This window comes from Pseudoxanthomonas sp. X-1 (genome assembly GCF_020042665.1).
GTDB lineage: Bacteria > Pseudomonadota > Gammaproteobacteria > Xanthomonadales > Xanthomonadaceae > Pseudoxanthomonas_A > Pseudoxanthomonas_A spadix_A.
Window position 1 is genome coordinate 863,736 of record NZ_CP083376.1, and the last position, 57,090, is coordinate 920,825.

A 57,090-nucleotide genomic window follows, 5' to 3' on the forward strand; every position below is an offset into this window, starting at 1 on the left:
CGATACGCGGATGCCGCTGCACAGCCTGCCGGTCGTGGCGCTGACCACGCCGGCGCATGACCGTCGCCCGACGTCCATTCCGCTGCAGGGCCTGCCGGCCGACCTGTCCGCCGCGTTCGAACAGGTCCAGGACCTGCACGACTACCGCCAGCGCCTGCAGGTCGCGGCCGAGGCCGGCGATGTGCAGGCGCGCTGGGTCGCCAGCCAGGTCGACGAATACTGCGCCGGCTATGCGCAGGACCCGCAGGCCTTCGACACCGACACCCGCGCCATCGCCGGCCTGGCCGGACAGGCCGGCACGGCGATGGCGCAGGCGCGCGCGCGCGTGGGTGAGCGCTGCGGCGGCTATTCGCAGGCCGACGGCGTCAGCCGCGCCAGCATCGTCGCCGAGCGCCGCCAGGCCGCGCGCGGCGGGCAGCTGGCGGCCGAGGCCTCGCTGCTGGCGCTGGGCGAGCCGCTGGAAGCGTCCGCCGAGTACCGGCGCGCGCTGGTCCAGCGCGTGCTGGACGCGGGCGATCCGCAGGCCTACCTGGCCCTGTCCGGCGCGCTGGGGGCCGCGGCCAGCGGCGACGATGCCTACGGCGACCTGGTGGCCGGCACCTCGTTCGCCGAACTGGCCTGGCAGCTGGCGGCCTGCAAGCTGGGGCTGGCGTGCGGTCCCGACAGCGTGCTGATGACGCGCTACTGCGCCAACGGCGGCATCTGTTCGCGCGATCCCAATCAGGATTTTCCGGCGTTCGTGATGGACGCGGCCGTGCCGCGCCAGGGCGCCGACACGATCGACACGATGGTCAATCGTCTGGTGCAGTCGACCAGGCAAGGAGAGGCAAGATGAAGCAGCGGCGTTTTCTCAAAGGCGTGCGCACCTGGGGCTGGGCCGTGCTGTTCGTGGCCTACACCGTTGGCGCGGTCGGGATCGTGATCCTCGACACGGCGGAAGAACGCTACCGCGGGCTGTCCAAGGTCCAGCTGACGTCGGTGAGCTCCGAGCGCGACACGCGCCGCGCCGGCGCCGCCGAGATCGCCGCCCTGTACCGCGCGCAGAGCGGCATGCCGTTCTCTTCGCTGCAGCCGGGTTCGACCTTCCAGATCGTCTGGCCGGACGGATCGACCGAGACGGTGATGGTAGTGAGCCCCAGCTCGGCGCTGGGCACCGAGCCGCTGCAGGGGACAGCGCAGCCGGCGCCGGCCAAGCACTGAAGGTCCCTGGCGCCGCACTTGCCGCGGCAGTGGCGGGAAATGAAAAGGCCGGCGCAATGCCGGCCTTTTTTGTAGCTCTCTCAGAAGCGATGGATCTGGGCATTGGGGGGTTCTGGCTTCGAAAGGGCGGCGGTCCGGCGGGCAGGAGCCGCTGATCCCTCACTCCGGGCATCCTGCCCTGATTCGGGCGCTCGGCGTCTTGCCTCGTAGGCGGCCCCCGCCCGCCAGACCGCTGCCTCGCGCATCAGGCACAGGGCTTCGGTTTGGCCCCCCCCTTCCGCGCAGCGCGGCGAGGGATGGAAGGGTCGGAGTTTCCCGATCAAGCCGCCGAAAGCGAAGAGCAAAAGCCCCCCACCCTGGCCCTCCCTTCGCCTGCGGCGAAAGGGAGGGGGCGAAGCTAGTGGGAGACGTGCGCTCGCTGGCCGAGCGTTGCGGTGGAGACTTCTTGCGCGATGCGCTGACCCGATCAGGTCAGCGAGATCGCCTTGGTCTTGCGCTCGGCCAGGCGCTTTTCCAGATAGTGGATGTTCTGGCCGCCGGCCTGGAAGCCCTTGTCGCGCATGATCCGCTGCTGCAGCGGGATGTTGGTCTTGATGCCCTCGACCACCGTCTCGCTCAGGGCCACGCGCATGCGCGCGATGGCGGTCTCGCGGTCCGGTCCGTGCACGATCAGCTTGCCGATCATCGAGTCGTAGTTCGGCGGCACGCGGTAGCCTTCGTAGATGTGCGTGTCCACGCGCACACCGGGGCCGCCCGGCGGATGGAAGTGCTGGATCAGGCCCGGATGCGGCATGAAGGTCTCCGGATCCTCGGCGTTGATGCGGCACTCGATGGCGTGGCCGTTGAGCACGATGTCGCTCTGCTTGATCGACAGCTTCTGGCCCGCGGCGATCTTGAGCTGCTCGCACACCAGATCGATGCCGGTGACCATCTCGGTGACCGGATGCTCGACCTGGATGCGGGTGTTCATCTCGATGAAGTAGAAGCGCCCGTCCTCGAACAGGAACTCGAACGTCCCCGCGCCGCGATAGCCGATGCGGATGCACGCATCCACGCAGACCTTGCCGATCTCATCGCGCAGCGCCGGGGTGATGCCGGGGGCCGGGGCTTCCTCGACTACCTTCTGATGGCGGCGCTGCATGGAGCAGTCGCGCTCGCCCAGGTGGATGGCGTTGCCCTGGCCGTCGGCCAGCACCTGGATCTCCACGTGGCGCGGATTCTCCAGGTACTTCTCCATGTAGACCTCGCCGTTGCCGAAGGCGGCCTTGGCCTCGGCCTTGGTGGTCTCGATGGAGGACTTCAGCGCGCCCTCGGCGTGCACCACGCGCATGCCGCGTCCGCCGCCGCCGCCGGCCGCCTTGATGATCACCGGATAGCCGATCTCGCGGGCGATCTTGGTATTGGTCACGATGTCATCGCCCAGCGGGCCGCCCGAGCCGGGCACGCAGGGCACGCCGGCCGACTTCATCGCGCGGATGGCCTCGACCTTGTCGCCCATCAGGCGGATGGTGTCGGCCTTGGGACCGATGAAGATGAAGCCCGACTCCTCCACGCGTTCGGCGAAGTCGGCGTTCTCCGACAGGAAGCCGTAGCCGGGATGGATGGCCTGGGCGTCGGTGACCTCGGCCGCCGCGATCAGGCGCGGGATGTTGAGGTAGCTCTCGGCCGAGGGCGCCGGACCGATGCACACCGACTCGTCGGCCATGGCCACGTGCTTGAGGTTGCGATCGACGGTGGAGTGGACCGCGACCGTGCGGATGCCCAGGGTTTGGCACGCGCGCAGGATGCGCAGCGCGATCTCGCCGCGGTTGGCGATGACGACTTTATCGAGCATGGGATTCGGGATTCGGGATTGGGGATTCGTAAGCGGCGGGGTCCTCGCGCGTGGAGCGCGGAGTGTCCAACGAACGAATCAGGGCATTGAGTCGGGAAAAGACGCGGTCGAGCAATGCGGCCAGAGACGCCTCGGCATCACTGAATCCGAGCCTTGCGGCGAGTTGGAGTTGGGTGTCCAGTTCCGAGAGCGAACCGCGGGCCATCGACAGGAAGCGCAGGTACTCGGCCGTGGAGCGGCGCGCCGCGCCTTCGGCGATGTTGGAAGGAACGCTGACGGCGGCTCTGCGCATCTGCGAGGTGAGTCCGAAACGCTCAGCGTCGGGAAAGTGCTCCGTGATCCGATAGACCGATTCGGCCAACGCCATCGCGTCGCGCCAGACATCAAGGCGCTCATGCGGTCGCGGTTGCGAATCCCGGATCACGAATCCCCAATCCCGACTCGATCAGCCGATCACAAACAGCGGCTGATCGAACTCCACCGGCTGGCCGCTCTCGCACATGACCGCGACGATGGTGCCGGACTGGTCGGCCTCGATCGGGTTGAACATCTTCATCGCCTCGATGATGGCCAGCGTCTCGCCGGCCTTGACCTGCTGGCCGACGGTGACGAAGGCCGGCTTGTCCGGCGCCGGGGAGGCGTAGAAGGTGCCGACCATCGGCGAGCGCAGCACGTGGCCCTCGGGCAGGCCGCTGGCGGGCTTGGCCGCACCGCCCGTGGAGGCCTCGGTGGGCGAGCTCATCGGCATGGCCTTGGCCTCGGCCGCGGCGGGCGCGGCGGCATAGGCCACCGGCGCGGCCGCGGGCGCGGCGTAGCCGCCCTTGGGCACGCGCGCCAGCCGGACGGACTCCTCGCCTTCCTTGATCTCGATTTCGGCGAGATTGGATTCTTCCAGCAGGTCGATGAGTTTCTTGATCTTGCGCAGGTCCATGAAAGGCCTCGGTGGTTGAACGCGATAAGGAGGAGGGGGCGGGCCCGGCTTGGTCGCCGGGTCGCGCGCGGAATCAGGGGCGGCGGGCGCGCGCCTGGAGGGCCGTCGCCATTGGCGCACAGGCGCCGGGCTGGGCTGCGCGGCAAGGGGATCGATGCTGCTGGTCGGCCATGGTGCGCTCCGCGAGGAGGCGGCAGTCTGGGGGAAGCCGGCAATGCTGTCCAGTTCGCCGAACTTTGCGGTGATTTAATCGCGCGTTTGAATTTGGCCGGGCGCCGGCGCCATCTCGCCGATCCAGCGCTCGATCTCGCCGTCGGCGAACGGCCCGATCTTCTGCCGCAGCAGGCGGCCGTCCGCGCCGATGAGCACGCTGTAGGGCAGCACGCCGGCACGGTTGCCCAGCCGGACGCTGGCGTCGGCCGGGCCGGGCGTGTCGAGCACCAGCGTGTAGCGCACCGGGACGCGCTGCAGGAACTGCTGCACGTTCTGCGCGCTGTCCAGCGCCAGGCCGACCACCTGCACGCCGCGCGCGCCCTGCGCGGCGGCGAAGCGGTCCAGCTCCGGCATCTCCTTCACGCACGGCGCGCACCAGCTGGCCCAGGCGTTGATCAGCAGCGGCCGGCCGGCGGCCAGCCGCGCCAGGTCGATGGACTTGCCCTGCGGATCGGGCAGCACGATGGCCGGCATCGCCTCGCCGAGTGCGGCCACCGGAACCGTGGCGGAGGCGGATGGCGATGCGGGACGTGTGGCATCGGGCGTCTGGCGCCGCGCGCCGCCGCCCTGCCACCACCACCCGGCGGCGACGCCGAGGACGCCGGCGGCCAGCGCCACCAGCACCAGCCGGGTGCTCACCGTGCCGAGGCCCGCTGCAGGGCGTCGCGCACCATCGGCGTGGTCAGCACGGTGGGCAGCACTTCGCCCTCGCCACCGCTCTTGGGAAACACGACGTACAGCGGCACGCCAACGGCCTTGTGCGCCTGCAGGAAGGCGGTGATCTGCGGATCGACATTGGTCCAGTCGCCGCGCATCAGCACCGCGCCGGCCGACTGCATCGCTTGCTTGAACTCATCCCCCGACAGCACGGCCTTCTCGTTGGCCTTGCAGGTCACGCACCAGTCGGCGGTCATGTCGACGAACACCACCTTGCCCTGCTTGCGCAGCGCGTCCAGCCGCTGCGGCGAGTAGGTCTCCACGCCGTCGGCCGCCGCGGTGGTGGCGGGCGCGCTCGCGGCCGGCAGCCGATGCAGCAGTACCAGCGGCACCAGCGAGGCGATCAGCACCACCACCGCCACGCCGCGTCGCAGCGGCGCGGTCTGGAAGCGCACGCGCTGGAATGCCCACAGCCCCAGCGCCAGCACCACCAGCCCGACCAGGGCCAGGCCGACCGCGTCGATGCCGCGCTGCTTGCCCAGCACCCACAGCATCCACACCGCGGTCAGGTACATCGGGAAGGCCAGCACCTGCTTGAGCGTGTCCATCCACGCGCCGGGACGCGGCAGGCGTGCGGCCAGCGCCGGCACCAGCCCGATCAGCAGGAACGGCAGCGCCAGGCCCAGGCCCAGCAGCGCGAACACCGCCAGCGCCACCGGCACCGGCGCGGCGAAGGCGAAGGTCAGCGCCGAGCCCATGAACGGTGCCGTGCACGGGCTGGCCACCACCACTGCCAGCACGCCGGTGAAGAAGTCGCCGGACAGCCCGCCGCGCTCGCTCAGCCCGCGGCCGACCCCGGCCAGCCCGTAGCCGACGGCGAACACGCCCGACAGGCTCAGGCCCACGGCGAACATCAGGTAGGCCAGCGCCCCGGTCACCAGCGGCTGCTGCAGCTGGAAGCCCCAGCCCAGCGCCTGGCCCGTGGCGCGCAGGGCCAGCGCCACGCCGCCGACCAGCAGGAAGCTGAGCAGTACGCCAGCGGTATAGGCCAGGGCGCCGGCGCGCGCCCGGCCGCGCCCGCTCTCGGCCAGGGACAAGGCCTTGAGCGAGAGCACCGGCAGCACGCAGGGCATCACGTTGAGGATCAGCCCGCCCAGCAGCGCGGCGACCAGGGCCAGCAGCCAGCCGGACATGCCGCCGGCGCCCTGGTCGGCGCGCGCCAGCACGTCCGGCGGCGGCGTCGAGCGCGGCACCTCGGCCGGGGCCGGCGCGGTCGGCGCGGGGTTGGGTGTGCCAGCCTCCAGGGCCACCGGCGCGGCCAGGGCCACGGCGCGCGCTTCAGGCGGCGTCACCGTGCCGGCCGGCAGCGCAAGCGCGACCTGGCGCGTCATCGGCGGATAGCAGATGCCGTCGGTCTGGCAGCCCTGGAAGGTGACCTCCAGCGTGGCCTTGGCCGCCTCGGCGCGGTCGCGGATCACCGGCACCGGCACCTCGACCTGGTCGAAGTACACCGTGACCTCGCCGAAGTGCTCGTCGCGATGCGCCTTGCCCGGCGGCCAGCGCGGCGCGCCCAGCGACAGCCCCTCGGCGCCGTGCAGCGCCAGCTGAGTGCGGTCGCGGTACAGGTAATAGCCCTTGGCCGGGGTGAAACGCAGCAGCAGCTGGTTGCCGCCGTCGGCGATGGCCTCGAAGGCGAAGGCCTGCGCCTCCGGCAGGGGCGCCGCATCGGTGGCCCCCGGCACGGCGGCCGGCGTCCCAAGCAGCGACGAGCCGCTACCGGCGGTGGCACCGCCGAGCGGCAGGCCCAGCCCCGTGCCGGCGCCCGGCGTGGCGGCGGCCGGCACCGCCACCTGCACGGTGCGGGTCTGCGGCGGATAGCAGAGTCCGGCGTCGGCGCAGCCCTGGTAACGCACCTTCAGCGTGACCTGGCCGGCGGTCGAGGCCTTGCCCGGCAGGAGCGCATCGAGCTGCTTGCGGTAGGTCTCCACCGGCCCGAAGAACTCGTCGACGTGCTTGTCGCCGTCCGGCAGCTGCAGCGTGCCGGCGGCGAACCCGCCGCCCTGCGCCTCCACCGAGATCCGATGCCGGTACAGGTAGTAGCCGTCGGCGATCTTCCAGTGCAGGCCGATGCCGTCGGGTTTGGCCTGCGCGTCCAGCACGAAGGCCTGCTCGACCGGCAACAGGTCGGACGGGTCGGCCGCCGTGGCCGGCAGGGTGGGAACGAGCAGGGCGAGCAGGGCCAGCGGACGGGCCAGACGGGAGATCAGCGACATGCGGCCAAGCTTAGCGGAGCGGCCGGTCCCGCAGCCGTCTCCACTGTGTTGCAAGGGGCTTCGCCTTTGCCGGGCGCGGAGCGGACGTCGGTCCGGCCTGGGGCCTATACGCCGTGACCAGGCGAGCCGAGCCGGTCCGGCGCGATCGGATCGCGCTCAGCCGCCGCGCGCGTCGCCGCCCGGGCGGCCGGGCGCGCGCGTGCGCGGACGCCCGGTGCGCTGCAGGGCCAGGGTCTCCATCACTTCCAGCAGCGACAGGCGCGCCTTCAGCGGCGCCTCGCGGAAGGCGCGGACCAGGCGGAACTCCAGGGGATCCTCGACCAGGATGGCCTCGGCGGTGGCGATCGAATCCAGTTCCACATCGCGCGAGAGCGTCATCGCGCCGCGGCCGGTGGCCAGCCACTCGAACTGCGTGCCGGTCGCCAGCGCCACTTCGCGCAGGTGCGAGACGCTGGGACTCTTGCCCTTGGGGGACTCCCAATGGCTCACGGCGCTACGCTGCACCCCGACCGATTCTGCCAACTGACTCTGCGAAAGACCGGCAAGGCGCCGCGCCATGCGGACTCGCTCGGGTGCATCCATCAAACCTCTCCGTGGCGATCGCCATCCAGAAACTTTTGTGACCATAGCCAAACGTTCCACGGATCGGAATGGAAAACGATAGCAATACTAACGTAGTGACCGAAAATAGGCATACGTGGTGCGCTTCTGGTAACCAAAAGTTTTTCTCGGGCCGCCATCAAAGGGTTTTCGGGCCAGCCCGCGCCCTGCGCTCACTAGCTTTCCGCGCTTCAGGCCGGTTTCAGGCTTGGCTTCGCCCAACCGCGTTGGTATCTCTACACCTGCCGGCAGGATGCAGGCACTGACAGGACGTCGGCGGGGGGAGTTGGCGCACGTCAAGGCGCGACGGATCGGATGCCACAACCATTCCCTATGAAGCGCACGCATGCCGCACATGCGTGCGCTTCTTCTTTATGCGCGCGCCGCGCGCTCCTCCAGGAAAAATCTCGCCGGCCCGCCTTGAAAGGCCCGCCGGCCCGCCCCATCTGCCGTGTCAGCCCTCCCGGCCTTCACCGGCCCCGGGTCTTGGCGTTCCCGGCGCGCTGGCACTCGTCATGTACGAGTGCTAACATCGCCGGCCCTTTCCTAGTCCAATCAATCACTTAAGAGGATTGACATGAGCAACATCAAGCCGCTGTTCGACCGCGTGGTCATCAAGCGTATGGAAGAAGAAAAGCTGTCCGCGGGCGGCATCGTGATCCCCGACTCGGCCACCGAGAAGCCGATCAAGGGTGAGGTCGTCGCCGTCGGCGCCGGCAAGATCCTGGACAACGGTTCGGTGCGCGCCCCGCAGGTCAAGGTCGGCGACAAGGTCCTGTTCGGCAAGTACAGCGGCACGGAAGTGAAGCTGGACGGCACCGAGTACCTGGTGGTGAAGGAAGACGACATCTTCGCGACCATCGGCTAAGGCCGGCGCGACGTCCGCTTTCCCTCATCCCCATCATCCAAGAACAATCGAGGTAATACGCAATGGCTGCCAAGGACATTCGTTTCGGTGAAGACGCCCGCTCGCGCATGGTGCGCGGCGTGAACGTGCTCGCCAATGCCGTCAAGGCCACCCTGGGCCCGAAGGGCCGCAACGTCGTGCTGGAGAAGAGCTACGGCGCCCCGACGATCACCAAGGACGGCGTGTCCGTCGCCAAGGAGATCGAACTGGCCGACAAGTTCGAGAACATGGGCGCGCAGATGGTCAAGGAAGTCGCTTCCAAGACCTCCGACAACGCCGGTGACGGCACCACCACCGCCACCGTGCTGGCCCAGGCCTTCATCCGCGAAGGCATGAAGGCCGTCGCCGCCGGCATGAACCCGATGGACCTCAAGCGCGGTATCGACAAGGCCGTGACCGCCGCCGTCGCCGAACTGAAGAACATCTCCAAGCCCACCGCCGACGACAAGGCCATCGCCCAGGTCGGCACGATCTCGGCCAACTCGGACGAGTCGATCGGCAACATTATCGCCGAGGCGATGAAGAAGGTCGGCAAGGAAGGCGTGATCACCGTCGAGGAAGGCTCGGGCCTGGAGAACGAGCTGGACGTGGTCGAGGGCATGCAGTTCGACCGCGGCTACCTCTCGCCTTACTTCATCAACAACCAGCAGAGCCAGTCGGCCGACCTGGACGACCCGTTCATCCTGCTGCACGACAAGAAGATCTCCAACGTGCGTGACCTGCTGCCCGTCCTCGAGGGCGTGGCCAAGGCCGGCAAGCCGCTGCTGATCGTGGCCGAGGAAGTCGAGGGCGAGGCCCTGGCGACCCTGGTGGTCAACACCATCCGCGGCATCGTCAAGGTCGTGGCCGTCAAGGCGCCGGGCTTCGGCGACCGTCGCAAGGCGATGCTGGAAGACATGGCCGTGCTGACCGGCGGCACCGTGATCTCCGAGGAAGTGGGCCTGTCGCTGGAGAAGGCCACGATCAAGGATCTGGGCCGCGCCAAGAAGGTGCAGGTCTCCAAGGAGAACACCACCATCATCGACGGCGCCGGCGACACCGCGGGCATCGAGTCGCGCATCAAGCAGATCAAGGCGCAGATCGAGGAGACCTCCTCGGACTACGACCGCGAGAAGCTGCAGGAACGCGTGGCCAAGCTGGCCGGCGGCGTGGCCGTGATCAAGGTCGGTGCCTCCACCGAGATCGAGATGAAGGAGAAGAAGGCCCGCGTCGAAGACGCCCTGCACGCCACGCGCGCTGCGGTGGAAGAAGGCGTGGTCCCGGGCGGCGGCGTCGCGCTGATCCGCGCCAAGGCCAACATCGGCGAGATCAAGGGCATCAACGAAGACCAGAACCACGGCATCCAGATCGCCCTGCGCGCCATGGAAGCCCCGCTGCGCGAGATCGTCACCAACGCCGGTGAAGAGCCCTCCGTGATCGTCAACAAGGTCAAGGACGGTTCGGGCAACTTCGGCTACAACGCCGCCAACGGCGAGTTCGGCGACATGGTCGAGTTCGGCATCCTGGATCCGACCAAGGTGACCCGCACCGCGCTGCAGAACGCCGCGTCCATCGCCGGCCTGATGATCACCACCGAAGCCATGGTGGCCGAGTCGCCGAAGAAGGAAGAGCCGGCGATGCCGCCGGGCGGTGGCATGGGTGGCATGGGCGGCATGGACTTCTAAGTCCCTCCGCGCAGCCTCATCGCTGCTGTCGTACAAGAAGGACCCCGCCGCAAGGCGGGGTCTTTTCGTTTCAGGCTTCGACCGTGCTCCGTGCGGGCGCCTTCGACATCAGCCCGCTGCGAGGAACTGCCGCATGCTCGCCAGTTCCTCGTCCAGCGCCTCGCCGAAGGCCGCGTCGCTGGGTGCCGCGCCCGCCGCATAGCCGGTTGCGGCCTGCAGCTGGCCCTCGCGCCAGGTCAGGTTCGCCCAGCCGATCACCTGCCCGCGCCAGAGCATCGGCAAGGCGTAGTAGCCGAACTGGCGCCGGGCCGCGGGGGTGTAGGCCTCGAACTTGTAGGTCCAGTCCCAGAACAGGCTGAAGCGGCGCCGGTCCCAGACTATGGGGTCGAAGGGCGCCAGCAGTCGCAGCCGCTCGTCGAGGCGATAGCGGCGCGCGAGCGGATGTTCGTCGGCCGGCCAGTACCAGTCGGTGCCGTCGATGCGCACATGGGCTAGGCGCTCGCGCGCCAGGCGCAGGGCGCCGCGCAGTTCGTCGCCCAGGTGCGGCGCGCCGCCGCCGAGCAGGCGCGCCAGATAGGCCAGGCTGGTGGCGGGCAGCGGCGCGTACTTGCGCACCACCAGGTCGAGCAGCGCTGCCGCGCGTTCGGCGCGGGCGGCCGGGGCATCATCGGCCGGCGCATGGTCCACTGCCTCGTATACGCGGGTGCCGCTGTCGCGCCGCTTGACCCGCAGCAGGCCACGGTAGTGCAGGCCGTCGAGCAGCTGGGTGGTGGCATTGCTCGAGCCGCCCCAGTAGTTGCGCACGCGGCCATGGGCGAAATGCTGCTCGACCTGGCGCGGATGGACCGCGCCGCGCTCGCGGACGAACGCCAGCACGTCCGCGGCGCGTTGCCGGGTGCGCGCGTCCCAGGCCACCCGCGCCTGGCGCGGATGCAGCAGCGCCAGATGCGCGCGTGGCAGGAAGCCGTAGTTGACCAGGAAGTCTTCCTCGACCCGCAGCCGCGCGTAGCGGCGCTCCAGGTCGCCGGCGCGGTAGTCCTTGACCCGGTGGCGCAGGATCAGGTCCTGCGCGCGTGCCGGGGCGCGGATCGGGTCGGCCTGGACGAAGCCCAGCCGCGCGATCGCGCCGGTGAGCGTGGTCGGGGTGAACAGGCTGCGCGCGACCGCGTAGCGGCGCAGGTCTTCCAGTCGGGGCGGGGCGGGCATGAGCGGCATTGAATCATGCGGCGGCGGGTCGGCCGATCGCGCACCGCCTGAGTTGCCGATGAAACAGTCGCATCGGCGCAAAAGCCGTGGTATCAATGCTGCCCATGAACGCCGCCCGCGCCCGCTATTACTTTTGGTTTCCGAAGCCACAGGCGGAGGAAGGAGCGCGTTCACCCTGAAGAAACCCTTCAGACGCATCCCGAAAGCCGCCAGCACCCCTGGCGGCTTTTTTGTTGCCAGCACGCGCGGTCCACGCACCCCACCGATCCGACGACACGAGACTTCAAGATGGCCCCGCTCACTTCCGACCTGCGCATCCGCAAGATCGAGCCGCTGCATACCCCGGCCGAGCTGATGGCGGAGTTCCCCTGCGACGATCTCGCCTCGGCGACCGTCGCCGCCGCGCGTGCGGCGCTGCACGAGATCCTGCACGGCCGAGACGACCGCCTGGCGGTGGTGATCGGCCCGTGCTCGATCCACGATCCGGTCGCGGCCATGGACTACGCGCGCCGGCTGCGCCCGCTGCGCGATGCGCTGGGCGAGGACCTGGAGATCATCATGCGCGTGTACTTCGAGAAGCCGCGCACCACGGTGGGCTGGAAGGGTTTGATCAACGATCCGCGCTTGGACGGCAGCTTTCGCATCAACGAAGGCCTGGCCACCGCGCGCGGCCTGCTGCGCGACATCAACCTGCTCGGCCTGCCCGCGGGCTGCGAGTACCTGGACGTGATCTCGCCGCAGTACATCTCCGACCTGGTGGCCTGGGGCGCGATCGGCGCGCGCACCACCGAGAGCCAGATCCATCGCGAGATGGCCAGCGGCCTGTCGTGCCCGGTGGGCTTCAAGAACGGCACCGGCGGTGACGTGAAGATCGCGGTGGATGCGGTCGGCGCGGCCTCGCATCCGCATCATTTCCTGGCCGTGACCAAGGAGGGCCAGTCGGCGATCGCCTCGACCACCGGCAATCCGGACTGCCACGTGATCCTGCGCGGCGGCAAGGTGCCCAACTTCGACGCGGCCAGCGTGCAGGCGGCCAGCCAGGTGCTGGAAGGCAACGGGCTGGCGCCGCGCCTGATGATCGATGCCAGCCACGCCAACAGCGGCAAGAAGCCGGAGAACCAGCCCAGGGTGGTCGAGGATCTGGTCGCCCAGCTGGCCGCTGGCGAGGAGCGCATCGTCGGGGTGATGGTCGAGAGCCATCTGGTCGCCGGCCGCCAGGACCTGATCGAGGGCCAGCCGCTGACCTACGGTCAGAGCATCACCGACGGCTGCATCGGCTGGGAGGATTCGGTGGCCGTGCTCGAACGCCTGGCCGCCGGCGTGCGGGCACGCCGCGCCCGCCGGATCGCGCAGGCCGCCTGATCCCGCGCGCGGCCGCCGCGGCCGCGCCGGACCACGCATACGCCCCGAACACACGCGTCGGGCATGCTTGGCCCGATGAATGCTTCCGACGCCGCGACGGCCCAGCGCCGTCCATCCCCGCTGCGCCGCTGGATGCGGCGCCTGGCCTGGCTGTTGCTGGGCTGCTATGCGGCCTACCTGGTCGCCGGCAATCTCTACCTCAACACGCCGCTGGGGCCGTGGAGCGTCAACCGCAAGCCGGAGAAGTTCGCCATGCACTGGGGGCCGGCGCTGACCTGGTGGCCGGGCGAAATCGTGCTGTGGAAGGTGTCGCTGCGCGGCCATGTCGGCCGCGTGGTGTGGACCCTGCAGGCCGATCGCGTGGCCGGCCATCTGTCGCTGCTCAACCTGGTGTACAAGGAGGTCTATGTGCCGCGCGTGCGCGTCGCCGAGGTGACCGGCCAGGTCACGCACGTCGCGCAGGAGATCCCGCCACCGCCGGTGCGCCCGGGCGGCTGGCTGCTCAACTTCCCGTCCATCGCCAGCGACAGCGTCCGTGGCGGCACGCTCGGGCCCTTGACGCTCGAGGGGCAGGGCAGGGCCGAGGTGGGCTTCACCAAGCGCCTGCGCGGCGGCCCGGCCGAACTGCTGCCCTCCACCGCGCGCTTCGAACATCTGCGCCTGGGCTATGGACAGGTCGCGCTGCTGGAGGACGCGACCCTGGGCGGCGAGTTCGCGATGACGCCGACCACGCGCGCCCAGGCCAAGGGCATCGAGAAGCTGCGGCGCATGCGCATCGCGCTCGAGGTGGCCGGCGGCACGCCGGCGCTGGCGGCCCGGCAGAGCGACGCCGGCAAGCTCGAGTTGACGCTGCAGCCGGGCCAGGGCCGCGTGCAGGGCACGCTGAAGCTGGTCCAGGCTGAACTGGCGCCGGGCGGCGCGCTGTCCTGGCGCATGCCGGTGGTGATCACCGACGTGCACGGGCAGGCGCATCGCAGCACGCTCACCGCGCAGCTCTCGGTCGATCGCGACCTGCATCTGAAGGCCAGCATGCCGGCGCAGGTCGATGGCGTGCTGGCGCTGGACGCGGATCTGCGCGCGGACGGCACCCGCATCCCGTTCGAGCAGCCGCGCGCGCTGCTGCCGCGCACGTCCGGGCGGCTGGCCGGGCAATGGCAGTTCAGTTCGCTCAGGTGGGTGACGGCGCTGTTCGTCAACGTGCCGTGGCTGTCGCTGGATGGCGCCGGCCGCGTGCAGGGCGACGTCACCCTGGACCACGGTGTGCTGGCCGTGGGCAGCCATCTGGAGATCCCGCTCGTCCAGGCGCGGGCCGATGTGGTGGCTCAGCGCGTGACCGGCACCGGCAGCGCCCGGGCCCGCCTGGAGGCCGGCCAGGGCGGGCGGCCGCGCTCGCGCGTGGACGTGGCGCTGACCGACTACAGCGTCGCGGCGATCGACGACCTCAAGCGGCCCTACATCCGCGGCAAGGACCTGAAGCTGTACACCGACAGCGACGCCGACCTGTCCAAGGCGCGCCAGTCGCTCAAGGCGCAGGCCACCTTCACCCAGGCGCAGGTGCCGGACCTGCGCGCGTACAACCGTTTCCTGCCCAACGATCACCTGCGCTTCGACGGTGGCTCGGGCACGTTGACTGGCCAGCTGGCGCTGGACGCGGCCGGCCAGGCCGGCAGCGGCCGGGTCAGCATCGCCGCGCGCGCGGCTCAGGTGCGGGCGGCGGGCCTGGCCATGCGTGGCGATGTGGACGTGGATCTGAAGCTCAAGCGCGCCGACCTGCAGCGCCAGCGCTTCGCGGTGGATGGCAGCACGGTGTCGCTGAAGAACATCAGCTTCGCCCACGCCGGGCTGAGCCGCAGCGGCTGGTGGGCCAACGTGGCGCTGCCGCGCGCGCAGATGGACGTGGCCGATGCGCGCCTGGCCGTGCAGGGTGCGGTGTCGACGCAGATGAAGGACGTGGGGTTCCTGCTGGACCTGTTCTCGCAGGATCGCGATTACCCGGGCTGGATGGTCAAGCTGGTCGATGCCGGCACGGTGCGGGCCTCCAGCCGGGTGCGCTGGCGGCAGCACGATCTGGTGCTGGACGACATCGATGCGCGCAACGACCGCTTCGACTTGGTCGGGCGCTTCCGCCTGCAGGGCCGCGACAAGGCCCAGGGCGATCTCTACGCGCGCTGGGGGGTGCTGGGCGCGGCGGTGGAGTTGCGCAACGGGGCGCACCAGTTCCATCTGCTGGGCGCCAAGCGCTGGTACGAGGCCCAGCCGAGCTACCTGGACTGACGTTCAGCGCGCAGCAGGCCTCCGTTTTGCACTGCAGCGTGCAATGTCTGCGCGGGGGGCGCAGGATTGACCCGCATCCCGACGTGGGGGAGGGAGCAGGCCCGGAACTGGCGCAAGCTGTTTCGGGCTTTTTATTGCCTGTTTTCCGGGCCGACGGCTGGGCGTGTGGGCATCGCGGCTTCGTTGGGGGGCGGCGGTCCAGCGGGCGGGGGCGCTTTCCCCGGTCAGGGCATCCTGCCCTGCCTGAAGGCGCTCGGCGTCCTGCCTCGCTCGTCGCGGCCCCCCGCCCGCCGGCCCGCTGCCTCGCGCGTCATGCGCTAACGCTTCGGTTCGAAAGAAGTTCTGCGCGTCCCCGCAGCGCCTCGACTCCGGCGTGCGCGCGAAAGCGTGGGCCAGGGATAGCCCGCGGCGGCGAGTCCGCCGCAGATGGCGGGCCGAGCCGAGGAGCCGCGCGCGCCTGGGTCGCCGGTTTGCGAAAGTCAGCGCCCCCGGGCGCGCGCATGTCATCAGGTCCTGCGTGTCCCCTCAAACCCGCAGGAGCCCATTGCGTGCCTCCCCGAGGAAGGGCTGTCCTAGCACCTTTTCGGGCAACGGCGGCGATGGCCATTGTTGGAGGAGCCTCATCGCCGCCGTGGCGGCTCCCACTTCCCATCTCCACCCTCACACAGCGCATTGCTGCGTTCCGCGGGGCGGGACGCGTGCGGCGGCGGGGGCGCGGGGCAGGCGATAGAATGACGCCATGGACACGCCCGCTCCCCGCCAGATCCCGCTGCAGGTCGTCACTGCGCCCACCGCCCCCGCGTCGCTGGAGACCGGGGCCAAGCAGCTGGGCGGCGACAAGATCGGCCGCTCGCCGGTGCAGTTCGCCGATGCGCCGGTGCTGCGCAAGCCGTCCTGGATCCGCGTGCGCATTCCTTCGGGCAACGCCGTGGCCAACCTCAAGGCCAAGCTGCGCGAGAACCGCCTGGTCACCGTCTGCGAGGAGGCCAGCTGCCCGAACATCCACGAGTGCTTCGGCCACGGCACGGCGACCTTCATGATCCTGGGCGAGGTCTGCACCCGCCGCTGCTCGTTCTGCGATGTGGCCCACGGCCGGCCCAAGCCGCCCGATGCCAACGAGCCGGCCAGCCTGGGCAACACCGTGGCCGACATGGGCCTGAAGTACGTCGTGGTCACCAGCGTGGACCGCGACGACCTGCGCGACGGCGGTGCCCAGCATTTCGTCGACTGCATCGGCGCGATCCGCGAGAAGTCGCCGGGCACGCGCATCGAGATCCTGACGCCGGACTTCCGCGGCAAGGGCCGCATGGAGCGCGCGCTGGAGATCCTGGCGACCAATCCGCCGGACGTGTTCAACCACAACATCGAGACCGTGCCGGACCTGTACCGCAACGTCCGTCCGGGTGCGGATTACCAGTGGTCGCTGACCCTGCTCAAGCAGTTCAAGGCCCAGCACCCGGACATCCCGACCAAGTCCGGCATCATGCTCGGCCTGGGCGAGACCTTCGAGCAGATCCAGGCCACCATGCGCGACCTGCGCGCGCACGACGTGGACATGATCACCATCGGCCAGTACCTGCAGCCCACCGCGCACCACCATCCGGTGCTGCGCTACTGGACGCCGGAGGAGTACAAGGCGCTGGAGGTCTACGGCTATGAGCTGGGCTTCAGCCACGTCGCCTCCGGGCCGATGGTGCGCTCGTCCTATCACGCCGACCAGCAGGCCGCCGGCGCGGGCGTGGCGGCCTGATCCGCGCTTCCGCCCTCAACCTGCGCAGCCTCCTGTCCCGCCGCCTGGCCTTCGCGCCTGGTGGCGGTGTCGTATGGGGACCGTGAGACCGCGTTCACATTGCGGAACCGCCTCCCCTCCGGGCACGCCTCGTGCGTGACAGCCCGCGCAACTTTCGGCACTGTGGTGCGGTCAAGGCTTCACGCATCTTCCCCACACGCTTCCACCGGCCACGCGGCCGCGAGTCCATCGAATGAAAGCCAAGCTCACCCTGACCCTGCTGGCCCTGGCCCTGACCGCCCCGGTGGCGCTGCTGGCGCGCCCCGATGTGACGCCCGGCAAGTCGGCCAGCACCAGCGTCGTGCCGATGGGCCCGACCAGCGACCAGTCCACGACCTCCAAGCTGGTCTACGGCCTGCTGTCGGACAGCCGCTACGCCTACCGCCCGCGAGCGCTGGACGACGCGCTGTCCCAGGACGTGTACAAGCGCTACCTGGATGCGCTGGACGGCGGCAAGCAGTTCTTCACCGCCAAGGACATCGAGGGCTTCATGCCACTGTCCACGCGGCTGGACGATGCGATCAAGAGCGGCCAGCTTTCGCCGGCCTATGACATCTTCCAGGTCTATCGCAAGCGCGTGGGCGAGCGGGTGGCGTACGCGCGCAGCCTGCTGAAGAAGCCGGACTTCGACTTCACCACGCACGAGCACTGGGAGTACGACCGCGAGAAGGCGCCGTGGGCCAAGGACAGCGCCGAGCTGGACGCGATCTGGCGCAAGTCGGTGATGAACGACTGGCTGCGGCTGAAGATGGCCGGCAAGAAGCCCGACGCCATCGCCCAGACGCTGGACAAGCGCTACGCCAACATCCAGCGCAGCGTGGACGAACTGGACAGCCAGGACGTGTTCCAGACCTTCCTCAACGCCTATACCTCGGCGGTGGACCCGCATACCGATTACTTCACGCCCAAGACCGCCGAGCAGTTCAACCAGCAGATGTCGCTGTCGCTGGAAGGCATCGGCGCGGTGCTGCAGCGCCAGGACGACACAGTGGTGATCCGCGAGATCGTCCCGGGCGGTCCGGCCGACCTGTCCAAGAAGCTGCAGCCCGGCGCGCGCATCGTTGGCGTGGCCCAGGGCAGCGATGGCGCCTTCACCGACGTGATCGGCTGGCGCACCGACGACGTGGTCGATCTGATCCGCGGCAAGAAGGGCACGCGCGTGCGCCTGGAGTTCATCGCGCCGGAGGCCGGCATCGACGGCCCGCACAGCACGGTGACCATCGTGCGCGACAAGGTGCAGCTGGCCGAGCAGGCCGCCAAGAGCGAGATCGTGACGCTGCCGGCCTCCGGCGCCACGCCCGAGCGGCGCATCGGCGTGATCAAGCTGCCGGCGTTCTACCAGGACTTCGAAGGCCGTCGCCGCGATCCCAACAACTACACCTCGGCCACGCGTGACGTGCGCAAGCTGCTGGACGGCTTCAAGGGCCAGCACATCGACGGGGTGGTGATGGACCTGCGCAACAACGGCGGCGGTTCGCTGGATGAGGCCGTCGATCTGACCGGGCTGTTCATCGACCAGGGCCCGGTGGTGCAGGTGCGCGAATCCGGCGGCCGCGTCTCGGTCAGCGGCGACACCACCCCGGGCGTGTCCTGGGACGGGCCGCTGGCGGTGCTGATCAACCGCGGCTCGGCCTCGGCCTCGGAGATCTTCGCCGGCGCCATCCAGGACTACGGCCGCGGCCTGGTGATCGGCGAGACCAGCTTCGGCAAGGGCACGGTGCAGAACCTGGTCGACCTGGATCGCTGGCCGGCCAACGAGGGCGGCAAGCGCTTCGGCCAGCTCAAGCTGACCATCGCCCAGTTCTTCCGTGTGGCCGGCGGCAGCACCCAGCACAAGGGCGTGGTGCCGGACATCGCCTTCCCGGCCAGCATCGATGCGACCGAGTACGGCGAGGACACCTACGACAACGCGCTGCCGTGGACCAAGATCGCGCCGGTCAGCCACACCCAGTACGGCAACTTCGCGCCGCTGCTGCCGAAGCTGGAGGCCATGCACGACGCGCGCGTCAAGACCGACCTGGAATACCAGTGGTGGTCCGAGGACGTGGCCCAGTTCCGCGCCGAGAAGGCCAAGAAGTACGTCACGCTCAACGAGGCCGAGCGCCTGGCCGAGCGCGATCGCCAGGAGGCCCAGCGCAAGTCGCGCCAGGAAGAGCGCAAGAAGCTGGGCATGCCGCTGGACCCGCTGGCCGGAGATCTGGCCGACGACGGCCTGGGCGCGAGCGAGCGCGACATCGTCAAGGACGCCGCGCGCGAGAAGCTGGCCGACAAGCGCCCGGACCCGCTGCTGCACGAATCGGCGGCGATCCTGGGCGACGCGATCGGTGTGCTGGACCAGGACAAGCAGCTCTCGGCGCAGGTGCTGCCGGTGTCGACCAAGTCGGGCAGCTGGGCGGACTGAGGGGCGTTGCGACCGAAGGCCCTGTCGCTCCCGCGAAGGCGGAATGCGGCGGGGCTGAGGATCGAGCCAGGGCGCCGGGTTCCCGCGTTCGCGGGAACGGCGGTCGGGAGACTGGCGGAGGCTTTGGGTTCGAAGCCACCGGATGAGGATTGGATGCGGGCGCCTCCGGGCGCCCGTGTCGTTTGCGGTCCGGGCGAGCGCCCGCAACATCGGATTCCATCGCTGCGGGTGTAGCCAGGCCTGGGCCAGGCTCTAGACTGTGCGGCCCCGCGCTGTGGTGAGCCCCCATGTCTTCCCCGATGCCTGCCGCCACGTCTCCGCGCACCGGCGGCCTGGCCGTGCCGGCCGCGCTGCTGCTGGTCTATGTGGTGTGGGGGTCGACCTATCTGGGCATCCGCATCGCGCTCGAGCACGGCGTGCCGCCGTTGCTGGTGACCTCCGGGCTGCGGTTCGTCGTGGCCGGCGCGCTGCTGTTCGCGGTGCTGCGCCTGCGCGGGGTGGCCGCGCCGACGCGCGCGCAGTGGAAGAACCTGGCGATCATGGGCGCGCTGCTGCTGGGCATGGGCAATGCGCTGGTGGTGCTGGCCGAGACCACCGTGTCCTCCGGCCTGGCGGCGGTGGCGGTGGCCTCGGTGCCGGTGTGGATGGGCCTGTTCGGCCTGCTGCGCGGCCAGCGCGCCACGCGCATCGAATGGCTCGGCCTGGTGCTGGGCTTCGCCGGGGTGGTGTGGCTCAACGCCGGCGGCACGCTCACCGCCAGCCCGCAGGGACTGGTGTGCCTGCTGCTGGCGCCGATGGCCTGGGCGTTCGGTTCGGTGTGGTCGCGCGGGCGCGACCTGCCGTCGCCGTTCATGGCCGCCGCCGGGCAGATGCTGTGCGGCGGGGCGCTGATCATGCTGGCCGGCTGGCTGCGCGGCGAACGCCTGCACGCGGTGCCGCCCATGGAGGGCGTGCTGGCGGTGGTCTACCTGGCGCTGTTCGGCTCGGTCATCGCCTTCACCGCCTATGTCTGGCTGCTGCACCACGTGCGTCCGGCGCTGGCCGGCAGCTATGCCTACGTCAATCCGGTCATCGCCGTGGCGCTGGGCGCCTGGCTGGCCAACGAGCGCTTCACCGCGCACGACCTGGGCGCGATGGCGGTGATCCTGGCCGGCGTGGTGGTGATCACCCTGGCCAAGGTGCGCGGCAAGTGAGCGTGGTGGCGCCGGTGCTGGACCGGCGCGGCGTGGCCGCGACGGTCGGCGCGTTCGTGGTGTGGGGCCTGTTCCCGCTGTACTGGCGGCTACTGCAGCATGTGCCGTCGCTGCAGATCATCGCCCACCGCGTGGTCTGGAGCGCGGTGCTGGTGGTCGGGTGGCTGTGCCTGCGCGAGCGCGGCGCCTGGCTGCGGCGCATCGCCGTCCAGCCGCGCGCAAGGGTCACGCTGGCGCTGACCTCGGTCCTGATCAGCTGCAACTGGGGGCTGTACATCTGGTCGGTCAACAACGGTCATGTGGTCGAGGCCAGCCTGGGCTATTTCATCAATCCGCTGGTCAACGTGCTGCTGGGCGTGGTGGTACTGCGCGAGCGGCTGACGCGGCCGCAGTGGATCGCGGTGGCGGTCGCGGCCGCCGGCGTGGCCTGGCTGACCTGGCAGGCCGGGCGCGCGCCATGGATCGCGCTGGGCCTGGCCTTGAGCTTCGGCGCCTATGGCCTGCTGCGCAAGCTGGTGCAGGTCGATGCGGTGTCGGGGCTGGGCATGGAGAGCGTGTACCTGTTCGCGCCCGCCCTGGCGCTGGTGGCCTGGGGCGAGGCCGGGCATGGCGGCGCCTTCGTGCATGGCTGGAGCCTGGGCACCGACGTGCTGCTGGTGCTGGCCGGGGCGGTCACCGCGGTGCCGCTGCTGGGCTTCGCCTACGGCGTGCGGCGTATCCCGCTGTCGCTGGTCGGGCTGCTGCAGTACATCGCGCCGACGCTGCAGCTGCTGCTGGGCGTGGTGGTGTTCGGCGAGCCGTTCGGGCCCGAACGCGCGCTCGGCTTCGTCCTGATCTGGGCGGCGCTGGCGATCTTTGTCGGCGACAGCCTGTGGCGCGGGCGCCGGCGCGGCTGATGGCCTCACGACCCCGTCAGCCCGCACGCGCGACCATGGCCGCCATGAAGGACGACGTGGCCGCCCCGCTGAAGATCGCCGACGTGCAGCGCGCGGTCCTGGATGCCGCCGCCCGCGCCGAGCCTGCGCAGGCGGCGCTGGCGCTGGTGGTGGACACCGATGGCTCGACCTATGTGCGCGCCGGCGCGATGGCGTTGTTCGATACCGACGGCGGCCAGGTCGGCTGGCTCAGCGGCGGCTGCCTGGAGCCGGAGATCCAGCTGCGCGCGCTGGCGGCGATCGAGCGCGGCGCCGCCGACTGGCTGGAACTGGACACCCGCGAGGACGAGGACCTGCTGTCCGGCTCTGCGATCGGCTGCCGCGGCCGGCTGCAGCTGGCGCTGCTGCCGCTGGCGCAGCTGCCGGGGCTGGAGAGGGCGATCGCCGCCTGGCGCGGCGGCGAGGATCAGACGCTGCGGCTGCAGACGCACAGGCCCGACCAGCTGACCATCACCCTGGGGGCGCAGCGTTGGAGGCTGCCCTGCGCGCCTGCGCCGGCCGGGCTGGCCGCCGGCATCGGGCTGCTGTTCCAGGCGCCGCCGCAGGTGCTGGTGCTGGGCGCCGGTCCGGAGACGCCGCTGCTGCTGCCGCTGCTGCGCGAGATCGGCTGGACCACGACCCTGATCGAACGCCGCCCGCGCTGGCAGCCGGGCGACGCGCAGACGGTCGGCGCCGATGCGCTGCAGCCCCTGGCGCCGGCGCAGGCGTTGACGCTGCCGGCTTCGGCCGGGGCCGATGCCGCGCTGGTCATGCACCACAACTTCGAACTGGATCGCGAAGCGCTGGAGGCGCTGGCCGCGACCGATATCCCCTTCGTCGGCCTGCTCGGACCGGTGCGGCGGCAGCAGGACCTGTTCCGCCTGCTGGCGCCGGTCGCGCGCCAGGCACTGGCGCCGCGGCTACGTTCGCCGGTGGGACTGGACCTGGGCGGGCGCGGCGCGCAGGCCATCGCGCTGAGCATCGCCGCGCAGCTGCAGGCCTGGCATCACGGCCGCACGGCGTGAGCGACCACATCGCCGTGGTGCTGGCCGCCGGCGGCAGCCGCCGCCTGGGTCGCGCCAAGCAGCTGCTGCCGCGCGCGGGCGAGCCGCTGGTCTGCCGCGCCGTGCGCCTGGCCCGTGCCACCGCGCCCCTGCGACTGCTGGTGGTGGTCGGCGCGCGCGCGACCCAGGTCAGCGCAGCGGTGCGCGCCGCCGACGTGGAGACCGTGATGAACCGCCAGTGGCGCGAAGGGCTGGCCGCCAGCGTGCGCGCCGCGCGCGACGCGCTGACGGCCGACGCCCGCGGCGCCACGCGCGTGCTGCTGCTGGCCTGCGATCAGCCGGCGCTGGAGGCCGCGCATCTCCAGGCGCTGCTCGAGGCCGCCGCGCAGGCTGACTCGGGCTGCGCCGGCACCGTGCACGGCGCGCGCATCGGCATCCCCGCCGTGGTCACGCTGGCGCGCCTGGCGCAGGCGCAGCCGCAGGGCGACGCCGGCCTGCGCGAGGTGCTCAACGCGCTGACGCCCGATACCGTCGGCCGGCTTGCGGCGCCAGAACTGGAGCTGGACCTGGATACGCCGGCGGACCTGGCCACGGCGACCGCGCGCGGTTTGATCGATCCGCTGCCGTCTACGAGCGAGTAGACGTTTCTTGTGGGAGCCGCCATGGCGGCGAAGGGCTTCACTGAGAAAGCCCTTCGCCGTCATGGCGGCTCCCACGAAGCAGGGGCCTCAGCTTTGCACCACACGCCGATGCGGCGTGATCGGGAAGGCCTCATCGCCGCTGCGGCGGCATTCGACTTGTCGCCTTCAGCGCTGCGCCGTCAGCGTGCCGCTCGGCAGCGGCGGCGTCAGTGCCTCGGGCACGGCGCAGCGCGAGGCGGGCGTGGCGGTGGCGGCGAACCAGGCGTCCACCGTCGGCGCCAGCCGGTCCAGTCGCATCGGCAGGCTCAGATGGGTCTCGCCGGGCACCTCGAGATAACGGTCGCGCGGCGCGGCGGCGGCGAGCATGCGGCCATGCGCGACCGGGATGTGGTGGTCGTTGGCGCCATGGACGATCAGCACGCAGGCCGGCGTGGCGCGCAGCGCGGCGGCGACGTCGACCTCGTCCAGATTGAGTCCCAGCTGCGCGTCGGCCGCGGCGATCACCGCATCGAGGTTCTGCCGGCCGTAGGTGGCCTGAGCGATCAGCGTGGTCGCGGCGGACTTCCACGTGTCCGGCCGCGCGGCCAGCATGTGCGGGACCATGTCGCGGATGCCGCGGCCGGCGTTGGCGAAGGATTCCATCGCCACCACGCCGGCCACCTGGGGGCCCAGGTCGTGCGCGGCGAAGATCGCCGTGGCCGCGCCGTAGGACACGCCGAACAGGTACAGCGGGCCGGCGATCTCGCCGCGCTGGCGCAGCTGGCCGACCACGCGCGCCACGTCCTGCCCTTCGCGCGTGCCATAGCCGGCCGGGCCACTGCCGGAGCGGCCATGGTTGCGCAGGTCCAGGGTGATGGTGCGGTAGCCGGCCTGGGCCAGCTGCAGCGCCCAGGGCATCAGCGAGTCGCCGTCCATCATCCATCCGTGCAGCAGCACCACGGTGCCGCGCGGGGCGGCCGGCGCCTGCGGCCGCACGAAGTCCACGTCGAAGGCCACCTGCCGCAGCGCGCTGCCGTCCGGGTCGCCGGTGTAGCGGTAGTCCAGCCTGTAGTCGCCGGGGTCCAGCGCACGCCAGTAGATCGGCACACCGCCTTGCCCCGGCAGTTTGCCGCTGCGGGTGGGCAGGCGCGCCATCAGGCCCTCGATGCGCGGGGCATCCAGCAACGGCGACACGCCACCGGGCGCGACGATGCGGGTGCTGAGCGAGGTCGAGTTGGGCGGGATGCAGGCGACCAGCCAGACGCAGCAGGCGAGCATCAGCACAAGCAGGCGGGACATCGGCGTGGGGAGGACAGCGAACGGCGGCGCAGCCTAGCGCCGCCGTCGGCCGGCGCGCTATCGCACCGGCGTGACATTCGCATGACAGCTGTCGTGGGTTCAGACAGGCGGCTTGCGTGCGGTTAGGCGGTCACCGCGACGACGATGCGCGGTGAACGCCGTGTCTGATTGACTGCAGGCGTCGATGGCCAGACCGTCGGCGACGCCACGCCACCCCTTCCGCCGCGCCGGCGATGGCCTCACCGCATCCAGCGCTCATGACGGAATCAGCCATCAGACCTCGCGCAGCGCCTGGGTGATCGGCAGGCGTGCCGCGCGCAGGGCCGGGAACAGCCCGCCCACCAGCCCGATCGCCAGCGCCCACTTCAGCCCGCTCCACAGCAGCGGCGCGGAGACCTTGAACTGGAACACCACCTGGCTGAAGTTCTGCCCCAGCGTGGACACGCTGTAGTTGTTGAACAGCAGCCATGCCAGCGCGCCGCCCAGCAGCCCGCCCAGCAGCGCCAGCAGCATGGTTTCCAGCATCACCGCGGTCACCACCGGCAGGCCGCGGAACCCGATCGCGCGCATGGTGGCGATCTCGCGGGCACGGGCGGCCACCGCCGCATACATCGTGTTGAGCGCGCCGAACACCGCGCCCACCGCCATGATCGCGCCGATCACCGTGCCCAGGATGGTCAGCAGCGTGTTGAGGCCGCCGCCCTGCTTGGCGTAGTAGGCGCGCGTGGTTTCCACGTCCAGCTTCAGGCGCGGATCGCCGGCCATGGCGGCCCTGAACTGCTCGAAGCCGGCCTTGCCCTCGGTCCTGACGGTCACGGACTGGTAGGCGCGGCGGTTGTAGGCGCTGGCGAGGGTCTCCGCATCGGCCCACAGCTCCGAATCGTGCGCATCGCCGGAGGCGAACACGCCGACCACCTGCCACTGCTGGTTGCCCAGCTTCAGCGGCTGGCCGACCGACAGTCCGCCAAACTGATGCAGCGCGCCCTGGCCGACCACCAGCTCGCGCATGCCCGGCTTGAAGCGACGGCCCTGGATGATCCGCATGCGCTCGTGCACGGCCCAGGCTTCCTCGCCCACGCCGCGCACCTGCACGTTGGTGTCGGAGCCATCGGACTTGGACGGCAGCGCCACCACCTGCGACAGCTCGGCCGAGACCAGCGGCCGGCCGTTGGCATCGCGCGCGATGCCGGGCAGGCGGCCGATCAGCGGCAGCTGGTCGCGGGTGATGACCGAGTTGGACTCGGCCTGCGAGCCGCCGCGCAGCACGATGGCGCTGGTCTCGTCGCCCGTGCCGTTGAGCTGGGCCTGGAAGCCGTTGCCCATCGCCAGCATCGCCACCAGCACCGCGACCACGCCGGCGATGCCGACCACGATCACCGAGGCCGCGCCCCAGCGTCGGGGCAGGCTGGCCACGCCGATGCGCGTGGCCTGCAGCGCCAGCCGGCCGGTGCGGGTCAGCGCCAGCCACAGCCCCAGCAGCGCCGCGAGCGCCAACACGAGAAACCACGGCAGCACCACCCAGACGCCGATGGCCACCGCCAGTGCGCCGATGGTCAGCGCATTCCACAACCCTTGCTTGCGTTTCATGCGTGCGCTCCTTCAGCGGCCGGCCAGTGCATCGACGATCTTCAGGCGGCTGGCGCGCAGCGCCGGCAGCACGCCCACCACCAGCCCGATCACCACCACCAGGCCCGCGCCGATGGCCCAGGTCTGGCCGGGGACACGCGCCGGCAGCATGCCGCCGGCCTTGGCCGCCAGCGCCGGCAGGATGCCCGCCGCCAGCCCCAGGCCGATCGCCCCGCCCAGGCCGATCAGCAGCAGCGATTCGACCAGCACCAGCCACAGCATCGTGCGGTCCTGGAAGCCCAGCGTCTTGAGCGTGGCCAGTTCCGGCACGCGCTCGCGCACGGCCTGGGCCATGGTGTTGCCGGTCAGCAGCAGCAGGGTGAAGAACACCGCGCCCATGATCGAGGTGACGATCAGGCCGATGTCGGCGAACTGCTTGACGAAGGCCTGCTGCCAGGACGATTCGGTCTGCGACTTGGTCTCGTGGTCGGAGTTCATCGACAGCGCGTCGATGGCCTGGGCCACGCGCGAGGCATCGTCGGGGTTGTTGAGCGTGACCGTGTACCAGCTGACCTGGCTCTTGATGTAGTCGTTGGACTCATCGAAGTACTTCCAGTTCATCACCAGCTGGTTCTCCTCGTTGGCCGCCGTGCTGCGGTCCTTCGAGCGGAAGATGCCGACCAGCTGCAGCGGCCAGTCGTTGCTGCCACCGCGCGGGAAGATGGTGGCCTGAAGCGGGATGGTGTCGCCGAGCTTCCAGCCGAACTTGTTGGCCAGCGTCTCGCCCACCACCGCGCCGGTGCGCGTGGTCTGGAAGGCCTTGAGCTGCTCGGGCGGCAGCTGCAGGTTGGGGTAGAGGTCGAAGTAGTTGGGCGCGACCGAGAAGTTGGGGAAGAAGTCCTTCGGGTCGCGGTAGATGCCGCCGAACCACATCGCGTAGGTCACGTCCTTGACCCCCTGGACCTGCTTGATCTTCTGCTCCAGGTTCAGCGGCAGGGTCTGGGTGATGGACAGGCGCGAGGCGACGACCAGGCGGTTGGCGCCATCGACCGAACCGCCGGAATTGAACGCCACGCGCACCGAGTCGAGCATTCCGTACAGCAGGAACGCGGCGACCACGCTGAGCAGGGTCAGGAAGGTGCGCGTCTTGCTGCGGAACAGCTGCGCCCAGACCAGGGAGAGATATTTCATGACGGACCTCGTGAGGCGAGGAGGGCTAAGGGAGAAGCGGGTGGAGGCGTCGCGCGGCGCGGCCCCGCGCGCGCGATGGCCCGCGCGCACGGCCTGCGCCGGAGTTCATCGCTCAATGCTCGACCGCATCGACCAGCTCGCCCTTGTCCAGGTGCACCGTATGCGTGGCGTACTCGGCGGCCTTGGGATCGTGGGTGACCATGATGATGGTCTTGCCATGGTCGCGATTGAGCAGCTGCAGCAGGGTCAGCACTTCCTCGGCCGAGGCGCGGTCCAGATCGCCGGTGGGTTCGTCGCAGATCAGGAAGGTCGGGTCGGAGACGATGGCGCGGGCGATGGCCACGCGCTGCTGCTGGCCGCCGGAGAGTTCGTTGGGCCGGTGGTCGCGGCGCTCGGCCAGGCCCACCAGGGTCAGGGCGATCTGCGCGCGGCGCTTGCGGTCGGCGGCCGACAGGTCGGTGAGCAGCAGCGGCAGCTCGACGTTCTTCTGCGCGGTGAGCATGGGCATCAGGTTGTAGAACTGGAACACGAAGCCCACGTGCCGGCTGCGCCAGTTGGCCAGCTGGCCGCCGCTGAGCCGCTCGATGTGCTCGCCTTCGATCTGAATCTCTCCCGAGGTCGGCGAATCCAGCCCGCCGATCAGGTTGAGCAGGGTGGTCTTGCCCGAGCCGGACGGACCCATCAGCGCGACGAAGTCGCCGGCGGTGATGTCCAGGTCCAGTCCATGCAGCACGTGCACCTTTTCCGGGCCGCGCTGGTAGGTCTTGGTGAGGTTGCGGATCGAAACCAGGGACGTCATGGCGGTGCCTCGTGTGGATGCGGGCCAAGGCCCGGGCAGAAGGGAACGGGCGCAAGGGGCGTGCGCCCTTCGCGTCGGGTCCGGCGCCCAGCGCGCCGGTCTTGCTCGATTGCAACGACGATCGTGCGCGGCGGGTTTCGACATCGCCCGCCGCCTGGAACGGAAACCTCAGGACGCCGGTGCGCCGTCGCCGACCTTGACGCTGTCGCCGTCCTTGAGCGTGGCGGGCGGATCGAGCACCACCTGCTCGCCGGCGCGCAGGCCATCGAGGATCTGGCGGTCGCTGGCCAGCGTCTGGCCGGGCTTGAGCGTGCGGCGCTGGACCTTGTCGCCCTCCACGACGAAGGCCACCGTGGCCCCGTCGCGCTCGACCACCGCGGCGGCCGGCACGCGCACGCCCTGCGGCGGCGGTGCGTCGGCCTTGGACGCCTGATCCGCGGCGGCGCGTTCGAGGAAGCTCACGTTGACGCCCATCTCCGGCACGATGCGCGGATCCTTGACCTTCAGCGCGATGCGCACCTTGACCGTGGCCTTGCCGCGGTCGGCGGTCGGGATCACCGCGATCACCTCGGCCGGGATCTTCCAGTCCGGATAGGCGTTGAGCGTGGCCACCACCGGCATCTTCGGCTGCACGCGGCCGATGTAGGCCTCGCCCACGTCCACTTCGACCTCCAGCGAATCCATGTCGACGATGGTGCCGATGCCGGTGCGGGTGAAGCCGCCGCCGGCCGACAGCGGCGAGACGATCTCGCCCGGCTGGGCCGCCTTGGCGGTGATCACGCCGGCGAAGGGCGCGCGCACCACGGTGTAGTCCTTGCCGATGCTGGTGATCTTCAGCTGGTCGCGCGCGACCTGCACGTTGCGGCGCGCGGTCTCCAGCTGCGCGCGCAGCGCGTCGCGCTCGGCCACCTGCTGGTCGTACTGCGAGCGCGAGACCAGCTGCTGCTTCACCAGCGCATCCAGGCGCCTGGCCTCGGCCTCGGCCCGGGTCAGCTGTGCCTGCACGTTCTGCACCTGGCTCTGCGAGGAGGAGAGCTGCGACTGCGCCAGGCGCTGCTCGGCATCGGCGTTGATCGGATCCAGGCGCGCCAGGATCTGGCCGGCCTCCACCCGCTGGCCTTCCTCGATCATCACCTCCTCCACGCGGCCGGTGATCTGCGCCGAGACCGTGGCCGTGCGCCGCGCGACCACATAGCCGGTGGCATCCAGCACCGAGGCCGGCGCGTCGGCGCCGCCGGCCATCGCCGTCACCGTGGCCGTGCGCACCTGCAGCGGCTTGGCCCGGCCCAGCGCGAACCACGCGCCCGCCGCGAGCACCAGCAGCACCAGCACGACCAGCGCGGCGATCCACGGCCCCTTGCGGGACGGCGCGGGCGGCGGGGTCTTGCTGCGGTCGATGCGCAGCTCCTTGAGCAGTTCGGCGGAGGCGTTCATGGGTCCATCGATGACGTCGTTGAGGCGGGAGTGTGACCAGACGGGTGGTTCGCACCAAGCTGCCGGAAGTCACAACCTTCCGGCGACCGGGGCGCAGCATGCGCGGTGCGCCACGTCCGCGGCCAGTGACAGCTGTCATCCGCGATGGCTGATCGCCGCCACTGCCGGGACCCCATCCCGACGGCGCAGGCTAACCGCACCTTCCGGTAATGGCTGATACGTCCCATGCCCGTCATTCCTCTCGATCCGGCTTCACCGGCGCCCGCCGCCCTGGTCGGCGCGCACGCACGCTATGGCGCGCTGGTCGCGCTCGACGGCGTCGACCTGGCGCTGCGGCCCGGCCAGGTGCTGGCGCTGCTGGGCCCCAACGGCGCCGGCAAGAGCACCAGCGTGGCGCTGTTGCTGGGCCTGCAGCGTCCCGACGCCGGGCAGGCCTTGCTGTTCGGCCGCAGCCCCGACGACCTGGCCGCGCGGCGCCGGGTCGGCGTGATGCTGCAGAGCACCACCCTGCCGGACACGCTCACCGTCGCTGAGCTGATCGCGCAGGTGCGCGGCTACTACCCGCGTCCGCTGAGCGTGGCCGACTGCGTGGCGCTGGCGGGCCTGGACGGGCTGCTGCCGCGCCGCTACGGCCGGCTCTCGGGCGGGCAGCAGCGACGCGTGCAGTTCGCCCTGGCCGTCTGCGGGCGGCCGGAGGTGCTGTTCCTGGACGAGCCCACCACCGGCCTGGATATCCAGGCGCGGCGCCAGCTGTGGGCGGCGATCCGCGCCCGTGCCGCCGCCGGCTGCGCGGTGCTGCTGACCACCCATTACCTGGAGGAGGCCGAGGCCCTGGCCGACGAGGTCGCGGTGCTGCAGGCCGGGCACATCGTCGCGCGCGGCAGCGTGGCCGAGCTGCGCGGCCGCGTGCTGCAGCGCTGCATCCGCGCCCGTACCCGCGTGCCCGCAGAAGAGATCGCCCGCTGGCCCGGCGTGCACGCGGTGCGTCACGACGGGCAGGCGCTGGAGATCCAGGCCGAACCGGCCGAACCCATCGTCGCGCGCCTGCTCGCCGCCGATCCGCAGCTGGACGAACTGGAAGTGCGCCGCGCCGGCCTGGCCGACGCCTTCCTCGCCATCACCCAGGGCCGGGAGGCCGCATGAACGCCATCACCGCAACCGCGCCGTCCACGCTGCGGCTGTATGTCCACGAGGCGCGCTTCGAGGCGCTGCGGCTGCTGCGCACGCGCTCGTTCGTGCTGCCCACGCTGCTGTTCCCGCTGATGTTCTATCTGCTGTTCGGCGTGCTGCTCAACCACGGCAACGCCGAGGCCAAGCGCTATCTGATGGCCAGCTACAGCGTGTTCGGCGTGATGGGGCCGGGCCTGTTCGGCTTCGGCGTGAGCCTGGCGCTGGATCGCGAACGCGGCCTGCTCACCCTCAAGCGCGCGCTGCCGGTGCCGCCGGGCGCGCCGCTGGCCGCGCGCATGCTGATGGCCATGGGCTTCGCGCTGTGCGTCGGCGTGCTGCTGCTGATCGCCGGCACCGTGCTGGGCGGCGTGCAGGTGACGCCCGCGCAGGTGGCCGCCCTGCTGACGGTGGACGTGCTGGGCGTGCTGCCGTTCTGCGCGCTGGGCCTGCTGGTCGGCGCCCTGGTCGGCGGCAGCGGCGCGCCGGCGGTGGTCAACATGATCTATCTGCCGATGTCGCTGCTGTCCGGGCTGTGGCTGCCGCTGTCGATGCTGCCGGACTTCTTCGGCAAGCTCGCGCCGCTGTGGCCGGCCTGGCACCTGGGCCAGCTGGCGCTGGGGGTGATGTGGCAGGAGGCCGGCGGCGCGGTGCTGGTCCACGTGGGCGTGCTGGCCGCGTTCATGGCAGTGTGTTTCGCACTCGCCCGGCGCCGGCTACGTCGCGCATGAAGTCCGGTCGCCTGCGATGGCAAGATCGCCGCTTCGCACAGGACCCGACGCCATGACCTTTTCCGTTCCCGCATGGCTGCGGCCCGCGCCGGGCTCGCACGCCGCCGCCCAGATCGCGCAGGGCAAGTCGCCGTGGACCGAGGCGGTCCACCTGATCTGGTCAGCCTGGGTCTTCGTGGTGCCGGTGTTCGAGCCCAACGGCTTCACCGCGACGTGGTGGCTGTGCACGCTGGTGTCGTATCCGCTGTTCCTGCTGCTGTACACGCTGACGATGGTCTCGGCGCGCCGCCGGGCGAACATCGCCGCGCTGGGCATGGTGGCGATGGCCTCGGCGCTGTGCGCGGTGTATCCCTCGGCCATCAGCTATTTCATCTTCGGCTGTCTGACGCTGCGGGTGGAGGGACGGCACGCGTTCGTGCGCTACCTGGGGATCATGCTGGTGCTCAACGCCGCGTTCCTGACGTGCGCGCTGCTGGTCGGCTACCCCTGGCAGATCCTGCTGTGGCTGCCGATCTCCACCATCGGCACCGGGCTGGTGATCGCGGTGCAGCAGATCAACCAGCGCAAGGATTCGGCCCTGCGCCTGAGCCACGAGGAGGTCCGCCGCCTGGCCGCCGTGGCCGAGCGCGAACGCATCGGCCGCGACCTGCACGACCTACTCGGCCACACGCTGTCGCTGGTGGCGCTGAAGTCCGACCTGGCCGCGCGCCTGGTCGAGCGCGATCCGCGATCCGCGCGCGTGGAGATGGACGAGGTCAGCCGCGTCGCGCGCGACGCGCTGGCGCAGGTGCGGCGCGCGGTCAGCGGCATCCGCTCGGCGCAGCTGGCCGCCGAGCTCGCCTCGGCCAAGCTGCTGCTGGAGACCGACGGTATCACGATGGACTACCGGGTCGACGGCACGCCGCTGCCGCCGGCCGTGGAGACCGCCTTCGCCATGGTCCTGCGCGAGGCGGTGACCAACGTGCAGCGTCACGCGCAGGCGCGCGCGGTGCACATCGCGGTGACCGCGCAGGACCGGGCGCTCACGCTGCGCATCGACGACGATGGCCGTGGCGGCGCGCTGGTGCCCGGCAACGGCGTGGACGGCATGCGCGCCCGCATGCAGGCGCTGGGCGGCACGCTGCAGGTGGACAGCGTGCGCGGCCAAGGCACCACCGTGCTGGCCAGCGTGCCCTGCGCCTCGCCAGTCCTCGCCGAAGATCCCGCTTTCGCGGGAGCCGCCACGGCGGCGATGAGGCTTTCCCCGTAAACCCTCGCTCCGGGCTTTTCCCCAGCCGCCGCCCGCTAGAATCCCGCCATGCCCACCCAGCCATCTCCGCCGTGATCCGTGTCCTGCTCGCCGAAGACCAGGCGATGGTGCGCGGCGCGCTGGCCGCGCTGCTTGGGCTGGAGGACGACATCGAGGTCCTCGAAGCGGCGGCCGACGGCGAGGCCGCCTGGCGCGCGCTGCAGAAGCTCACCCCCGACGTGCTGGTCACCGACATCGAGATGCCCGGCCTGTCCGGCCTGGAGCTGGCCCAGCGCGTCCAGCGCCATGGCCTGGCCACGCGCGTGGTGATCGTCACCACCTTCGCCCGGCCCGGCTTCCTGCGGCGCGCGCTGGATGCGGGCGTGGCCGGCTACCTGCTCAAGGACGCGCCACCCGAGCACCTGGTCGAGGCCCTGCGCAGCGTGCATCGCGGCGGCCGCGCCATCGCCCCGGAACTGGCGCTGGAAGCCTGGTCCGAACGCGATCCGCTCAACGACCGCGAGCGCCAGGTCCTGCGCCTGGCCGGCGACGGCGCCAGCGCCGCCGACATCGCACGACAGCTGCGCCTTTCGCATGGCACCGTGCGCAACTACCTGTCCGAGGCGATCAGCAAGCTCGGCGTGGGCAATCGCATCGAGGCCTTCCGCGTGGCGCGGCAGAAGGGCTGGCTCTGATCCGGCGATCTCGGGGCGCCTGCATCCACCCGGTGTCGAAACTGCGACGCGGTTAAGGATTCTTCGCGGGATCGCGCAGCGTGCCCCGGCTACCATGGTCGAACGCTTCCACTTCGTTCCGCATGTTTTCCAAACGCCGCCTCATCAACCAGATCGGCCCGCTGCTGGCGACGGTGATCTTCGTACTGATTGGCCTCGGCTTCCTGCGCGGGGCCGACCGCTTCGCCACCGACGCGCGCTGGGTCTCGCACACCCACGAGGTGATGGCGTGCGTCGATGAGATCGAGGCGCGCCTGCGCGATGCCGAATCGGCCGAGCGCGGCTATCTGCTGACCGGGCAGGTCGATGATCTGGCCGCCTACCAGACCGGCAAGAACGCGATTCCCCGGCTGTTCACCGCGCTCGGCATGCTGGTGCGCGACAACAGCGCCCAGGAGCAGCGCGTGGCCCAGCTGCGGACGCTGATCGATCAACGCCTGCGCCAGACCGACGCGGTGGTGCGGATCTACCAGGAACAGGGCCTGGTCGCCGCGCAGGCGGCTATCGACGCCGAGGCGCGCATCACCTCCGATGCCATCCGTCGCCAGGCGCGGGAGATGGTCGATGTCGAGCAGGCGCTGCTGGTCGCACGGGCCGCCTCCAGCGACGAGAGCGCCGCGCTGCTGCGGATCCTGGCGATCGCCGGCATCCCGATCGGCATCCTGGTCATCGCCATGGTCTATGTGCTGATGGTGCGTGAGATCCGCGGCCGCGGCCGCGCCGAGCGCAGGATCCAGCAGAGCAATGCGCGCCTTGAGGCCACGGTGGCCGAGCTGGAGCACACCAGCGGGGACCTGCGCGTGCTCAGCCATTTCGCCGGCATGCTGCAGAGCTGCGTGCGCGAGGAGGAGGCGCTGGCCTTGACCCGTGAGACGATGCAGCAGCTGATGCCGGGCACCGGCGGCATCATCTACCGCATCCGTGCCTCGCAGGACTACGCCGAGGCGATCGGCGGCTGGGGCACGCCGGCCGCGGCCAGCGCCGCGATGCTGGCGCCGGAGGACTGCTGGGCGCTGCGCCGCGGCCAGCCGCAGCTGGCGCCGGGCCCGGGCACGGTGCGCTGCCGCCATATCGAAGGCGGGCACGGCGCCACCGCCTGCATTCCGCTGCTGGCCCAGGGCCAGCAGCTGGGGTTCCTGTATGTGTCCTGCACCGACGACGCCTTCCTGGCGCGGGTGAGGCTGATCGAGACCGCGGCCGAACAGCTGGCCATGGCGCTGTCCAACCTGCAGCTGCAGGAGCGTCTGCGCATCCAGTCCATCCGCGAGCCGCTGACCGGGCTGTTCAACCGGCGCTACCTGGAGGAATCGCTTGCGCGCGAGCTGGCGCGCTGCACTCGCCGCGGCCTGCCGCTGGCGCTGATGATGATGGACCTGGACCACTTCAAGCGCTTCAACGACACCCATGGACATCCGGGCGGCGATGCGCTGCTGGAGGGCTTCGGCCAGCTGCTGCTGCAGCTCTCGCGCGAGGAGGACATCGCCTGTCGCTACGGCGGCGAAGAGTTCACCCTGATCCTGCCCGAGGCCACGCCGCAGGCCGCGGCCGAACGCGCCGAGCAGATCCGCGCGGCGGTCGAGACCATGCGCGTGCGGCACCTGGGCAAGGACCTGCCGGCGGTGACGGTGTCGATCGGCCTGGCGTGCTTCCCGCAGGACGGGCAGGAACCCGAGCTGCTGCTGCGCAGCGCCGACCAGGCCCTGTACCGCGCCAAGGCTCACGGCCGCAACCGCGTCGAAGGCAGCCACGATTCGCGCGCCGTGCGGTCGGCCTGATCCCCGCCGCGGGTAGACGCCCGCCTGGCCCTGAGCCTGCCTGGGTCCGAATCTGCCTGCGTGAGCTTGCTTGGTGGGAGCCGCCATGGCGGCGATGAGGCGCTACCGGGAAAGCCTCATCGCCGCCATCGGCCAAAAAGGCAACAAGGGTGGCCCCACGCAAGGCAACAACGCTTCCAGGCGGCCTTTGCGTCACCGATGGCCCAGCGCGCGCGCCGCTAAAAGCAGGCGCTATCGTCAGTCAGGCCGTTGTGGGAGCCGCCACGGCGGCGATAGGGCTTTCCCGCCGAGCCGTCACCACCATGACCAAAAGGAGCCAAGAGGCTGGCCCACGATAAACGGCGCCCAGTCGGCGCCTTGCCTCACCCCGCGTAGCGGCTGCGCAGCATCTCGAACGCCGCGCGCAGCGCCATCGCCTCGCCGCCGGCCGGGCGGCCCGGGCGATCGCTGTCGTTCCAGGCGTACACATCCAGGTGCGCCCACGGCGTGCCGGCCGGGACGAAGCGCTCCAGGTACAGCGCGGCGGTGACCGCGCCGGCCATGCGCGAGCCGGCGTTGGCCAGGTCGGCCACGTGGCTGGTCAGGTAGCGCAGGTACGGCCGCCACAGCGGCAGCCGCCACAGCGGATCGCGCGTGCGCTCGCCGGCGGCCAGCCAGGCGTTGGCCAGCGTGTCGTCGTTGGAGAACAGCACCGGCAGCTCCGGCCCCAGCGCGATGCGCGCCGCGCCGGTGAGCGTGGCGAAGTCCAGCAGCACCTCGGGCTTGTCCTCGCCGGCATGGGCCAGCGCATCGCCCAGGATCACCCGGCCTTCGGCGTCGGTATTGTCGATCTCCACACTGACGCCAGTGCGCGTGGCGATGATCTCGCCAGGACGGAAGGCGTTGGGGCCGACCGCGTTCTCCACCGCCGGCACCAGCAGGGTCAGGCGCACCGGCAGGCGCTGGCGCATCACCAGCTCGGCCAGTGCGATCGCATGCGCCGCGCCGCCCATGTCCTTCTTCATGTTGCGCATGCCGTCGGCCGGCTTGAGGTCCAGCCCGCCGGTGTCGAAGCACACGCCCTTGCCGACCAGCGACACCTTCGGCGCATCCTCGGCGCCCCAGCGCAGCGCGATCAGGCGCGGGGCGCGGTGCGAGGCGCGGCCCACCGCGTGGATCGCGGGGAAGTTGCGTTCCAGCAGCGCATCGCCGGTGACCGCCTCGACCTGCGCGCCGTGCTCGGCGCCGATCCTGCGAACCACGGCTTCCAGCTCGTCCGGACCCATGTCCTCGGTCGGCGTGTTGACCAGATCGCGCACACGCAGGCATGCGGCCAGCAGGTCGTCGGTGCGCGCATCGGCCGCCGCGCGCAGCAGCCGCGCCGGCGCGCGCGTGGCGGTCTTGTAGCGGTCGAAACGGTAGGCGCCCAGGCCCCAACCCAGCTCCAGCGCCGCGCGTGCGTCGGCGGAGAGTTCGCTCACCACCTCCCAGGCGCTGCCGGACGGCAGGCCCATCGGCGCATGGCCGTAGGACAGTGGATCGCCCGCATCGGCGATGCCCAGCACCGCGCCGGCCACGCCGTCATCGCCCGGCAGCAGCGCCAGTGTGCCCGGCGCGGCACCGAAGCCCTGCGCCTGCAACCAAGCGGCCACCGCCGGCGCCTGCTGCGCGCACCAGGCGCCGAACTGCTCGCGCTGCAGCACGTGCAGCGGGCGCACCTGGTCGGTGCGGGCATCGAGAAAGGCGGGCGCGGTCATGCGGCGGCGGAGTCCTTGTCGTCCAGGTGCGCGTCGAGCCAGTCGGCCAGCGCGGTGAGCGTGGAAAATTCCAGGTCGGGCCGCGGCTCGTCCAGCGGCCAGTCGGCGCCCTCGCGGTTGAGCCAGGCCGCGCGCAGCCCCGCGCGCATCGCGCCGGCCGCGTCCATCACCGCGTGGTCGCCCACGTGCAGCACCTGTTCGGGCGGCAGGTCCAGGCGCACGCACGCGGCATGGAAGATGCTGGCTTCCGGCTTGGCCGCGCCGTGCTCGCGCGCGCCCAGCTGGAACACGAAATGCTCGGCCAGCCCGCAGCGCGCCAGGTCGGCATTGCCGTTGGTCAGCGCCGCCACCGGCACGCGCGCGGCCATGCGCTTCAGGGCGTCGATGGCGTCGGGATAGCATTCGACCTTGTTGCGTTCGGCGTAGAAGATCTCGAACGCGGGCTCAAGCAGCGCCATGTCGGCCTGGCTATCGCGCAGCGCCTGTTCCAGGGTCAGCTTGCGCAGCGTGGACAGGTCGTGGATCAGGTGCGGGTTGTCGGCGAAGACCTGGGTACGCAGCTCGCGCATCGCCTCGATGGGGAACTGGCGCGCGGTGGCGGGGCTGTGGACTACCAGCCAGTCATGCATCCTGCGTTCGATGCGCTCACCGATCGGCGCGAACGGCCACAGGGTGTCGTCCAAGTCGAGGGTGACGGCGCGGATGTCGAAGGTCATGGGGACATTTTAGCCTGTGGGCTGTGGCGCCTGCCTTGAGGGGCGCAGCCGCCGTTGCCGTCGCCGTCGCCGTCGCCGTTGCCGTTGCCGTTGCCGTTGCCGTTGCCGTCGCCGTGGCTGTTGCCGTGCTGTTGCCGTGCTGTTGCTGTTGCTCTACCTGTCTGAGCCGTAAAGCACGCCGAGCACCGCAGCAAAGTAGGGCCGAAGAGGGGCCCCTGTTTGAGCGAAGCGAGTTTGGGCCCCGTGCCCTGCTTTGCGAGGAGCGCAGGGGACCGACGCGCAGCGTCGGCGTGCGTTTTACCCCCTCTTCGGGGCCCGGCGAGAAGCGGTTTTGCTTCCTTTTGACAAGACAAAAGGAAGTCGCGCCTGCAAGGCGCGAAAGCTTTGCACTGGGGCGCGCTGTAGGCGCGTTGCCTTTGCTCTGCTAGTGCTGGTGTTGGTCTGTAGGGAAACTTGAATCTAATTTGCAAGCATTACTTGAGCGCCAGTCCGCACTTCTCAAAGCAAAGCTTTCGCACGGCTTCGCCGCGCGAGCTACTTTTGTCTTGTCAAAAGTAGCCAAAACCGCTTCTCGCCGGGACGCGAGCCGCCGCTACGCGGCGGTCCCCTGCGCTTCTCGGAAGTCAGGGCACGTCGCCCAAACTCGCTTCGCTCAAACAGGGGCGACTCTTCGGCCCTGACTTCCTGCGATGCTCGGCTCGCTTTACGGCTCAGACAGGTAGAGCAACAGCCAAGGCACAGCAACAGCCAAAGCACAGCAACAGCCAAAGCACGGCAAAAGCAGCAGCAAGAACCACGGCAGGTGCAACAGCGACAGCAACAACAGCAGGCAACGGCAACCGCAACGGCAAGCAACAGCAACGGCTATTCCATCAGCCGCGCCCACCCCTCCATCCCCTGCACCCGCGCGAGCACCAGCTTGATGCACACCAGCATCGGCACCGCCAGCAGCAGCCCCACGATCCCCCACAGCGAGCCGAACACCATCAGCGACAGGATCAGGATCAGCGGCGAGAGCCGCATCTGCCGGCCCAGCACGATCGGCGTGATCACCTGGCCTTCCAGCGTGTGCAGGCCCAGGTAGATCGCCGCCGGCAGCAGCGAGGGCCAGGCCTCGTCGAAGGTGGTCAGGCCCACCACCAGCATCATCACCATGCCGATCAGCGGGCCGACGTAGGGCGCGAAGTTGAGGATCGCCACCATCGTGCCCCACAGCAGCGCGTCGGCCAGCGGAAACTTCAGCAGCATCAGCGCGCCGGCGAACAGCACGCCCACCACGAAATTGATCAGGCTGATGGTCAGCACATAGCGCGAGACCGCGCGTTCGATCGATTGCAGGATGCCCACGGTCAGCTTCTGCTGCTGGCGCCTGGGCAGCAGCGCGACGGCGTGGCGCTGCAGCGGCTGGCCGTAGACCATGAAGAAGAACGTCAGCAGCACCACCGCCAGCACCGAGGCGATCATGCGCGGGGTGGCGGTCAGCGTGCGATACGGATCGTCCACCGTGCGCATCACCTGCGGCCGGCGGCCGGTGTCGCCGGCGGCGGCGCGGGCGAAGTTCTCGGCCGCCTGGTTGGCGTCGTAGACCGGCTTGGTCAGCGCATGCAGCTTGGGCGCGAGCTGGCGCAGTTCGCGCGGGGCCGCCTTGGCCCAGGCCGCGGCCGGCGGCACCATCTGGTAGGCCAGCGCGCCGGCGGCGGCCAGGCCGAGCAGCAGCACCAGCAGCGCGCCCAGGAAGCGCGGCACATAGATCCGCTGCAGGCCGCGCAGCAGCGGGTTGCCGACCAGCGCCAGGAACACGGCCAGCAGCACCGGCAGGATCACCGCCTGGGCCAGCCACAGCGTGTAGCCGCAGGCCAGGAAGGCCAGGATCACCAGCGACAGCGGCCCGCGCGGGCGCGGCGCCACCGGCTTGACGGGCAGGGGCGTCTGGGCCGGCGTCAGATCGGCTTCGGTCGTGGACATGCGGCGGGTGGCTCAGCGTTCGGAGACGTCGGTGGCCGCTTCGGCCGGCCGCGGCGCCTGCGGCGCGCGGGCATCGGTCCGGCCGCGCGCCTGGGCGGTGCCGCCATAGGATGACACGCCGCGCGCGGGCGCCTGTCCGCCGTCGGCCGTGGCCAGGCCGGCAGCGTGGATGGTGGCGTTCTGCTGCGCCAGCTGCGCGGCGGCGTCCGCATCGCCGGTGGCGGCGGCGGTCCCGGCCGCGGCGGCGGCCTGGTGCGTGGCCACGGCCGCCGACTGCGCGCTGCCGGCCGCGTCGTGGGCCTTGTCCGCCGCCTGGTCGGCCTGCCACGCGGCCATGGCCGCCTGCAGCGAGGTGAACATCCCCGACACCGCGCTCACCGAGCGCAGCCACTTGGTTGCCCCGACCGCGCGCATCGGCCGCGTCTGCCCGATCACGAAGCCCAGCCCCAGCCCGGCCAGCACGATGCGCCACGGCGTCCAGCCGCGCTTCCAGTGCCCGAGCAGGGCATCGGCATCGGCCAGCGTCTGCGCGCGGCGGTGTTCGACCAGGGCCTCGGCGCGATCAACGCGATGGCGTAGATGGGCGAAGCTCATGGCGTGCCTCCTCCGGACTGTGCGCGCAGCTGCTCGGCCGCCGAGCGCGCCTCGGGGCCGGCCTCTTCCTCCTCGTCGTCGTCGCCCAGGCCCATGGCCTTGAGCTGACGCCGCGTGGCGTCCATCCGGCTGAAGCCGAAGTAGCGCAGCGTCTGCCACACGCCCAGCGCGGTGATCGCCAGGCTCAGCCCGGCGGCCACCGACAGCGCGCCGAGCCAGGACAGCCCCATGCGTTGCAGCAGCGCGATCAGTGCGCCCATCAGCAGCAGCCAGCTGGACACGCCGAACGCAGCCGCGACCGACATCCACACCATCGCCCGCGCCAGGGAGGCGCGGGCGAGGGCGAAGTCGGCCAGGACCAGCCGGCGCAGTGACCTGGCGGTGGCCACCGCCGAGGACAGGCTGTCCTTGCCGGCCTTGCCGACGCGGCGCAGGCTCTCGTCCAGCGAGGGCGTTGCGTCGTCGCCGGGGGCGGCGTCGTGGTCGGGCGCGCTCACGCCGGCTCCGCTGTCACGGTCGCGCGGGCGATCAATCGCTGCTGCGTCCCAGCTTGGCGATGACCCAGCCGGCGGCCAGGGCGATGCCGAAGGAGGCCAGCGGGCGCTCGCGGATCAGTTCGGCGGCGCTGTCGATCAGGTCGCGGCCCTTTTCCACCAGCGCATCGACCTGCTCGCGCGCAGCTTCGCCACCGAACTCGGCGGCGCTCAGGCCGGCCAGCGCGCCGTCGGACAGCTCGGCCTTGGCCGTGGCCTTGCCCAGGCGCAGTTCGTCGCCGGCGACCGAAGCGGCGCCCTTGACCGCATCGCTGGCGGCGGAGGCGGCGGACTTGAGGTGTTCCCCGGCCTCACCGAGGGAGGACTTCATCTTGTTGGCGGCGTCGGACATGGCATTGGCTCCTGGATCGGGGTAGGACAACGAAGGTCGAGCCTACCCCAGGGCCGCATGAATGCCCTGTCAGCGCGACGCATGCGGCCCGTGACGGGACGGCCAGCATTCAGCGCATCAGCAGCGTGCCGTCCTCGCCGTCACGCAGCACGCGCAGCACCAGCTGCTGCGGCGGCTTGGCGAAGCTGCCGCGGAAGCTGGGCAGGTCGGCGAAGCGGCCGTTACTGCCTTCGATGATCACATCGCCGCTGCGCAGGCCATTGCTCCAGGCGCGGCTGCGCGGCTGCACCTGACCGACCTGCACGCCGCCGCTGACACCGTTGGCGCGCAGGGTCTGGCGCAGGGCCTCGTCGACCTCGTTGAAGGTCGCGCCCGACAGGCGCGGGTCCAGCTGCGCGCCGGGCAGATCGCGCTGCTGTTCCTTCAGGCCCACGCGCAGGCTCAGCGGCTTGCCGTCGCGGCGGATGTCCAGGGTGACCTGGCTGCCCACGCCCTGCAGGCCTTCGAAGTTGTGCAGCGCCGCGCTGTTGTCGATGCGCTGGCTGTTGGCCTGCAGCACCACGTCACCGGGCTTGAGCCCTGCGGCGGCCGCGCCCGAACCGGGGTAGACGCCCGTCACCAGCGCGCCGCGCGGCGTGTCCAGGCCCAGCGCGGTGGCCAGGCGCTGATCGACGTCCTGGGTGGTCACGCCCAGCGTGCCGCGCTTGACCACGCCCTTGTTGGTATAGAGCTGCTCGGCGATGTTGCGCGCCAGGTCGATCGGGATGGCGAAGCCCAGCCCGATGTTGCCGGCCATCGAGCCGGACGGATTGAAGCTGGCGGTGTTGATGCCCACCAGCTGGCCCTGCAGGTTGACCAGCGCGCCGCCCGAGTTGCCCGGGTTGATCGAGGCGTCGGTCTGGATGAAGTTCTGGTAGCCGGCCACCGGGATGCCGCTGCGGCCCACCGCCGAGACGATGCCCGAGGTCACCGTCTGGCCCAGGCCGTAGGGGTTGCCGACCGCCACGACGAAGTCGCCGACCTGCAGCCGGTCGCTGTCGCCCAGCGGGATCTGGGTCAGGTCCTTGGGCGGGATGCGGATCAGGGCCACGTCGGTGTCCGGGTCCGAACCGAGGAACTCGGCCTCCACCGTGCGCCCGTCGCTCAGCGTCACCGACACGCCGTCGGCGTTCTCCACCACGTGGTGGTTGGTGAGCACCAGGCCGCGCTGCGCATCGATGATCACGCCCGAGCCGAGCGCGCGCTGCACCCGTTCCTGCGGCATGTTGGGGATGCCGAACAGCCGGCGGAAGATCGGATCGTTGGCGAACGGCCCCAGCGGGCTGGCCACGCGCACGGTCTGGCGGCTGTAGACGCTCACCACCGCCGGGGTGACGCGCTTGAGCATCGGCGCCAGCGAGGGCAGCGCCTGGCCTTCCACCGCGGCCGGCAGCGCCGCGCCGGCGGCGGCGGCCGGCAGGATCGCCGAGGACGGCGGCCCATCCTCGCGCGCCAGCGCCGGATGGTCGAAGGTCTGGTACAGGCCAAGGGCGACGAAGCCGCCGAAGGCAGCGGCGGCGGTCAGGGTCAGCAGGGTCGGCAGTGGGCGCATACGGGTCGGGTGGCGATCGGCATGGAGGGACGCGCAGGGGCGTGCGGCATCGCGGCGAAGCGCCTGCGTCACCATCCCCGGCAACCTGAACGAGTGTGCTCAGCAGCCCCTAAACCGGCAATGAAACCGGCCTTTCCAGGCCCGGCGCGGGTTCCATGGAGGGCGGATTGTCAGTTCCACGCAAAGTGCGCGATCCGTGGTTGACAGCCCCCGGGGGGCGGACTAATTTCCATGGCTTGCGGCCCAAGATGTAGCGAAGTGGTCGCGCAATGGCCCCAAGCGGTAGGGTTTGCTTGGGTTTCCCGGCGCCAGTGGGGAAACGGCGCATGCATCAGGTGTGCAGGGGTCCGGAACGGGCCGTCACCACAATCTGTCCGACGTTTCAGTGCCTTGCCCCGGGCATGCGTGCGCACACGCCGCAGCTGACCGAAATTTCATCCATCTCGCTCGCGCGCCGGACTGGCGCGAGGGCCTTTCATCCATGACGGAGAGCTCCAATCCATGAGCACGGTGCGCCTTGAGGCGGTCAAGAAAGAAGAAGCGGCCCGCGTCATTCCGATGCAGCCCGCGTCCCTGGACATCTGGGACAAGAAGTACCGCCTGAAGAGCAAGTCCGGCGAGGCCATCGATGCCGACATCGACGGCACCTACCAGCGCGTGGCCCGCGCCCTGGCCGACGCCGAGCCGACCGCCGAGAAGCGCGCCTACTGGTACGAGCGCTTCGTCTGGGCGCTGCGCCGCGGCGCCATCCCGGCCGGGCGCATCACCTCCAACGCCGGTGCGCTGGAACACAAGCCGGCCACCAGCACGATCAACTGCACCGTCTCGGGCACCATCACCGATTCGATGGACGGCATCCTGGAGAAGGTCCACGAGGCCGGCCTGACCCTCAAGGCCGGCTGCGGCATCGGCTACGAGTTCTCCACGCTGCGGCCCAAGGGCGCCTTCGTCGCCGGCGCCGGCGCCTACACCTCCGGCCCGATGTCCTTCATGGATATCTTCGACAAGATGTGCTTCACCGTGTCCAGCGCCGGCGGGCGCCGCGGCGCGCAGATGGGCACCTTCGACGTGTCGCATCCGGACGTGAAGGACTTCATCCGCGCCAAGCGCGAGGACGGCCGCCTGCGCCAGTTCAACCTGTCGCTGCTGATCACCGACGGCTTCATGCAGGCGGTGGAGCAGGATGCCGACTGGCCGCTGGTGTTCCCGCTCAACAGGAAGGAACAGGACGACATCGACCTGACCGACGCCGCCAAGGTGATCTGGCGCGAGTGGCCCAACGCCGACCAGTACGTGCAGCGCGACGACGGCCTGGTGGCCTGCAAGGTGTACGGGCACATCCGCGCCCGCCACCTGTGGGACATGATCATGGTGTCCACCTACGACTACGCCGAGCCGGGCTTCATCCTGATCGACCGCGTCAACGAGATGAACAACAACTGGTGGTGCGAGAACATCCGTGCGACCAACCCCTGCGGCGAGCAGCCGCTGCCGCCCTACGGCGCCTGCCTGCTGGGCTCGATCAACCTGACCACCTTCGTGCGCGACCCTTTCACCGAGCAGGCGCGCTTCGACTGGGAGGAATACAAGGAAGTCGTGCGCGTGTTCACCCGCATGCTCGACAACGTGGTCGAGGTCAACGGCCTGCCGCTGGAGCAGCAGCGCAACGAGATCCTGCGCAAGCGCCGCCACGGCATGGGCTTCCTCGGCCTGGGCTCCACCCTGACCATGCTGCGCATGAAGTACGGCAGCGCGGACTCGTGCGAGTTCACCGAGCAGATCGCCCGCGACATGGCCGTGGCCGGCTGGGAAACCGGTCTGGCGCTGGCCAAGGAGAAGGGCGCCGCCCCGATCATGGAGGAGCGCTTCGAGGTGACCCCGGCGATGCTGCGCCAGCGCCCGGAAATGGAGAAGGACGGCTGGCGCGTGGGCCAGCAGATCGAAGGCAAGGTGCTGCACGCCAGGTACAGCCGCTACATGCAGCGGGTGGCCTCGGTCGCGCCGGAGCTGGTGGACGAGCTGGCCGAGGTCGGCGCGCGCTTCACCCACCACAGCTCCATCGCCCCCACCGGCACCATCTCGCTGAGCCTGGCCAACAACGCCTCCAACGGCATCGAGCCCTCCTTCGCCCACCACTACAGCCGCAACGTGATCCGCGAGGGCAAGAAGTCCAAGGAGAAGGTGGACGTGTTCTCCTACGAGCTGCTGGCCTACCGCGAGCTGGTCAACCCCAAGGCCATGCCGTTCTCCGAGGATGCCCAGGCCAGGCTGCCGGACTACTTCATCGCCGCCGACGACATCAGCCCCAAGGAGCATGTCGACGTGCAGGCCGCCGCGCAGAAGTGGGTGGACAGCTCGATCTCCAAGACCGCCAACGTGCCCACGGACTATCCCTACGAGCAGTTCAAGGATATCTACCGCTACGCCCACCAGCAGGGCCTGAAGGGCTGCACCACCTTCCGCTTCAACCCGGCCGCATTCCAGGGCGTGCTGGTCAAGGAGGCGGACCTGGAGAACACCACCTACCGCTTCGAGCTGGAGGACGGCTCCTTCGTCGAGGTCAAGGGCAACGAGCAGATCGAATACGACGGCGAGATGCACACCGCCGCCAACCTGTTCGACGCGCTCAAGGAAGGGTATTACGGCAAGTTCTGAGACGCCGCGCGCGCCGGCCCATACCGGCGCGCGCGACGGCGGGAACCGCCTGCGCCGCCCCGCAGCACGGCGCAGGCTGGGCACCACGGCTGCACTGGCATCGTCTTGGCATCCCCTACGAGCCCTGATGGAGGGCACATGAGCACAGGAACGGAAATCTCGGCGACGCTTTCCGAAGCCGCCGAAAGTGTGAAGGAAAAGACCAGCGAGCTCGCCACCACCGTGGCCGAGGCCGCTTCGCATGCCGCCGACACCGTCGCCAAGCGCGCGGCCACGGTGAAGAAGTCCGCCAGCAAGGTCCTGGACAAGGCCAGGAAGGCCGTGACCAAGCGCACCAGCAAGGTCACCAAGGCCGTGAAGAAGACCGTGGCCAGCACCAAGCAGAAGCTGGCCACCGCCAGCACCACCGCCAAGGCCGAGGCCGCCGCGCTGAAGGCCAAGGGCGTGGGCAAGAAGGTCGCCGCCAAGAAGGCCGCAAAGAAAGTGGCCAGGAAGGCACCGGCCAAGCGGCTCGCCGCCAAGCCAGCGGTGAAGAAGGCCGCCGCCAAGAAGGTTGCGGTCAAGAAGGCCGTCAAGAAAGCCGCGGTAAAAAAGGCGCCGGCCAAGAAAGCCGCCGTCAAGAAAGCGCCCGCCAAGAAAGCGGTGAAGAAAGCCGTCAAGAAAGTCGTCAAGAAAGTCGCCAAGAAAGTCGCCAAGAAAGCGAAGTAACCCGCAGCACCGCCCTGGCCGCGCACCGGCCAGGGCACGCCGCCTGAGCGCGCCTACTGGCGCACGGCGGTGTCCTCCCATCTCAACGCAGTACCGCATCCAGGACCCAAGGCCATGGCCGTCAAGATCGACAAGAAAATCAAGGGCTACAGCGTGCTCACCCCGGAAGACAAGGCGCGCCAGGCCGCCGCGCCGGTGCCCGCCGAGTCCGTCAGCCGCGCCACCGCCGAGGCCGAGCTGCCCGTGGCCGAAGTCATCCAGATGCACGAGCGCATCGAGCGCCCCGACGTGCTGGTCGGCAGCACCTACAAGATCAAGTCGCCGATGGTCGAGCACGCCATGTACGTGACCATCAACGACATCGTCCTCAACGCCGGCACCGAGCACGAGCACCGTCGCCCGTTCGAGATCTTCATCAACTCCAAGTCGATGGAGCACTTCCAGTGGATCGTCGCGCTGACGCGCATCATGTCGGCCGTGTTCCGCAAGGGCGGCGACGTGACCTTCCTGGTGGACGAGATGAAGGCCGTGTTCGACCCGCGCGGCGGCTACTTCAAGGCTGGCGGCGTCTACATGCCCTCGCTGGTCGCCGAGCTCGGCGCCATCGTCGAGGAGCACATGAAGTCCATCGGCCTGATCCACGACCCGGAAATGTCCGAGCACCAGAAGGCGATCCTGGCCGAAAAGCGCAAGCAGTACGAAGACCGCTCAAAAAAAAACACTGACGTAACCGCCAGCGCCAAGCGCAGCGAGGCAGCCGCCCCCTCCCTTTCGCGCAGCGAAGGGGAGGGGCGGGGAGGGGTCGCTCCTGCCTCTGCCTCCACTTCCGCCCTCATCCCCAACAGCACCGCCGACCACGTCGAGGACATCGAAGTCGCCGGCGACGGCGCCAGCTTCCCGCCCTCGGCCAGCATGTGCCACAAGTGCAACACCAAGGCCATGGTGATCATGGATGGGTGTCAGACGTGTTTGAATTGTGGGTATTCGAAGTGCGGGTGAGAAATATGACAGGACGTGATCGATGATTAGCTACTCAACGCACTTTCCTCTGAAGCAAGGTGTAAGTGTTGACGACGTTATAAAGCTTGGGCACAAGTGGATTGCCGGAAGTCCACACTCAAAAATTGAATCTTCGACCTTGGATATTCCTGAGTGCAACGATGAGCGAGATTTTACTTGGGGCGAGGAGCGTGTATCGACGCTCATAGTTTCGGGTGCCGGAGACTGTACATCCGCTGGAATTCGTTACTCACAGATATCCGAAGAACAAATTGAGTGGATTACCACTCTTAGCTGCGCGCGCATCGGGGACAAACTCTATGTGGCTGTTCAGGTATCTTGCGACAAGGACGGAGGAGTGCCTCGTTTACCGCCAGCTAGAAAGCCCCATCTTATTAAGATGCTTTTAGGGGAATTGGGGGGCGGAGATGATGGCGATATCCCCGTGGCCGACAAACCTATTCCTTTGCCTGAGTCAAGTCCAGAAGTTGCTGCTGCGCTAATGACGGGCGAGGCTCATAATTCTCTGCCGATAATTTATATTAGCCGCGGATACGACGAGCGTTTGGGGGTGGATCCAGAGCGACTCGTGAGATTTGTTTCTGGCGCTGCGCACGTCATCTGTGAGCCAAGCCGCAAGTTCTCTCTTTCCCTGCGAGCGTTGGTAGGTCGATCCGCTGTCTACGGAGGCAACATCGGTATCTACTGGCCCGATGGCGCGGAGCGATGGAATTTCTTTCCTACGCCTGGTGAGAATCCAAAGGACCTGATTCTTGATATCTGGAGATCGATAAGGACGGCGTCTGTTAATCGTCGCGTGCCCTCTAAATTGAGTTGGCTCTATCTAAAAGAGCAGCTCGCAAAATACAGAATCGAGCTTGTTCGGAGTCAAGGGAATGCTGACGTAGATGCTTATACAAAAGCTTTTGATGACGAGATTTCTGCAAAACAGGATCGGATTGATGAGCTCGAAAGGGATCTTGCGAAAGCGCTTTCTGTGAATAATAGGCCTCAGGGCGCCGCGGCGGGAGGCGAGCTTCTTAAATCCGGCATAGAGCGCGACTTCTACGAGAATGAGACAATCGATGTTTTGATCGATGCGCTTGAACGATATAAGGACTCGATTGTTCCCGAAAGCCGAAGGATGCATTTGGTTAATTCGATTCTCCAAGTAAATTCGAGACGGGGAAATGGAGATCGTATTAATTCAGAAATTAAGGAAGCCCTGCGCTCTTACAAGGATATGGACCGAGCAACAAGGAAGATCCTTGAAGAGTTTGGATTCTCAATTTCTGATGACGGGAAGCACTACAAAGCGATTTATCAAGATGATGGGCGATATGCGTTCACCTTTGCTAAGACGGCGAGCGACCATCGAGCCGGGCTGAATATGGCCGGCGAGATATCGAGAAAAATTTTCTGATCGGACGCCATTAAGTGATAAAGGATCGAAACAGGGGTCAGAGTACAGTTTTCAGCGATTCCCCAGAGTGAGTCCTTGATAGCAACCCACGCCACCTGAGGATCTCGCTGCGAGAACAGGATCAGAGTGCGCCAAGACGGCGGCGCACTCTGCCAAGTGATAGCTAAAAAATCATTCAAGCCGAAGCCACTTTGCGGCTTGGCTTAACTACAGTGTCTGGCCGCAAATGGAAAATCCTTACAAGCCTCCACAGGCGGTGCTATCACCCGCCCCAAGAATTTGGCGCTTCGGCCATTCGTTCGCGGCGTTTGCTTCCGGACTACTGGTGACGCCATCGGCCGTTTACCGTACGGCCTGCCTCCTGTTTCCCGACGTTCCGCTTGCTCGAGGCAACTCCACATTCTGGGGTACGGTGACCTTGGGCAGCATGTTGGCCGCCGCGTTGGTCTATCGGTACAAGCGTATTTCCCTGTGGCTCGCTGCGATGGTTGGAGCCGTCGTCGTGCTTATGTTGGCCCTTGCGCCTGCTGTATGGTCAGAGGTGCTGGATACAGCCTGACAGTTCATTCATGCTGAGCACGCCTCGCGGCCCGGCTCAATTCGGCGAAGCGGGGAATAGGGGTCAGAGCGCGATTTTGGTCGCAGGACAAAAGGGTCAGAGTGCAGTCTTGCTCGTAAGCGACGGGATCCGGCTCGTGCTTGCGTGACAGTGAAACCGCACTCTCACTCCTTTTTTTGCTATCCAGCCAAACGGCGGCGCAAGCTGTACTCGAGCCTGCAGTCCACTGACATTGAGCAAAGCTGAAGCCTTGCAGCTTGCGGGGTTGCTCAATGACGCCGCCGGACTGCCTTCTGAAAGAAACCAACGCTACAGTGCCTGCCTTGGGATCAACGGGGTCGGGCGGAACCTGGCCTTCCATCAACGCATCACATGCAAGGAGATCATCGTGGGCACTTGGGGCAATGGATCGTTTGAGAATGATGACGCGGCTGACTTCATGGCCGACCTCACTGAGGTTGCTGACCTGAGCCTGGTCAGTGACGCACTGGCCACCGTGCTCGCGGCCGAGGATTACCTGGAGGCGCCCGAGGCGTGCTTGGGCATCGCAGCGGCCGAAGTGGTCGCCGCCGCGGCCGGCCGGCCGACGGCCGCCGCTCAGGAGGAAGAAGAACTGACCGAGTGGCTGGCCCGGATCGCACCGGAGGTGAGCCCGGGCCTCGTCAAGCAGGCCATCCAGGCGCTCGACCGGATCGTCGGCGAGCAGTCCGAGCTGCGCGAGTTGTGGGAAGAGGTGGATGAAGCCGACGCATGGCAGGCCACCGTGAGGGCGTTGAAGGCGAAGCTGCAGGGTTAAGCGCGGCACGACGGCTCGTACCGGGTGCACGGGCGATTTTCCCATCCACGACGTGACGGGACAGGCCGCATTCGCTTGTTCTCTATGAGCAGCCTGACTTCTGGGCCGGTCTACCCGCCCGCCGCCGGGCGAAATAGGGGGCAGCGTACAGTTGCCTGCCCGAGCGAGGAAATTGGTCTCGTGCTTGGGCACGGATGAAACTGAAACATAAAGTGCACTCTGACTCTTACTTTTCCCTGACTCTTGTTCTTCCCAGCGTCCTGAGGTGGATTCAGCGCTTGGGACCCTGCCAAGTAGCTACGTCTGCCGCCAACTATGCCAATCTTCTTCGATGCTATTTTTCTGATTTCATTGGCCGCCATGGTTGTGGTGTATCCGATGTACTTCGTGCAGCTGTCTGCCTTCGGAAAGATCATGCTGCGCGACCATCCGGACCTGCTCCACGGACGCGGCAAAGATAGCACGGCAATTTATGCGCTTCTTAAGAAGGTAAAAGACGATGAACTCGACGGGGTCGCCCTTTCGCCAGAGGCCTTGCTCGCATATTCCAGCGCCAAACGGTTGCTCTACGTTGGAGTGACCCTATTTCTCATGGTGCTGTCTATAGGCCTTACGGACGCACTGCTTAGCAAGCAGGGCTAGCAGTGCCAAGTCCCCTTCGATAACGCTTCCGATGCTCCCTAAGAATATTCCTGGCAGGAAAAGATGTTTTGCGCCGTGGGCGCTCCTTGTTGGGCTGCTCCCGGTGGTGACAAGTTGCGCATCGGTCAATGGATTCGCTTGGAATTACGAGATCCCGTCATTCGCTGACCGTGTAGGGATGCATGGCTGCGCGATATCAGTTCCTTTGACTTCGAACCAAGTTCTCGAAGGCTCCAGGCTTATGGGGAACCTCTCTCCAGAAACACATGGCGGATGGGTCAGCATGAAGGAAGCATTTCGGGAGGGGGATCAATTTCGGTATGTAAACTGTTCTGTAACAAAGGGTGCGATGGGGACAGACTTCTTTGTTTTGCTTCGAAACGATGTGGTTGTCTCGAAGTTTACTCCGATGATTTATTGACTAAAATTTATAGAATAGAGAAGGCGTGTCGCGGCGTGGCCTTAACTCGGGCGACAGGTCTGATTCTTGGCTTCTAAAAATATTAAACAGACCCTGATTTATCGATGAACCAGCGCTCATCTAATTCTTGACGTGTGCCTTTTAACCGAAATAAACCCGAATGCACAGCCCATTAAAAAGAACACCAAGTACGAGTACGGAGGGGAATAGACCGACAGGTTGGCTCTCAGTAGCGAGATCGCGACGTCAAAACTTGCGGGCACTGCGGAAGCAAGCGTCCCTCCCCGAAGTGTTGCAGCAATCGAACTGAATCTTTTCATTTATTAGGATTTTCCGTAATGTGGGGTGACAGGGTCAAAGTGCGGTTTCCTAAGCGAGAGACGAGCTCGGGCCCGGGCTTTTGCGAACATGGAACTGAACTCTGCTTCCTATTGGATCCCTGAAGTATGTCGCTTAGCCGATACCCCAGAACGCGTCCTTGACCGCATCCCAGAGCTGCTTGAGTGTCTTGCTGCGGCCGCGCGAGAAGGCGAGCCGAATCCACTGCACCAGCAGCGCAACAACAAGCGCGGCGAACACCAGAAGACCCAAGGCCTCCCTCAATAGAAACGTAGCGGCGGCCAAGGCTGCCAGTAGCCCGAGAACCGCCAGGTCTGTCTTTAGCGTGCTTGGCGATGACGTTGGTCCCATGGCACCTAAGATCTGAGTTAACCGAGATGCGAACCGGCGTCGGCTCGGACGCAGTGTCAGCCTGCTTGCCCCACCGCCCAGTAACCGGCGAGTGCGAACCCAGCCGCAAGCTGCAGACCGAGAAGACATCCGACGCCGATGCGGACAGTGCCTTGCTGGGTGCGGCGGACCACATAGCCAAGCGCCAGCGTGACCATGAAGCCGACGGTCCAGGCGAACCAGGCGATGCCCTTGCCAACGCAACCGAAGCTCTCGCAGTACATCCGCCAGAGCATGACGGCGCTGATGGCCAGTGCGAGCAAGGCCAGCGCGTAAACGCCTGCCATGACAACAGCCAGAACGCGGCGCTTTTTTGACGGAATCTCAACTATCGCCATTGTCGGTCCAAACGCTTGAACTGAACCGAGCAGCGAAGCCGCGTCGGCTTAGACGAATTGTCAGGTGCCCATCGGGAAGAACGTGAATCCCGCGCCTGAGACGCGACCGGGCTCGGACAGCACCTCTTCAATCTTCTCAAAGAATATCTGAGCGTTTTCCGAGCGCTCCTCGGCCGCGACCGAATTCAAGATTGGATCCTCGCGGAGCAGGCCGAGTGCCAACATTTCAGCTTCCACTGGCGATTCAGCATCGACCCAGCGCGTCGTGTAGAAGCCCACGGGTTCGCCTTGACGCGAGAGCGAGCCTGGAAAATTTTCACCGCGGATGAAACAGCGAAAGACTGGCATGAGCGCTCAACTGTTACTGATCCGCGCGATCGGCGAGTTGCCGCGATTGTTCGGATTCGCGCTCAGGCCTGTCAAGCAATTTTCCTTGGCGATAGCAGTGGCTTACAGGCTGTGCCGAGCTGCCTGGAAGCCTCCGAAACACGCGCCCGACGGCTTGGGCCACAAGCGGGCTAGACTTCGGCGCAAATCAACCCGGGGAAACAGGATGACCAGTCACAGAAGCTTGCGCGCCGCGCTGCTTTCAGTCGCGCTCGTGTTCGGCGCCGCCCAAGCCAAAGAGCCACCGCTGCCGCAGCCACAGGCCAGCCTGCTCGCCAGCATCTCCGCCGACGCGATGCGTGGGGATCTGTCCTTCCTTGCGTCCGATGCGCTGGAGGGGCGGGGCACGCCGTCGCGGGGGCTGGATCTGGCGGCCGAGTACATCGCGGCGCAGTTCCGGGGCGCGGGGCTGGAGCCGTTGGGCGATGACGGGTATTTCCAGACGGCGGACTGGCGGCAGATCGCGCCGGAGAAGGAGCGGGCGAAGTTCGCCGATGCGCCGGAGCCGTTGATCGTGCGCAACGTGGTGGGTGTGCTGCGCGGTTCGGATCCGGTGTTGAGCAAGACCTATGTGCTGGTCACGGCGCATTACGATCACCTGGGCATCCGCAAGGACAAGGGCGATGACCCGATCTTCAACGGGGCCAACGACGATGGCAGCGGCACGGTCTCGGTGATCGCGCTGGCGCGCGCCTTCGCCGCGCAGCAGGTGCGGCCCAAGCGCAGCATCGTGTTCATGACGGTGTTCGGCGAGGAGCACGGGCTGGTGGGCTCGCGCTACTACGGCGCGCATCCGCTGGTGCCGGTGGCCGACACGGTGGCCAACATCAACCTAGAGCAGGTCGGCCGCACCGACGACAGCGAGGGCCCGCAGGTGCGCGCGGCCGCGATCACTGGCGCGGACTACTCGCAAGTGGCCGATGTGCTGCGCAAGGCGGGCGAGGCCACCGGCATCCGCATGACCAAGCATCCGGTCAACAGCGACCGCTACTTCGCCTTCAGCGACAACCAGGCGCTGGCCGACCTGGGCGTGCCGGCGCACACCATCAGCGTGGCCTACGCCTTCCCCGACTATCACGGCCCGGCCGACACCTGGGACAAGATCGACTACACCAACATGGCCGCCATCGACCGCACTGTCGCCCTGGCCGTGTGGACCATCGCCAACGACCCGAAGGCGCCGCGCTGGAACGCCGACAACCCCAAGGCCGCCAAGTACGTCGAGGCCGCGCGCAAGCTGCACGGGGTGCGGGACGCCGGGCGCTGATCGGAGCGCGCGCGTTCGCGTCGCACCACCTCGATGCGGCGGCCGCAGCGCGCGCGGAGGTCGGCTCCGCGCGGTGTTGACACCGGCTACGGGGCGGAGCAACGTCGATTCCGAGAGCCTGGACACGTCCCGGCGCGCGCTGCCCGGGCTTGAGCCTGTGGCCCCGCGCCTGCGGCCTGGCAGGGATACCCGATGCGAAGCGGGCGTCGTGGGCGGTCGCGCCGGCCCCGCAACGGATGCACCTGCCGGCACGCCGTGGCGTCCGGTCTCCCGCCTTCCGTCCGTTGGTCATGACGGGCGGTCACCCACGATGCTAAGGAGAGCACGATGACGGAATCGACGTTCGACGATCAGGGCAGGAAGGACGCTCCGCTGCCCGAGGACAGCCAGCAGCAGCTGCGCCAGGTGGGCAGCCAGCTGCGATTGCTGGCGCGGCTGGCGCGGCCACGCCCCGGCGGCAAGCCGCGGAAGCAGGCGCCCGCCCTGGGCGCGGCCGAACTGGCTTCCAGCCTGGACCAGCTGGCCGGGCAGGTGGAGGCCATCCTGCAGCGGATGTCATGGCCGGTGCAGACCGGCCCGGCGCCGGAGGCGGCCGCGGCCGATACAGCGGCCGAGGCCACCCGTGCGACGCCGGTCGAGGGCGCGCGCCTGGCCTTCGGCGCGACGATGGCGCAGCTGGACGCCCTGCAGCTGCTGGTCTCGAGCATCAAGGCCTTCGGCGATGCGGTGTTCGCCGAGCAGACGGCCGACTATGCGCAGGGCAGCGTGTCGATGCTGGGCTATGCGATCTTCAACCAGGCCAGCGAGGTGGCGGACCTGCTCACGGAGATCAGCGCGCAGCCGTTGCCGCACGGCGCTGGTGGGCTGGCGGTGCGGGAAGTCTCGGGCGCGTATGGCGCCCGGCCCGGCCCGCTGTCGCACCGTGGCGATCCGGCCACCGCGCGGCTGCCTCGGGCCATGCCCCGGCTGCCGGAGGCGCCGGGGTGCACTGACGTTCGCGCCCCGCGATCGGTCGGAAGAGCGGCGGCCGAGGCCGCCGTTTCTGTTTATGGGCGCGCGGTGCTTGCCGGTGCGTTTCTGTGCTGCGTCCGGCAACAGGCGGGCCTGCGCGGCGTTCCTGCGCGGTGCGCGGATTCGACCTTGCGCGCGTGGACCAACGGTCCTCCCGCTTGCGGATCGGAATCGCCCACAGGTGCGGCGTGCTGGCATTGGAAGCCGCGTATGGCACGAAGCGCAGCGGCGTGCCCTGTGCTTGGCGCCTGTCTGCCGGCTTCGTTGCTCGGACGCAAGGCGGCGCCGGGCGGGTAGGCTAATCTCCCGTCGTACGCCACAGCCAAGGTTCCGCCATGCCCCTCCATCCCGACTTTCCCGTCGTCGAAGGCCATTACCCGCTCACGCCGGACTGGGCGATCACGCTGGACGCGCCGTACAACCGGCGCATCGAGGATGGCGACCTGGTGCTGTGGAACGAGCGCGTCACGGTGTGGATGACGATCTGGCACAACGATGGCGGCGCCAGCATCGAGGCGCGTCTGGATGACGTGCGCCAGCACCAGTCGCCCGAGGCGCACGACCTCGAGCAGGAACAGGTCGGCGACACGCTGTTCTACGCCTATCGCCTCGCCGAGGAGGTCGACGACCCGGACGATGCGCGCCAGCCGGGCTACTACGGCCACGCTTTCGCGGCCGACAGCCAGGTGCAGATGGCGGTGTACTTCGACGAGGAGGACGACGTGGCGGCGGCGCGCGCGCTGCATCGGAGCCTGGTGCACACCGGCGGCGGCGACGCAGTGGACTGAGGCGGCCCGAAGGCGGTATGCGGCGTCTCGCGGTGGCTAGGGTCGGCACGCAACAAGCTCCGCAGCTGGACATCGGCTTGTCGCCGGCAGATCGCCGAAGCCCTTGCACCTGCAGCCACGCAAGCAACCCACTGCCGTCGTTCCCGAGAAAGCGGGAACCCAGGGACGTTCGCGCGGAAGAGCCTCAAAGGCGCTGGATTCCCGCGTGCGCGGGAATGACGGATCTTCGAATGCTTCTTGTCCGTCCCGGCCGCAGCGTCCTGATGCTCCTCAGAACGTCGCCCTCACCTGCAGCCCCACCGCCAGCGCATCACCCGTGCGCCGGTAGCTGAACGTGCCCGGGTCGACGATGTACTGCAGGTCCGGGCGCAGCGTCAGCCATGGCCTGAGCTGCGCGGTGTAGGCCAGCTCGTACAGGGTCTCGGCATCGGTGAGCCGGGAGAGCGGTGCGTCGCCCGGGACGCCGGCATCGGCCAGTTCGATCCGCCGCGCCGTGCGCAGGGCATCGTTGACCTGGGCGCTTGCGTAGCCCAGCGCCAGGCGGTCGTGGCTCCGCGTGCCGATGCCTTGGTAGTAAAAGCCGGCCACGCGCCAGCGACTGATGGGCGAGCTCGCCTGGTCGGTGCGCATGAGCTCGCCGAACACGGTCAGGCCCCGCGCGGGATCGGCGGCCTCCGCGCTGACCTTCTGTTCGGCCAGCAGCCACGCGCCGTTGCGCCCGCTGACGCTGGCCGCGGTGCCCAGCCGCTGGGCGCGCGAGGTGTCGGCGTAGGCGCCCACCTGGTAGCTGCCGGGGTAGGAGCCGCCCGCGCCCGGGGTCCAGGCCAGTTCGAGCACGAACAGGGAGCCGGTCGTGCCGCTGGCGAAGGGACGGAATGCGGTGTGCACGTTGTTGCCGCGCAGCTGCGGATTGACCTGGAACCAGCCGCCGCGCAGGACCGTGCGCGCGCCCAGCGGCCAGCCGGTCTCGGTGCCCCAGCGCGCCACCGGGTAGTTGTACCAGCCGCTGTTGCCGGTCATCGACAGCGGGTGCGCGCACAGCGCCGAATTGATGAAATTGTTGCCGGCCGCCAGCAGGCCGAAGTGGCTGCCCATCGCGTAGAAGCCCAGCTTGAGGTAGCCGCCACCGGCGAAGCCGTAGTCGAAGCTGGCCTCGCTCAGCCGCGTATAGGTGCCGCCATAGACCTGCTGCAGGGCGAAGCGGTTGCCGACCAGATCGGCCGAGGCGCTGCGGCCGCGGCGATCGTTGAGCGTGAGATGGAACGCCCCGCCGCGCCAGCCGGCCAGCCGGTCCATGGCCAGGTCCATGCCCACGCGCAGCTGCTGCGCGTAGCGCGTGCCGCTCGTCCCATCGCCACTGTCGATCACCGCCACCGCCTCGCCGATGTAATCGCCGCGCAGCGCGACGCCGCGCGTGGCCCATTCCTCGCGCACGCCGCTCCAGTCGCCGGTCATGGTGGAGGCCTGCTCGGGCGCGGCATGGGCCCGCGCGCAGGCCAGCAGCGCGTACAGCACGACACAGGAGGAACGGCCGGGGGAATGCCGATGCATGGGCGAGTCAGCGAGCGTGGCGTCAGGGGAGATCGCGCGCGCATGGAGGCGCGTCGGTGCCGGGAGGCTTCAGGAGTTACGCCGTTCGGGGCGCAGCACCGCCACGGCGCTGCGTCACGCGGGCGAATGGCGCTGAAGCGCCTGGTACGTCATCCGGGGAGCGCCGCTCCAGTGCCGCGTCCCGCACCGGCCCGATCGCCGTTCCCGCGAACGCGGGACCCCAGCGACTTCCACAGGGAGGGTCCAAAGACCGGCGATTCCCGCTTGAACGGGAGACAGCTTTGCCGGCGCTCCTTGCCCCAAGTCCGAAAGCGCAAAAGCAGATCGCAGGGCATGCGCCGCAGGCGTCACGGCACTGCGGCC

The 57,090-nt window shown here is 68.9% G+C and carries 49 protein-coding genes (1 of these 49 cut by a window edge); 26 read left to right on the plus strand and 23 right to left on the minus strand.

The features are described 5' to 3' along the window. Positions 1-835 carry the 3' portion of a hypothetical protein gene (locus LAJ50_RS03895; RefSeq protein ID WP_224096463.1) on the plus strand. The gene continues 95 nt to the left of window position 1, outside the view, so the window shows 835 of its 930 coding nt (coding positions 96-930); the start codon falls outside the window, past its left edge; its stop codon occupies positions 833-835. Then, on the plus strand, positions 832-1,200 hold the full coding sequence (locus LAJ50_RS03900) for a hypothetical protein (RefSeq protein WP_138654896.1): 369 nt from the start codon (positions 832-834) through the stop codon (positions 1,198-1,200). The genes LAJ50_RS03895 and LAJ50_RS03900 overlap by 4 nt, the downstream gene beginning before the upstream one ends. Positions 1,201-1,666: 466 nt before the next feature. Here LAJ50_RS03900 and accC read toward each other — a convergent pair whose 3' ends face one another. The 6 genes from accC to LAJ50_RS03930 form a co-directional block, all read right to left on the minus strand. Beyond that, entirely contained in the window at positions 1,667-3,034 is a 1,368-nt protein-coding gene (gene accC / locus LAJ50_RS03905; protein WP_130550609.1) for an acetyl-CoA carboxylase biotin carboxylase subunit, read from the minus strand. Continuing rightward, entirely contained in the window at positions 3,024-3,458 is a 435-nt protein-coding gene (locus LAJ50_RS03910) for a four helix bundle protein (protein ID WP_138654894.1), read from the minus strand. Before LAJ50_RS03910 ends, accC begins: the two co-directional genes overlap by 11 nt. 21 nt (positions 3,459-3,479) lie before the next feature. Further along, the gene (gene accB, locus LAJ50_RS03915; RefSeq protein WP_130550611.1) at positions 3,480-3,965 is read right to left on the minus strand and encodes an acetyl-CoA carboxylase biotin carboxyl carrier protein; all 486 of its coding nucleotides are present in this window, start codon (positions 3,963-3,965) and stop codon (positions 3,480-3,482) included. 246 nt (positions 3,966-4,211) lie between these two features. Beyond that, positions 4,212-4,817, minus strand: coding sequence for a TlpA disulfide reductase family protein (locus LAJ50_RS03920; protein WP_138654892.1), 606 nt, complete (start codon positions 4,815-4,817; stop codon positions 4,212-4,214). Further along, complete coding sequence (locus LAJ50_RS03925; RefSeq protein WP_138654890.1) at positions 4,814-7,108, minus strand: protein-disulfide reductase DsbD; 2,295 nt, start codon at positions 7,106-7,108, stop codon at positions 4,814-4,816. The genes LAJ50_RS03920 and LAJ50_RS03925 overlap by 4 nt, the downstream gene beginning before the upstream one ends. Positions 7,109-7,264: 156 nt before the next feature. Next, complete coding sequence (locus LAJ50_RS03930; protein WP_130550613.1) at positions 7,265-7,735, minus strand: helix-turn-helix transcriptional regulator; 471 nt, start codon at positions 7,733-7,735, stop codon at positions 7,265-7,267. Between the two features lie 550 nt (positions 7,736-8,285). Between LAJ50_RS03930 and groES the strand changes: the two genes are divergently transcribed. Beyond that, the gene (gene groES / locus LAJ50_RS03935; RefSeq protein ID WP_130516576.1) at positions 8,286-8,576 is read left to right on the plus strand and encodes a co-chaperone GroES; all 291 of its coding nucleotides are present in this window, start codon (positions 8,286-8,288) and stop codon (positions 8,574-8,576) included. A 62-nt stretch (positions 8,577-8,638) separates the two neighbouring features. Continuing rightward, entirely contained in the window at positions 8,639-10,279 is a 1,641-nt protein-coding gene (groL, locus tag LAJ50_RS03940) for a chaperonin GroEL (RefSeq protein ID WP_130516578.1), read from the plus strand. Between the two features lie 108 nt (positions 10,280-10,387). On the opposite strand, the gene LAJ50_RS03945 is transcribed toward groL, so the two are convergent. Continuing rightward, a complete protein-coding gene (locus tag LAJ50_RS03945; RefSeq protein ID WP_138654888.1) occupies positions 10,388-11,485 on the minus strand; it encodes a crosslink repair DNA glycosylase YcaQ family protein in 1,098 nt (365 codons plus the stop codon). Between the two features lie 288 nt (positions 11,486-11,773). Between LAJ50_RS03945 and LAJ50_RS03950 the strand changes: the two genes are divergently transcribed. The 8 genes from LAJ50_RS03950 to LAJ50_RS03985 all read left to right on the plus strand — a co-directional run bounded on the left by LAJ50_RS03950 (position 11,774) and on the right by LAJ50_RS03985 (position 23,063). Continuing rightward, complete coding sequence (locus LAJ50_RS03950; protein WP_138654886.1) at positions 11,774-12,847, plus strand: 3-deoxy-7-phosphoheptulonate synthase; 1,074 nt, start codon at positions 11,774-11,776, stop codon at positions 12,845-12,847. A gap of 75 nt (positions 12,848-12,922) precedes the next feature. After that, complete coding sequence (locus tag LAJ50_RS03955) at positions 12,923-15,121, plus strand: hypothetical protein (protein WP_138654884.1); 2,199 nt, start codon at positions 12,923-12,925, stop codon at positions 15,119-15,121. 739 nt (positions 15,122-15,860) lie between these two features. Beyond that, complete coding sequence (gene lipA, locus LAJ50_RS03960; protein ID WP_130550618.1) at positions 15,861-16,871, plus strand: lipoyl synthase; 1,011 nt, start codon at positions 15,861-15,863, stop codon at positions 16,869-16,871. A 232-nt stretch (positions 16,872-17,103) separates the two neighbouring features. After that, on the plus strand, positions 17,104-19,311 hold the full coding sequence (locus LAJ50_RS03965; RefSeq protein WP_130550619.1) for a carboxy terminal-processing peptidase: 2,208 nt from the start codon (positions 17,104-17,106) through the stop codon (positions 19,309-19,311). 287 nt (positions 19,312-19,598) lie between these two features. Further along, positions 19,599-20,504: a drug/metabolite exporter YedA gene (gene yedA, locus LAJ50_RS03970; protein ID WP_130550620.1), complete on the plus strand. Its 906-nt coding sequence runs from the start codon at positions 19,599-19,601 to the stop codon at positions 20,502-20,504. Then, on the plus strand, positions 20,501-21,400 hold the full coding sequence (rarD, locus tag LAJ50_RS03975) for an EamA family transporter RarD (RefSeq protein WP_130550621.1): 900 nt from the start codon (positions 20,501-20,503) through the stop codon (positions 21,398-21,400). The genes yedA and rarD overlap by 4 nt, the downstream gene beginning before the upstream one ends. Further along, a complete protein-coding gene (locus tag LAJ50_RS03980) occupies positions 21,400-22,443 on the plus strand; it encodes an XdhC/CoxI family protein (RefSeq protein WP_224096465.1) in 1,044 nt (347 codons plus the stop codon). The genes rarD and LAJ50_RS03980 overlap by 1 nt, the downstream gene beginning before the upstream one ends. Next, a complete protein-coding gene (locus tag LAJ50_RS03985; RefSeq protein ID WP_224096466.1) occupies positions 22,440-23,063 on the plus strand; it encodes an NTP transferase domain-containing protein in 624 nt (207 codons plus the stop codon). The genes LAJ50_RS03980 and LAJ50_RS03985 overlap by 4 nt, the downstream gene beginning before the upstream one ends. A 165-nt stretch (positions 23,064-23,228) precedes the next feature. Here the strand turns inward: LAJ50_RS03985 and LAJ50_RS03990 are convergent, their stop codons facing one another. From LAJ50_RS03990 to LAJ50_RS04010, 5 genes are all read right to left on the minus strand, one after another. After that, positions 23,229-24,341, minus strand: a complete 1,113-nt coding sequence (locus LAJ50_RS03990; RefSeq protein WP_130550623.1) for an alpha/beta fold hydrolase — start codon at positions 24,339-24,341, stop codon at positions 23,229-23,231. Between the two features lie 273 nt (positions 24,342-24,614). Next, positions 24,615-25,928, minus strand: a complete 1,314-nt coding sequence (locus LAJ50_RS03995; RefSeq protein WP_130550624.1) for an ABC transporter permease — start codon at positions 25,926-25,928, stop codon at positions 24,615-24,617. A 12-nt stretch (positions 25,929-25,940) separates the two neighbouring features. Continuing rightward, the gene (locus tag LAJ50_RS04000) at positions 25,941-27,098 is read right to left on the minus strand and encodes an ABC transporter permease (RefSeq protein ID WP_130550625.1); all 1,158 of its coding nucleotides are present in this window, start codon (positions 27,096-27,098) and stop codon (positions 25,941-25,943) included. 112 nt (positions 27,099-27,210) lie between these two features. Continuing rightward, a complete protein-coding gene (locus LAJ50_RS04005) occupies positions 27,211-27,897 on the minus strand; it encodes an ABC transporter ATP-binding protein (protein WP_130516649.1) in 687 nt (228 codons plus the stop codon). 168 nt (positions 27,898-28,065) lie between these two features. Then, on the minus strand, positions 28,066-29,331 hold the full coding sequence (locus tag LAJ50_RS04010; RefSeq protein WP_130550626.1) for an efflux RND transporter periplasmic adaptor subunit: 1,266 nt from the start codon (positions 29,329-29,331) through the stop codon (positions 28,066-28,068). 225 nt (positions 29,332-29,556) lie between these two features. On the opposite strand from LAJ50_RS04010, the gene LAJ50_RS04015 reads away from it, so the two are divergent. The 5 genes from LAJ50_RS04015 to LAJ50_RS04035 all read left to right on the plus strand — a co-directional run bounded on the left by LAJ50_RS04015 (position 29,557) and on the right by LAJ50_RS04035 (position 34,966). After that, entirely contained in the window at positions 29,557-30,474 is a 918-nt protein-coding gene (locus LAJ50_RS04015) for an ABC transporter ATP-binding protein (RefSeq protein ID WP_130550627.1), read from the plus strand. Continuing rightward, positions 30,471-31,229: an ABC transporter permease gene (locus LAJ50_RS04020; protein WP_130550628.1), complete on the plus strand. Its 759-nt coding sequence runs from the start codon at positions 30,471-30,473 to the stop codon at positions 31,227-31,229. The genes LAJ50_RS04015 and LAJ50_RS04020 overlap by 4 nt, the downstream gene beginning before the upstream one ends. Before the next feature lie 52 nt (positions 31,230-31,281). Next, a complete protein-coding gene (locus tag LAJ50_RS04025) occupies positions 31,282-32,478 on the plus strand; it encodes a sensor histidine kinase (RefSeq protein WP_130550629.1) in 1,197 nt (398 codons plus the stop codon). A 71-nt stretch (positions 32,479-32,549) separates the two neighbouring features. Next, a complete protein-coding gene (locus LAJ50_RS04030; RefSeq protein ID WP_130550630.1) occupies positions 32,550-33,152 on the plus strand; it encodes a response regulator transcription factor in 603 nt (200 codons plus the stop codon). 122 nt (positions 33,153-33,274) lie between these two features. After that, on the plus strand, positions 33,275-34,966 hold the full coding sequence (locus LAJ50_RS04035; RefSeq protein ID WP_130550631.1) for a diguanylate cyclase: 1,692 nt from the start codon (positions 33,275-33,277) through the stop codon (positions 34,964-34,966). A 362-nt stretch (positions 34,967-35,328) separates the two neighbouring features. Here the strand turns inward: LAJ50_RS04035 and LAJ50_RS04040 are convergent, their stop codons facing one another. The 7 genes from LAJ50_RS04040 to LAJ50_RS04070 all read right to left on the minus strand — a co-directional run bounded on the left by LAJ50_RS04040 (position 35,329) and on the right by LAJ50_RS04070 (position 42,453). Then, entirely contained in the window at positions 35,329-36,702 is a 1,374-nt protein-coding gene (locus tag LAJ50_RS04040) for a leucyl aminopeptidase family protein (protein ID WP_138655218.1), read from the minus strand. After that, positions 36,699-37,418 (minus strand): HAD-IA family hydrolase, encoded by a 720-nt coding sequence (locus tag LAJ50_RS04045; protein ID WP_138655216.1) that lies wholly within the window; start codon positions 37,416-37,418, stop codon positions 36,699-36,701. The genes LAJ50_RS04040 and LAJ50_RS04045 overlap by 4 nt, the downstream gene beginning before the upstream one ends. 864 nt (positions 37,419-38,282) lie before the next feature. Next, positions 38,283-39,383: an AI-2E family transporter gene (locus LAJ50_RS04050; RefSeq protein ID WP_130550634.1), complete on the minus strand. Its 1,101-nt coding sequence runs from the start codon at positions 39,381-39,383 to the stop codon at positions 38,283-38,285. A gap of 12 nt (positions 39,384-39,395) precedes the next feature. Further along, positions 39,396-39,977 carry a hypothetical protein gene (locus LAJ50_RS04055; RefSeq protein WP_224096467.1) on the minus strand — a complete coding sequence of 194 codons (582 nt, stop codon included), beginning with the start codon at positions 39,975-39,977 and terminating at the stop codon, positions 39,396-39,398. Further along, positions 39,974-40,474 carry a phage holin family protein gene (locus tag LAJ50_RS04060; RefSeq protein WP_130550636.1) on the minus strand — a complete coding sequence of 167 codons (501 nt, stop codon included), beginning with the start codon at positions 40,472-40,474 and terminating at the stop codon, positions 39,974-39,976. The genes LAJ50_RS04055 and LAJ50_RS04060 overlap by 4 nt, the downstream gene beginning before the upstream one ends. A gap of 31 nt (positions 40,475-40,505) precedes the next feature. Then, entirely contained in the window at positions 40,506-40,862 is a 357-nt protein-coding gene (locus LAJ50_RS04065) for a hypothetical protein (protein WP_130524469.1), read from the minus strand. Between the two features lie 109 nt (positions 40,863-40,971). Beyond that, the gene (locus LAJ50_RS04070) at positions 40,972-42,453 is read right to left on the minus strand and encodes a Do family serine endopeptidase (RefSeq protein ID WP_130550637.1); all 1,482 of its coding nucleotides are present in this window, start codon (positions 42,451-42,453) and stop codon (positions 40,972-40,974) included. Positions 42,454-42,954: 501 nt separating this feature from the next. On the opposite strand from LAJ50_RS04070, the gene LAJ50_RS04075 reads away from it, so the two are divergent. From LAJ50_RS04075 to LAJ50_RS04100, 6 genes are all read left to right on the plus strand, one after another. Further along, a complete protein-coding gene (locus tag LAJ50_RS04075; RefSeq protein ID WP_138653142.1) occupies positions 42,955-45,108 on the plus strand; it encodes an adenosylcobalamin-dependent ribonucleoside-diphosphate reductase in 2,154 nt (717 codons plus the stop codon). Positions 45,109-45,213: 105 nt separating this feature from the next. Beyond that, positions 45,214-45,816, plus strand: a complete 603-nt coding sequence (locus LAJ50_RS04080; protein WP_171044594.1) for a hypothetical protein — start codon at positions 45,214-45,216, stop codon at positions 45,814-45,816. 114 nt (positions 45,817-45,930) lie between these two features. Then, the gene (locus tag LAJ50_RS04085; RefSeq protein ID WP_138653144.1) at positions 45,931-46,815 is read left to right on the plus strand and encodes an NrdJb; all 885 of its coding nucleotides are present in this window, start codon (positions 45,931-45,933) and stop codon (positions 46,813-46,815) included. Between the two features lie 22 nt (positions 46,816-46,837). Continuing rightward, entirely contained in the window at positions 46,838-48,238 is a 1,401-nt protein-coding gene (locus tag LAJ50_RS04090; RefSeq protein ID WP_138653146.1) for a hypothetical protein, read from the plus strand. Between the two features lie 791 nt (positions 48,239-49,029). Then, entirely contained in the window at positions 49,030-49,593 is a 564-nt protein-coding gene (locus LAJ50_RS04095; RefSeq protein WP_171044595.1) for a DUF4259 domain-containing protein, read from the plus strand. A gap of 315 nt (positions 49,594-49,908) precedes the next feature. Continuing rightward, complete coding sequence (locus LAJ50_RS04100; RefSeq protein ID WP_138653150.1) at positions 49,909-50,235, plus strand: hypothetical protein; 327 nt, start codon at positions 49,909-49,911, stop codon at positions 50,233-50,235. An 874-nt stretch (positions 50,236-51,109) separates the two neighbouring features. Here the strand turns inward: LAJ50_RS04100 and LAJ50_RS04105 are convergent. The 3 genes from LAJ50_RS04105 to LAJ50_RS04115 all read right to left on the minus strand — a co-directional run bounded on the left by LAJ50_RS04105 (position 51,110) and on the right by LAJ50_RS04115 (position 52,002). Then, positions 51,110-51,247: a hypothetical protein gene (locus LAJ50_RS04105; RefSeq protein ID WP_171044596.1), complete on the minus strand. Its 138-nt coding sequence runs from the start codon at positions 51,245-51,247 to the stop codon at positions 51,110-51,112. Positions 51,248-51,402: 155 nt separating this feature from the next. Continuing rightward, positions 51,403-51,672: a hypothetical protein gene (locus LAJ50_RS04110; protein ID WP_130550653.1), complete on the minus strand. Its 270-nt coding sequence runs from the start codon at positions 51,670-51,672 to the stop codon at positions 51,403-51,405. 111 nt (positions 51,673-51,783) lie between these two features. After that, complete coding sequence (locus LAJ50_RS04115; RefSeq protein ID WP_130550654.1) at positions 51,784-52,002, minus strand: hypothetical protein; 219 nt, start codon at positions 52,000-52,002, stop codon at positions 51,784-51,786. Positions 52,003-52,276: 274 nt separating this feature from the next. Between LAJ50_RS04115 and LAJ50_RS04120 the strand changes: the two genes are divergently transcribed. The 3 genes from LAJ50_RS04120 to LAJ50_RS04130 all read left to right on the plus strand — a co-directional run bounded on the left by LAJ50_RS04120 (position 52,277) and on the right by LAJ50_RS04130 (position 55,176). Next, positions 52,277-53,377, plus strand: a complete 1,101-nt coding sequence (locus LAJ50_RS04120; RefSeq protein ID WP_138653152.1) for a M28 family peptidase — start codon at positions 52,277-52,279, stop codon at positions 53,375-53,377. Between the two features lie 405 nt (positions 53,378-53,782). After that, the gene (locus LAJ50_RS04125; protein ID WP_138653154.1) at positions 53,783-54,685 is read left to right on the plus strand and encodes a hypothetical protein; all 903 of its coding nucleotides are present in this window, start codon (positions 53,783-53,785) and stop codon (positions 54,683-54,685) included. Positions 54,686-54,723: 38 nt separating this feature from the next. After that, positions 54,724-55,176, plus strand: coding sequence for a hypothetical protein (locus LAJ50_RS04130; RefSeq protein ID WP_138653156.1), 453 nt, complete (start codon positions 54,724-54,726; stop codon positions 55,174-55,176). 270 nt (positions 55,177-55,446) lie between these two features. On the opposite strand, the gene LAJ50_RS04135 is transcribed toward LAJ50_RS04130, so the two are convergent. Continuing rightward, entirely contained in the window at positions 55,447-56,727 is a 1,281-nt protein-coding gene (locus tag LAJ50_RS04135) for a carbohydrate porin (protein WP_138653158.1), read from the minus strand. Positions 56,728-57,090: the final 363 nt, after the last annotated feature.

Coding starts and splice junctions, on each gene's coding strand:
- LAJ50_RS03900 (WP_138654896.1), top strand. CDS start 832: ATGAAGCAGCGGCGTTTTCTCAAAGGCGTGCGCACCTGGGGCTGGGCC.
- accC (WP_130550609.1), bottom strand. CDS start 3,034: ATGCTCGATAAAGTCGTCATCGCCAACCGCGGCGAGATCGCGCTGCGC.
- accB (WP_130550611.1), bottom strand. CDS start 3,965: ATGGACCTGCGCAAGATCAAGAAACTCATCGACCTGCTGGAAGAATCC.
- LAJ50_RS03925 (WP_138654890.1), bottom strand. CDS start 7,108: ATGTCGCTGATCTCCCGTCTGGCCCGTCCGCTGGCCCTGCTCGCCCTG.
- LAJ50_RS03930 (WP_130550613.1), bottom strand. CDS start 7,735: ATGGTCACAAAAGTTTCTGGATGGCGATCGCCACGGAGAGGTTTGATG.
- groES (WP_130516576.1), top strand. CDS start 8,286: ATGAGCAACATCAAGCCGCTGTTCGACCGCGTGGTCATCAAGCGTATG.
- groL (WP_130516578.1), top strand. CDS start 8,639: ATGGCTGCCAAGGACATTCGTTTCGGTGAAGACGCCCGCTCGCGCATG.
- LAJ50_RS03945 (WP_138654888.1), bottom strand. CDS start 11,485: ATGCCCGCCCCGCCCCGACTGGAAGACCTGCGCCGCTACGCGGTCGCG.
- LAJ50_RS03950 (WP_138654886.1), top strand. CDS start 11,774: ATGGCCCCGCTCACTTCCGACCTGCGCATCCGCAAGATCGAGCCGCTG.
- LAJ50_RS03955 (WP_138654884.1), top strand. CDS start 12,923: ATGAATGCTTCCGACGCCGCGACGGCCCAGCGCCGTCCATCCCCGCTG.
- lipA (WP_130550618.1), top strand. CDS start 15,861: ATGGACACGCCCGCTCCCCGCCAGATCCCGCTGCAGGTCGTCACTGCG.
- LAJ50_RS03965 (WP_130550619.1), top strand. CDS start 17,104: ATGAAAGCCAAGCTCACCCTGACCCTGCTGGCCCTGGCCCTGACCGCC.
- yedA (WP_130550620.1), top strand. CDS start 19,599: ATGTCTTCCCCGATGCCTGCCGCCACGTCTCCGCGCACCGGCGGCCTG.
- LAJ50_RS03980 (WP_224096465.1), top strand. CDS start 21,400: ATGGCCTCACGACCCCGTCAGCCCGCACGCGCGACCATGGCCGCCATG.
- LAJ50_RS03990 (WP_130550623.1), bottom strand. CDS start 24,341: ATGTCCCGCCTGCTTGTGCTGATGCTCGCCTGCTGCGTCTGGCTGGTC.
- LAJ50_RS03995 (WP_130550624.1), bottom strand. CDS start 25,928: ATGAAACGCAAGCAAGGGTTGTGGAATGCGCTGACCATCGGCGCACTG.
- LAJ50_RS04000 (WP_130550625.1), bottom strand. CDS start 27,098: ATGAAATATCTCTCCCTGGTCTGGGCGCAGCTGTTCCGCAGCAAGACG.
- LAJ50_RS04005 (WP_130516649.1), bottom strand. CDS start 27,897: ATGACGTCCCTGGTTTCGATCCGCAACCTCACCAAGACCTACCAGCGC.
- LAJ50_RS04010 (WP_130550626.1), bottom strand. CDS start 29,331: ATGAACGCCTCCGCCGAACTGCTCAAGGAGCTGCGCATCGACCGCAGC.
- LAJ50_RS04015 (WP_130550627.1), top strand. CDS start 29,557: ATGCCCGTCATTCCTCTCGATCCGGCTTCACCGGCGCCCGCCGCCCTG.
- LAJ50_RS04020 (WP_130550628.1), top strand. CDS start 30,471: ATGAACGCCATCACCGCAACCGCGCCGTCCACGCTGCGGCTGTATGTC.
- LAJ50_RS04025 (WP_130550629.1), top strand. CDS start 31,282: ATGACCTTTTCCGTTCCCGCATGGCTGCGGCCCGCGCCGGGCTCGCAC.
- LAJ50_RS04035 (WP_130550631.1), top strand. CDS start 33,275: ATGTTTTCCAAACGCCGCCTCATCAACCAGATCGGCCCGCTGCTGGCG.
- LAJ50_RS04040 (WP_138655218.1), bottom strand. CDS start 36,702: ATGACCGCGCCCGCCTTTCTCGATGCCCGCACCGACCAGGTGCGCCCG.
- LAJ50_RS04045 (WP_138655216.1), bottom strand. CDS start 37,418: ATGACCTTCGACATCCGCGCCGTCACCCTCGACTTGGACGACACCCTG.
- LAJ50_RS04050 (WP_130550634.1), bottom strand. CDS start 39,383: ATGTCCACGACCGAAGCCGATCTGACGCCGGCCCAGACGCCCCTGCCC.
- LAJ50_RS04055 (WP_224096467.1), bottom strand. CDS start 39,977: ATGAGCTTCGCCCATCTACGCCATCGCGTTGATCGCGCCGAGGCCCTG.
- LAJ50_RS04065 (WP_130524469.1), bottom strand. CDS start 40,862: ATGTCCGACGCCGCCAACAAGATGAAGTCCTCCCTCGGTGAGGCCGGG.
- LAJ50_RS04070 (WP_130550637.1), bottom strand. CDS start 42,453: ATGCGCCCACTGCCGACCCTGCTGACCCTGACCGCCGCCGCTGCCTTC.
- LAJ50_RS04075 (WP_138653142.1), top strand. CDS start 42,955: ATGAGCACGGTGCGCCTTGAGGCGGTCAAGAAAGAAGAAGCGGCCCGC.
- LAJ50_RS04085 (WP_138653144.1), top strand. CDS start 45,931: ATGGCCGTCAAGATCGACAAGAAAATCAAGGGCTACAGCGTGCTCACC.
- LAJ50_RS04090 (WP_138653146.1), top strand. CDS start 46,838: ATGATTAGCTACTCAACGCACTTTCCTCTGAAGCAAGGTGTAAGTGTT.
- LAJ50_RS04100 (WP_138653150.1), top strand. CDS start 49,909: ATGCCAATCTTCTTCGATGCTATTTTTCTGATTTCATTGGCCGCCATG.
- LAJ50_RS04110 (WP_130550653.1), bottom strand. CDS start 51,672: ATGGCAGGCGTTTACGCGCTGGCCTTGCTCGCACTGGCCATCAGCGCC.
- LAJ50_RS04120 (WP_138653152.1), top strand. CDS start 52,277: ATGACCAGTCACAGAAGCTTGCGCGCCGCGCTGCTTTCAGTCGCGCTC.
- LAJ50_RS04130 (WP_138653156.1), top strand. CDS start 54,724: ATGCCCCTCCATCCCGACTTTCCCGTCGTCGAAGGCCATTACCCGCTC.
- LAJ50_RS04135 (WP_138653158.1), bottom strand. CDS start 56,727: ATGCATCGGCATTCCCCCGGCCGTTCCTCCTGTGTCGTGCTGTACGCG.